At 34.5% G+C, this 57,671-nt stretch carries 57 protein-coding genes (2 of these 57 running past the window's edge); all 57 read right to left on the bottom strand.

Annotated elements, in window-relative coordinates:
• Positions 1-975, bottom strand: the 5' portion of a protein-coding gene (gene yfmH, locus IEV35_RS01555) for an EF-P 5-aminopentanol modification-associated protein YfmH (protein WP_188382918.1). 309 nt of this gene lie to the left of the window's left edge; only the first 975 of its 1,284 coding nucleotides appear in the window; its start codon is at positions 973-975; its stop codon lies off the left edge, out of view.
• On the bottom strand, positions 968-2,257 hold the full coding sequence (gene yfmF, locus IEV35_RS01560) for an EF-P 5-aminopentanol modification-associated protein YfmF (protein WP_188382919.1): 1,290 nt from the start codon (positions 2,255-2,257) through the stop codon (positions 968-970). The genes yfmH and yfmF overlap by 8 nt, the downstream gene beginning before the upstream one ends.
• 164 nt (positions 2,258-2,421) lie before the next feature.
• Entirely contained in the window at positions 2,422-3,372 is a 951-nt protein-coding gene (locus IEV35_RS01565) for an ABC transporter permease (RefSeq protein ID WP_188382920.1), read from the bottom strand.
• Positions 3,373-4,422, bottom strand: coding sequence for an ABC transporter permease (locus IEV35_RS01570; protein WP_188382921.1), 1,050 nt, complete (start codon positions 4,420-4,422; stop codon positions 3,373-3,375).
• Complete coding sequence (locus IEV35_RS01575; RefSeq protein ID WP_188382922.1) at positions 4,419-5,951, bottom strand: ABC transporter ATP-binding protein; 1,533 nt, start codon at positions 5,949-5,951, stop codon at positions 4,419-4,421. Before IEV35_RS01575 ends, IEV35_RS01570 begins: the two co-directional genes overlap by 4 nt.
• Before the next feature lie 467 nt (positions 5,952-6,418).
• Complete coding sequence (locus IEV35_RS01580; protein ID WP_188382923.1) at positions 6,419-7,528, bottom strand: BMP family lipoprotein; 1,110 nt, start codon at positions 7,526-7,528, stop codon at positions 6,419-6,421.
• Between the two features lie 100 nt (positions 7,529-7,628).
• Positions 7,629-8,354, bottom strand: a complete 726-nt coding sequence (locus tag IEV35_RS01585; protein WP_188382924.1) for a GntR family transcriptional regulator — start codon at positions 8,352-8,354, stop codon at positions 7,629-7,631.
• Between the two features lie 261 nt (positions 8,355-8,615).
• A complete protein-coding gene (locus tag IEV35_RS01590) occupies positions 8,616-10,901 on the bottom strand; it encodes an FtsK/SpoIIIE family DNA translocase (RefSeq protein ID WP_188382925.1) in 2,286 nt (761 codons plus the stop codon).
• Positions 10,902-11,015: 114 nt separating this feature from the next.
• Positions 11,016-11,228: a YlzJ-like family protein gene (locus IEV35_RS01595; RefSeq protein ID WP_188382926.1), complete on the bottom strand. Its 213-nt coding sequence runs from the start codon at positions 11,226-11,228 to the stop codon at positions 11,016-11,018.
• Positions 11,225-11,956 carry a ClpP family protease gene (locus tag IEV35_RS01600; RefSeq protein ID WP_188382927.1) on the bottom strand — a complete coding sequence of 244 codons (732 nt, stop codon included), beginning with the start codon at positions 11,954-11,956 and terminating at the stop codon, positions 11,225-11,227. Before IEV35_RS01600 ends, IEV35_RS01595 begins: the two co-directional genes overlap by 4 nt.
• Before the next feature lie 448 nt (positions 11,957-12,404).
• Positions 12,405-13,280 (bottom strand): 4-hydroxy-tetrahydrodipicolinate synthase, encoded by an 876-nt coding sequence (gene dapA / locus IEV35_RS01605; RefSeq protein WP_188382928.1) that lies wholly within the window; start codon positions 13,278-13,280, stop codon positions 12,405-12,407.
• A gap of 6 nt (positions 13,281-13,286) precedes the next feature.
• Positions 13,287-14,534, bottom strand: coding sequence for an aspartate kinase (gene dapG / locus IEV35_RS01610; protein ID WP_188382929.1), 1,248 nt, complete (start codon positions 14,532-14,534; stop codon positions 13,287-13,289).
• Positions 14,535-14,557: 23 nt separating this feature from the next.
• Positions 14,558-15,607 carry an aspartate-semialdehyde dehydrogenase gene (locus tag IEV35_RS01615; RefSeq protein ID WP_188382930.1) on the bottom strand — a complete coding sequence of 350 codons (1,050 nt, stop codon included), beginning with the start codon at positions 15,605-15,607 and terminating at the stop codon, positions 14,558-14,560.
• A 76-nt stretch (positions 15,608-15,683) separates the two neighbouring features.
• On the bottom strand, positions 15,684-16,274 hold the full coding sequence (gene dpaB / locus IEV35_RS01620; protein ID WP_188382931.1) for a dipicolinate synthase subunit B: 591 nt from the start codon (positions 16,272-16,274) through the stop codon (positions 15,684-15,686).
• On the bottom strand, positions 16,265-17,158 hold the full coding sequence (dpaA, locus tag IEV35_RS01625) for a dipicolinic acid synthetase subunit A (RefSeq protein ID WP_188382932.1): 894 nt from the start codon (positions 17,156-17,158) through the stop codon (positions 16,265-16,267). The genes dpaB and dpaA overlap by 10 nt, the downstream gene beginning before the upstream one ends.
• Before the next feature lie 177 nt (positions 17,159-17,335).
• Positions 17,336-17,569 carry a YlmC/YmxH family sporulation protein gene (locus IEV35_RS01630; protein WP_188382933.1) on the bottom strand — a complete coding sequence of 78 codons (234 nt, stop codon included), beginning with the start codon at positions 17,567-17,569 and terminating at the stop codon, positions 17,336-17,338.
• 79 nt (positions 17,570-17,648) lie between these two features.
• Positions 17,649-18,869, bottom strand: coding sequence for a M16 family metallopeptidase (locus IEV35_RS01635; RefSeq protein ID WP_188382934.1), 1,221 nt, complete (start codon positions 18,867-18,869; stop codon positions 17,649-17,651).
• A 24-nt stretch (positions 18,870-18,893) separates the two neighbouring features.
• On the bottom strand, positions 18,894-19,838 hold the full coding sequence (locus IEV35_RS01640; protein WP_188382935.1) for a polysaccharide deacetylase family protein: 945 nt from the start codon (positions 19,836-19,838) through the stop codon (positions 18,894-18,896).
• A gap of 99 nt (positions 19,839-19,937) precedes the next feature.
• Positions 19,938-22,052: a polyribonucleotide nucleotidyltransferase gene (locus IEV35_RS01645; RefSeq protein WP_188382936.1), complete on the bottom strand. Its 2,115-nt coding sequence runs from the start codon at positions 22,050-22,052 to the stop codon at positions 19,938-19,940.
• Positions 22,053-22,180: 128 nt separating this feature from the next.
• On the bottom strand, positions 22,181-22,450 hold the full coding sequence (gene rpsO / locus IEV35_RS01650; protein WP_188382937.1) for a 30S ribosomal protein S15: 270 nt from the start codon (positions 22,448-22,450) through the stop codon (positions 22,181-22,183).
• A gap of 148 nt (positions 22,451-22,598) precedes the next feature.
• Positions 22,599-23,540: a bifunctional riboflavin kinase/FAD synthetase gene (locus IEV35_RS01655; protein WP_188382938.1), complete on the bottom strand. Its 942-nt coding sequence runs from the start codon at positions 23,538-23,540 to the stop codon at positions 22,599-22,601.
• Positions 23,541-23,553: 13 nt separating this feature from the next.
• Positions 23,554-24,441: a tRNA pseudouridine(55) synthase TruB gene (gene truB, locus IEV35_RS01660; RefSeq protein WP_188382939.1), complete on the bottom strand. Its 888-nt coding sequence runs from the start codon at positions 24,439-24,441 to the stop codon at positions 23,554-23,556.
• 80 nt (positions 24,442-24,521) lie between these two features.
• Positions 24,522-24,866, bottom strand: a complete 345-nt coding sequence (gene rbfA, locus IEV35_RS01665) for a 30S ribosome-binding factor RbfA (protein WP_188382940.1) — start codon at positions 24,864-24,866, stop codon at positions 24,522-24,524.
• Positions 24,867-24,910: 44 nt separating this feature from the next.
• Complete coding sequence (locus IEV35_RS01670) at positions 24,911-25,189, bottom strand: DUF503 domain-containing protein (protein WP_188382941.1); 279 nt, start codon at positions 25,187-25,189, stop codon at positions 24,911-24,913.
• Entirely contained in the window at positions 25,186-27,345 is a 2,160-nt protein-coding gene (gene infB, locus IEV35_RS01675) for a translation initiation factor IF-2 (RefSeq protein WP_188382942.1), read from the bottom strand. Before infB ends, IEV35_RS01670 begins: the two co-directional genes overlap by 4 nt.
• 20 nt (positions 27,346-27,365) lie before the next feature.
• Complete coding sequence (locus tag IEV35_RS01680; protein WP_188382943.1) at positions 27,366-27,668, bottom strand: L7Ae/L30e/S12e/Gadd45 family ribosomal protein; 303 nt, start codon at positions 27,666-27,668, stop codon at positions 27,366-27,368.
• Complete coding sequence (gene rnpM, locus IEV35_RS01685; RefSeq protein WP_188382944.1) at positions 27,658-27,936, bottom strand: RNase P modulator RnpM; 279 nt, start codon at positions 27,934-27,936, stop codon at positions 27,658-27,660. The genes IEV35_RS01680 and rnpM overlap by 11 nt, the downstream gene beginning before the upstream one ends.
• A gap of 13 nt (positions 27,937-27,949) precedes the next feature.
• Positions 27,950-29,050: a transcription termination factor NusA gene (nusA, locus tag IEV35_RS01690; RefSeq protein WP_188382945.1), complete on the bottom strand. Its 1,101-nt coding sequence runs from the start codon at positions 29,048-29,050 to the stop codon at positions 27,950-27,952.
• 17 nt (positions 29,051-29,067) lie between these two features.
• Positions 29,068-29,538 carry a ribosome maturation factor RimP gene (rimP, locus tag IEV35_RS01695; protein WP_188382946.1) on the bottom strand — a complete coding sequence of 157 codons (471 nt, stop codon included), beginning with the start codon at positions 29,536-29,538 and terminating at the stop codon, positions 29,068-29,070.
• 316 nt (positions 29,539-29,854) lie between these two features.
• The gene (locus IEV35_RS01700) at positions 29,855-30,733 is read right to left on the bottom strand and encodes an STAS domain-containing protein (RefSeq protein WP_188382947.1); all 879 of its coding nucleotides are present in this window, start codon (positions 30,731-30,733) and stop codon (positions 29,855-29,857) included.
• Between the two features lie 190 nt (positions 30,734-30,923).
• Positions 30,924-35,213, bottom strand: a complete 4,290-nt coding sequence (locus IEV35_RS01705) for a PolC-type DNA polymerase III (RefSeq protein WP_188382948.1) — start codon at positions 35,211-35,213, stop codon at positions 30,924-30,926.
• A 169-nt stretch (positions 35,214-35,382) separates the two neighbouring features.
• Complete coding sequence (rseP, locus tag IEV35_RS01710) at positions 35,383-36,648, bottom strand: RIP metalloprotease RseP (RefSeq protein ID WP_188382949.1); 1,266 nt, start codon at positions 36,646-36,648, stop codon at positions 35,383-35,385.
• A gap of 49 nt (positions 36,649-36,697) precedes the next feature.
• Entirely contained in the window at positions 36,698-37,501 is an 804-nt protein-coding gene (locus IEV35_RS01715) for a phosphatidate cytidylyltransferase (protein WP_188382950.1), read from the bottom strand.
• Positions 37,502-37,516: 15 nt separating this feature from the next.
• On the bottom strand, positions 37,517-38,281 hold the full coding sequence (gene uppS / locus IEV35_RS01720; protein WP_188382951.1) for an undecaprenyl pyrophosphate synthase: 765 nt from the start codon (positions 38,279-38,281) through the stop codon (positions 37,517-37,519).
• Between the two features lie 235 nt (positions 38,282-38,516).
• Positions 38,517-39,074: a ribosome recycling factor gene (gene frr / locus IEV35_RS01725; RefSeq protein ID WP_188382952.1), complete on the bottom strand. Its 558-nt coding sequence runs from the start codon at positions 39,072-39,074 to the stop codon at positions 38,517-38,519.
• Positions 39,075-39,078: 4 nt separating this feature from the next.
• Positions 39,079-39,801 (bottom strand): UMP kinase, encoded by a 723-nt coding sequence (pyrH, locus tag IEV35_RS01730; RefSeq protein ID WP_188382953.1) that lies wholly within the window; start codon positions 39,799-39,801, stop codon positions 39,079-39,081.
• A gap of 97 nt (positions 39,802-39,898) precedes the next feature.
• A complete protein-coding gene (gene tsf / locus IEV35_RS01735; RefSeq protein ID WP_188382954.1) occupies positions 39,899-40,783 on the bottom strand; it encodes a translation elongation factor Ts in 885 nt (294 codons plus the stop codon).
• A 112-nt stretch (positions 40,784-40,895) separates the two neighbouring features.
• Positions 40,896-41,642, bottom strand: a complete 747-nt coding sequence (gene rpsB / locus IEV35_RS01740) for a 30S ribosomal protein S2 (RefSeq protein ID WP_188382955.1) — start codon at positions 41,640-41,642, stop codon at positions 40,896-40,898.
• 160 nt (positions 41,643-41,802) lie between these two features.
• A complete protein-coding gene (locus IEV35_RS01745; RefSeq protein WP_188382956.1) occupies positions 41,803-42,387 on the bottom strand; it encodes a hypothetical protein in 585 nt (194 codons plus the stop codon).
• A gap of 6 nt (positions 42,388-42,393) precedes the next feature.
• Positions 42,394-42,699, bottom strand: coding sequence for a hypothetical protein (locus IEV35_RS01750; protein ID WP_188382957.1), 306 nt, complete (start codon positions 42,697-42,699; stop codon positions 42,394-42,396).
• 80 nt (positions 42,700-42,779) lie between these two features.
• A complete protein-coding gene (locus IEV35_RS01755) occupies positions 42,780-43,550 on the bottom strand; it encodes a FliA/WhiG family RNA polymerase sigma factor (protein ID WP_188382958.1) in 771 nt (256 codons plus the stop codon).
• Positions 43,551-43,580: 30 nt separating this feature from the next.
• Complete coding sequence (locus IEV35_RS01760; protein ID WP_188382959.1) at positions 43,581-44,078, bottom strand: chemotaxis protein CheD; 498 nt, start codon at positions 44,076-44,078, stop codon at positions 43,581-43,583.
• Positions 44,071-44,706 carry a chemotaxis protein CheC gene (locus IEV35_RS01765; RefSeq protein ID WP_188382960.1) on the bottom strand — a complete coding sequence of 212 codons (636 nt, stop codon included), beginning with the start codon at positions 44,704-44,706 and terminating at the stop codon, positions 44,071-44,073. Before IEV35_RS01765 ends, IEV35_RS01760 begins: the two co-directional genes overlap by 8 nt.
• A 1-nt stretch (position 44,707) precedes the next feature.
• Positions 44,708-45,187 carry a chemotaxis protein CheW gene (locus IEV35_RS01770; protein WP_373284681.1) on the bottom strand — a complete coding sequence of 160 codons (480 nt, stop codon included), beginning with the start codon at positions 45,185-45,187 and terminating at the stop codon, positions 44,708-44,710.
• A gap of 19 nt (positions 45,188-45,206) precedes the next feature.
• Positions 45,207-47,225 (bottom strand): chemotaxis protein CheA, encoded by a 2,019-nt coding sequence (locus IEV35_RS01775; protein WP_188382962.1) that lies wholly within the window; start codon positions 47,223-47,225, stop codon positions 45,207-45,209.
• 17 nt (positions 47,226-47,242) lie between these two features.
• On the bottom strand, positions 47,243-48,238 hold the full coding sequence (locus tag IEV35_RS01780; RefSeq protein WP_229740600.1) for a protein-glutamate methylesterase/protein-glutamine glutaminase: 996 nt from the start codon (positions 48,236-48,238) through the stop codon (positions 47,243-47,245).
• A gap of 47 nt (positions 48,239-48,285) precedes the next feature.
• A complete protein-coding gene (locus IEV35_RS01785; protein WP_188382964.1) occupies positions 48,286-49,152 on the bottom strand; it encodes a MinD/ParA family protein in 867 nt (288 codons plus the stop codon).
• Entirely contained in the window at positions 49,142-50,362 is a 1,221-nt protein-coding gene (flhF, locus tag IEV35_RS01790; protein ID WP_188382965.1) for a flagellar biosynthesis GTPase FlhF, read from the bottom strand. The genes IEV35_RS01785 and flhF overlap by 11 nt, the downstream gene beginning before the upstream one ends.
• The gene (flhA, locus tag IEV35_RS01795; RefSeq protein ID WP_188382966.1) at positions 50,359-52,392 is read right to left on the bottom strand and encodes a flagellar biosynthesis protein FlhA; all 2,034 of its coding nucleotides are present in this window, start codon (positions 52,390-52,392) and stop codon (positions 50,359-50,361) included. Before flhA ends, flhF begins: the two co-directional genes overlap by 4 nt.
• 20 nt (positions 52,393-52,412) lie before the next feature.
• The gene (flhB, locus tag IEV35_RS01800) at positions 52,413-53,492 is read right to left on the bottom strand and encodes a flagellar biosynthesis protein FlhB (protein ID WP_188382967.1); all 1,080 of its coding nucleotides are present in this window, start codon (positions 53,490-53,492) and stop codon (positions 52,413-52,415) included.
• 3 nt (positions 53,493-53,495) lie between these two features.
• Positions 53,496-54,269, bottom strand: a complete 774-nt coding sequence (gene fliR / locus IEV35_RS01805; RefSeq protein WP_188382968.1) for a flagellar biosynthetic protein FliR — start codon at positions 54,267-54,269, stop codon at positions 53,496-53,498.
• Between the two features lie 3 nt (positions 54,270-54,272).
• Entirely contained in the window at positions 54,273-54,542 is a 270-nt protein-coding gene (gene fliQ, locus IEV35_RS01810) for a flagellar biosynthesis protein FliQ (RefSeq protein WP_188382969.1), read from the bottom strand.
• Positions 54,543-54,571: 29 nt separating this feature from the next.
• Positions 54,572-55,237, bottom strand: coding sequence for a flagellar type III secretion system pore protein FliP (gene fliP, locus IEV35_RS01815; protein WP_188382970.1), 666 nt, complete (start codon positions 55,235-55,237; stop codon positions 54,572-54,574).
• The gene (gene fliO, locus IEV35_RS01820; RefSeq protein ID WP_373284677.1) at positions 55,230-55,916 is read right to left on the bottom strand and encodes a flagellar biosynthetic protein FliO; all 687 of its coding nucleotides are present in this window, start codon (positions 55,914-55,916) and stop codon (positions 55,230-55,232) included. The genes fliP and fliO overlap by 8 nt, the downstream gene beginning before the upstream one ends.
• A 16-nt stretch (positions 55,917-55,932) precedes the next feature.
• Positions 55,933-56,295, bottom strand: a complete 363-nt coding sequence (locus IEV35_RS01825; RefSeq protein WP_188382971.1) for a response regulator — start codon at positions 56,293-56,295, stop codon at positions 55,933-55,935.
• 21 nt (positions 56,296-56,316) lie between these two features.
• Complete coding sequence (gene fliY / locus IEV35_RS01830; RefSeq protein WP_188382972.1) at positions 56,317-57,495, bottom strand: flagellar motor switch phosphatase FliY; 1,179 nt, start codon at positions 57,493-57,495, stop codon at positions 56,317-56,319.
• Positions 57,492-57,671, bottom strand: partial view of a flagellar motor switch protein FliM gene (gene fliM / locus IEV35_RS01835; RefSeq protein WP_188382973.1) — the 3' end only. It continues 813 nt past the right edge of the window; 180 of the gene's 993 nt are visible here — the last part of the coding sequence; the start codon falls outside the window, past its right edge — the gene reads right to left on this strand; its stop codon occupies positions 57,492-57,494. The genes fliY and fliM overlap by 4 nt, the downstream gene beginning before the upstream one ends.

Raw genomic sequence — 57,671 nt, forward strand, 5'->3', positions numbered from 1 at the left:
AATAATCGAATACCCGTAATTCTTATCCAAATTAGTTTCAAAATAAAAACTAGAATCAATAATATTTTCCTTATATAATTCTTCGTAAAATTGACCGCTCTTAGAGAAAAAATAAGAAATAATCATATCCTGAAGCAAATCTTTTTGTACAAATTCTGACCCATTTAATTCTTGATAGGACTCTTTAATTCCTACTGTACATTTAGCTACTGACACTGGCATTTTATGTTTATATTGCTTCTTAGCAACTTCTTTTGGTTCTTCAGGATAACTGCGTTGTATTTCTTCTAGTTTTGGGAATTCTTTAGCTTGCTGGTTTTCCTTAATCAAGGTCATCATCGATTCAGTATTAAAATTACCAGCAATAAAAAATGTCATATTTTCTGGATGATAGAAAGTGTTATAACAAGTATATAAATCATCTTTCGTTATCTTATTAATAGACTCTACAGTACCAGCGATATCAATATTTATCGGTGTTTCTTTAAATAATGCTTTAACGGTACCCATAAAAGATTGCCAATCCGGCTGATCATCATACATTTTAATTTCTTGCCCAATAATCCCTTTTTCCTTTTCCACCGATTGCTCAGAGAAATAAGGATCCTGTACAAAATCAAGTAAAGTTTTTACATTTTCCTCGATATTGGAGGTGGCAGAAAATAAATAGGCTGTTTTAGAAAAAGATGTGTATGCATTCGCTGATGCTCCCTGCTTACTAAAGTCTGCAAATACATCACGATCTTTTTTCTCAAAAAGTTTATGCTCTAAAAAGTGAGCAATACCATCTGGCACTGTTACTTCTTCTGATTGACCAATTGGAACAAATGTCCGATCCATCGAACCATAATTGGTAGAGAAAATTGCATAGGTTTTAGACATTTGCGGACGAGGTAATAAGAAAACGGTTAAGCCGTTATCCAATTTCTCTTCATATAATGTTTCTTCAATATGTTTATATTCTTTACTATTCATTAGACCCGCCCCCTTCACTTGTTAATAAATATATCGTGTCTTCTTCTATGCTTTTACCGACCTCAGTGACCTCTTCAAGGTTTACTTTTTTTATATTCTCGATAAGCTCATGTGGAGAGAGTTCTACCTCAGCAATCACTTGTTGGTATAGCATTTCGATAATACCTTGTGGGTGATCAAGAGTTTCTAATAACTGGTTTACAATTAAGTCTTTCGTTTCTGATAGTTCCTCTTCCGTTATATCTCCATTTTTCATTGCATCCATTTGTTGCCTCATAATATCCCTAGCTTTTTCATAGTCCTCAGGAGCAATTCCACTAAATACAAATAATAGCCCTTTATGACTTTCTAACCTGGATGATGCATAGTAAGCTAGACTATTTTTTTCACGTACATTGATAAAGAGCTTTGAACTTGGAAATCCACCTAATATACCATTAAATACTTGTAATGCAGGATAATTATCATCCTTATACGTAATATTGGTTCGATAGCCGATATGAAGTTTGGCTTGTTGTACATTTTGTTTTTCAATGATTTCTTGAGGTTCTTTCTTTTTGTTTAGCTGTTCATCTTTGCTTTCAGTTCTTTGGCTAATCTGATCCCTTTGGAAACTCTCACCAACTAGTTCTTCCATATACACTTTGTCTAAATCGCCTAGTATATAAATATCGATTTGATCTTCTTTTAATAGTGAACGATAATATTCATATAAATCTGCTGCCGTTAGTTTATCTAAATCTTCTTCATAGCCTGAAACATGAATTTGATATGCTTCTCCTTCACACATCTCATCAATTAAACGCATATTTGCGTATCTCATTTTATCATCTACAACCGAGCGAATTTTTTGTCTTAACGTTTCTTTTTCACGATTAAATATCGTCTCATCAAAACAATTATTCGCTACATTCGGTTGAAAAATCACATCGTTTACTAATCTAATCGCTTGCTTCAACACATCTGATTCATTCGGGATAAACTTTTCATTCGCTACTTCTAAACGAAAACTTAGAATATGATTATTCCCTTTTTTGCCACCGTCAATAGAGAGGACAGCACCATATAAATTTTCTAATGCAATTTGAAACTCTTTTCTTGTAGGGTATTTTCTAGGACCTTGTTGTAATATTAATGGCAATAAAGCCCTCTTTGTTATCGTTTCACGGTCCAATGGGGCTTTTAATTTCACAACAATGTGTACGGTCTTAAACTTTTCATTTGGTATGAGATGTAAGTTATAACTATCTAGCTTCTTTACTTCTTCTTTAATTGTAACCATCAAAAGTTCCTCCAATTTTATACAATCCAAACATATAAGTTAGTTTGTACGTTTTTTTGCAATCAATGAACATTTGTTGATATCCATAGTTTACCATTTTTATGTTTGTAAATAAAAAAATAGAGCTAATTTCCACGAAGTTCCGTGAAAATTAGCTCTTACTTCTATCGGCTACCTTTAATGTAAGGCTGTCCGTTTGCTGCTGGAGCATCTGCTCTACCGATTAGTCCAGCTAATGCTAGAATTGTTAACACATATGGAGCAATTAACAGATAAATTTGCGGAATGCCATCTAAGAATGGAATAGATGAACCTGAAATACTTAAACTTTGAGCAAATCCAAAGAATATTGCAGCTCCCATGGCACCAAGTGGATGCCATTTCCCAAAGATAACAGCAGCTAGAGCCATAAATCCTTGTCCAACGATAGTTGAATGGGAGAAGTTAGACACGATAGTTAACGCAAATACGGAACCACCTAATCCACCTAATACTCCAGATAAAATTACAGCAGTATATCTAATTTTTGATACACTAATTCCGTTCGTATCCGCAGCCATTGGATGTTCACCAACAGCACGAAGACGTAAACCAAAAGCGGTTTTATATAAAACGTACCAAGCTACAACCGCAATAATAATTGCTACGTAGGAAGTCGCATATACACCTTCAAAAAAGATTGGTCCAATAACTGGTATCTTATGCAAGATCGGAATATCTGTTCTAAAGAAACCGTCCACCATATCGGTTTGACCTTTACCGTACCACTGCTTCGTTAAGTACACACCTACACCAAGAGCTAGCATATTAATTGCTACCCCACTAACAGTTTGGTCTGCTTTAAAGGAAACGGATGCAACAGCATGTATAATCGCAAAAATACCACCTACAATACCAGCAACTCCAACTGCTATCCATGGAGTAATCGATCCTAAACTATCTTGGAAAGTTAGTGTAAATACAATACCAACAAATGCTCCCATAACCATTAAACCTTCTAGGCCAATGTTTATTACTCCAGACCGTTCACTAAATACTCCTCCAAGTGCTGTTAATATTAGGGGTGCTGAAAAGAATAACACGGTCGGTATCAATGATTGCAGTAAATCAATCATTTATTTCCCCTCCTTTTTAAAGCGAAGCAATGCCCAGCGAATAATATAACTTGATGCAACAAAGAAAATAATTAAAGCAATTATAATGTCAACTAACTCGGTAGGCACACCAGCTCCAGTTGGCATCTCATTTGCACCTTCTTTAAGTGTTCCAAAGAGGAATGCAGCCATTACAACCCCGAACGGATTGTTTGCACCAAGTAATGCAACAGCGATCCCATCAAATCCAAGATTCGTAAATCCAGACATAACATGGATATTACCGAACGTACCTAACCCTTCCATTGCTCCTGCCAGTCCAGCAAAACCACCTGCAATCACCATAGAAAGGATAATATTTTTACCTACTTTCATACCAGCATATTTAGAAGCATGCTTATTAAAACCAACTGCTTTCAATTCATATCCAATGGTTGTACGTTGAATAATGAACCACATAATAACAGCTGCAAATAAAGCAATTAAGATTCCATAATGTAATCTTGAGTTTAACGTCATATTACTTAGGAAGTCTGAAGCTAAAGAAGCAGTATCAGCAATATTTTCTGTTTTTGTAGCATGATCAGTTAACACAGATCGAATAATATTATTTGATACATGAAGTGCAATATAGTTCATCATAATCGTTACAATAACTTCATGCACACCAAGTTTTGCTTTTAATAAACCAGGTACAAATCCCCATAGTCCACCAGCAATCGCTCCTGCTAAAATTGCCAAAGGTAGATGAATAATAAATGGTGCATCAATAGCTATACCTACCCATACGGAAGCAAGCCACCCAACAATTACTTGCCCTTCAGCACCGATATTAAATAGACCTGTACGGAAAGCAAATGCAATGGCAAGACCTGTTAAGATTAACGGAGTAGTACGACGGATCGTTTCTCCGATTGTATAAGCATCCCCAAAAGCACCTCTCCATAAAGCTGCATAACCTTCGATAGGATTATAACCGGAAATAATCATAATAATAGCACCAACAAATAATCCTAAGAAGACTGAAAATACAGGAATCATAAATGTCATAAACTTATTGTTTGAGGTCATTTGGATTCACCCGCCTTCGTCGTTGTGCTTCCTGCCATTAATAAACCAAGTTCATTTTCATCAGTTTCTTCAGGTTTTACATTTGCAACAATTTTACCATCAAACATAACCGCTATACGGTCACTTACGTCTAATATTTCATCTAATTCAAATGATATTAATAACACGGCTTTACCCTTATCTCGTTCTTCAATCAATTTTTTATGAATAAATTCAATAGCACCGACATCAAGTCCTCTTGTTGGTTGAGCAGCGATTAATAAATCTGGTGAACGATCGATTTCACGTGCAATTATCGCTTTTTGCTGATTTCCCCCTGATAACGCACGGGCCAACGTGTAAACGCTCGGTGTACGTACATCATATAGTTCAATTAACTCTTCTGCCTTATTGAAAATTTCCTTCGGCTTCAGAATTGTATTTTTAGAATAAGGTTTTTGGTAATACGTTTGTAAGACAATGTTCTCTCCAATAGAATAATCCAAGACTAAACCATATTTATGTCTATCTTGTGGAATATGTCCTACACCGCTCTCGGTTACTTTTCTTGGTGATTTATTCGTTATGTCTTTATTATTTAAAAGAATTTGTCCACCGTTAGCCTTTGCTAAACCTGTTATAGCTTCAATAAGCTCTGATTGACCATTCCCATCAATACCAGCAATACCAACTATCTCACCAGCACGCACTTCTAAGTCTAGTCCTTTTACGATGTTAACTTTACGAGCATCTTTAACATATAAATCATTAATTTTTAGTACAGCCTCTTTTGGTTCAGCAGGTTTTTTATCTGTTTTAAAACTTACTTCACGTCCAACCATTAGGGATGCAAGCTCATCTACATTCGTGTCGGCAATATTTACAGTTCCAATCCCTTTCCCTTTACGAATAACTGTACAGCGATCACTGACTTCCATAATTTCTTTTAGTTTATGAGTTATTAGAATAATAGATTTTCCTTCTCTAACTAAAGAACGCATGATTTCTAGTAACTCTGTTATTTCTTGTGGTGTTAAAACAGCGGTAGGTTCATCGAAAATTAAAACTTCTGCACCTCGATAAAGCGTCTTCAATATTTCAACGCGTTGCTGCATTCCGACCGAGATATCTCTTATTTTTGCGGTTGGATCTACTTTTAATCCATAACGATCAGAAAGTTCTTGAATCTCTCTCTCTGCTTTTTTTAAGTTAATACTTCCTATTTTTGTTTTTGGTTCTTTTCCTAAAATGATATTTTGTGTGACCGTAAATGGTTCTACTAACATAAAATGTTGGTGTACCATTCCTATCCCTAAATCATTCGCTATATTAGGATTAGTGATCTTAACAGGTTCTCCTTTAACCCGAATTTCACCTTTTTCAGGTTGGTATAAGCCAAAGAGTACGTTCATTAATGTTGATTTACCAGCGCCATTCTCGCCAAGTAACGCGTGAATCTCGCCTTTTTTCAATTGAATAGTGATATTATCGTTCGCAACAATACCAGGGAATTCCTTACGTATATTTAGCATTTCAATAACATAATCCAATTGAGAATCACCCCTTTATAATAAAATCAGATAAATTATATTAATCTATAAAATTACCAAATGAAAGAGACAAAAATTATCCCCTTCAGTTGATAATCTTAAATTAGAGGCTGTAGCAAAATTATTAACAATGGTACGATCAGAACATAATCAAGTGCATATAACCCGCCCCGGAAATATACTTCGCTTTCCGTGGGCGGCTGGTGAGCCAGGCTACTACTTGGAATTACTTCCATGCTGCCTTGCACCGAGGAAGCATACTGCGTAGCGAAACTTGCAGACGCAGGTGCATTCTCGGGGTCTCACCGATGCCTTTCCTCCCACAGGGCAAGGAACGCTTCGGCAGCGAAACATCGCACGCAGAAAAAGCGTTCTCCTTTTTCAAGGAGTCTCCGTATATTTCCGGGGCTAATATGGCGCAACACTCGCCTTTAATACCCTTTAATTTTACTCAGCCTCTATTTATTTTATAGAGACTCTTCGAAAGTCTTTAATTCTTCACGTGTTGTAGGAACTTCGATGTCGTTGTTACGGATTTTTTCTTCCCATTCTTTTACGGAAGAAATAATGTCTTCTGTCATCGCTTCTTCGTTAGTAGTTGCTACTGAAATACCGTTTTCTTCAAGACCGAATTCTAATTGCTCTCCACCTGGGAACTTACCTTCAAGAGCTAGGTCTGAAACGTCTTTAACAGCAACGTCAACACGTTTAACCATAGAAGTTAAAGTAACGTTATGATCCCCAATTACTCCTTCTTCATGTTGGTCACGGTCAACACCAATTACCCAAATTTCGCGATCTGGATCAGCATTTTTAAGGTCTCTAGCTTCGTTAAATACTCCGTTACCAGTACCACCAGAAGCATGATAAATTACGTCAATGTCGTTGTTGTACATATCTGCTGCGATCATTTTACCTTTAGAAGCATCACCGAAAGATTCTGCATATTGTACTTCTACTTCAATGTCAGGGTTTACAGATTTTGCACCAGCAATAAATCCAACTTCAAACTTGTTGATTAGAGGTGAGTCAACACCACCAACAAAGCCTAATTTATTCGTTTTAGTTTTAAGCGCTGCAGCTACACCAACTAGGAAAGAACCTTGATGTTCTTTAAATGTAATACTTACAGCGTTATCTGCTTCTACTACGTCATCAACAATTGCGAAGAATCTATCTTCATTATTTTCTGCTGCTTCTTGAATCGTATCTTTTAATTCAAAACCAATACCAAAGATTAGGTCATAATTTTCACGTACTAGACGGTTAACGTTTGGAACATAATCTTCTGGAGCATTTGATTGTGCGTAATCAATTCCATTACCTTTAGAAAAGCCGTGTTGATCGCCCCATTCTACTAAACCTTCCCAAGCTGATTGGTTAAATGATTTATCATCTACTCCACCAATATCAGTTACCATTGCAGCTGAAAATTCTGGTTCATCACCATTATCTGCACTACTATTGTTGCTGTCATTGTTTTTATTATTTGCACTGTTGTTATCTCCGCCACCACAAGCAGCTAAGATTAAACCTAGTCCAAGGATTAATACAAATAAAAAGCTTAATTTCTTCATGAATAATACCCCCATATTTTTTTATTAAGTATTTCAGTGTACTGCTTATGTTACTGCTACTCTTGTTGTACATCACCTCCTAAAAGTATATGAGATTTCATTACAACCGCTTTCTTAATACGTGAAAACTAAATACATCAGGACGAAAATAGTTTAGTGAGTATAAAACTGGCTCATCATTTTCGGTATAATGTATTTGTTTTAGTAGAAGCAACGATTGTTCAAAATCACAATTCAATAAATTAAAAATTCTTTCTTGGAAACTGACTGGTTCTATATACGTAATCGCGTAACTTACCTTTTTACCTGCATGTTCTTCTAATGTCTTAAATAAGGACTCCTCCTTATTTGCGGCTTCGTTAGGTATTAATCCTTCAGGTATTTTATCAATACAGAAGACAACTGGTTTGCCATCTGCAGTGCGAATACGTTCAATCTTCACAAGCCTTGTAATGTTATTCGGATGGAACTTCTGCCGTTCCTCTTCTGTAGGTTCAATAATTTCTGTTGAACAATATTGTGATCCAGGTGTTTTACCAGCTTGTTCAATCATATAAGTGACACTATTCAATTCTTCTATTCCAGAGGAAACAATTGGTTTCGGATTAACGAAAGTACCAACACCATGTTTTCTCGTAACAATATTATCCTCTTCTAATAAACGTAATGCTTCGCGCAATGTTGCTCTAGAGACACCGAGATTCTTAGCAAGCTCGAATTCAGATGGCAATTTTTCGTTTTCCTTATAATTACCGGCTTCGATATCTTCCTTCAATTTATCTATTACTTGTAAGTATAAATGCCTAGAGTCTGATTTTATTGACATAGAGGCCCTCCTGAGTATTTGCTATTTACTAACAAAATTTAAATCGACAAATACTGACAACCATACCTTGAATAATATATCATTAATTGCATAACAAATAAATAGTTTTATGTTAAATTGACGAATAAATTTAATATAAAACATACTAATATTGTTGAAAACGTTTGTAATAATACCCTGAAGCGATTTCAAAACCTCGCAAAAAAGAGGCTAAGCGAAAGATTATGTTTGTTTTATCACTTAGCCTTTATAGAATACCATTTAAGAGGTTTTTTCTTCAGTTTGAGAAACTAATACTGTTCGTGGCTTACTGCCTTCATATGGACCAACAATACCACGTAATTCCATGGCGTCAATTAATCTTGCTGCACGAGTGTAGCCAATTCGAAATCTTCGCTGCAGCATGGAAACACTCGCACTTTGCATCTCGGTTACTAATTGTACCGCATCATCATATAATTCATCATCTACTTCTTCTCGGACTTCATTCGTATCTTCTGGAATCATATCCTCTTGGTAACTAGCTTTTTGTTGTTCGATACAATGATCAACAACTCTCTCTACTTCATCATCTGATAAAAAGGCACCCTGAACTCGAACCGGCTTAGAAGATCCTACTGGTAAAAATAACATATCTCCTCTACCTAATAACTTCTCCGCGCCTCCAGAATCAAGAATTGTTCGTGAATCTGTTGAGGAAGATACACTAAAAGCAATTCTGGATGGAATGTTTGCTTTAATAACCCCTGTGATAACGTCAACAGATGGTCTTTGCGTTGCAATGATTAAATGTATTCCAGCTGCTCTTGCCATTTGTGCAAGTCTAGTAATCGAGTCTTCAACATCACTAGAAGCAACCATCATTAAATCAGCTAATTCATCTACTATTACAACTATATATGGTAAGTTTGGTTGATGCTCTGATTCTTCTCTTGAATGATTAATCTTACGAATAAATTCATTATAGCCTTCAATATTTCTAGTACCTGTGTCAGAAAACAATTCATAACGTCGTTCCATTTCTGCAACAACTTTTTTAAGTGCACGAGAGGCCTTTTTAGGATCAGTAACAACTGGAGCTAACAAATGTGGTATCCCATTGTAAACATTCAATTCTACTTTTTTCGGGTCTATCATCATCATTTTCACTTCATGTGGTTTTGCCCGCATTAAAATAGTCGTAATAATCCCATTTACACAGACACTTTTTCCACTTCCAGTTGCACCTGCAATAAGTAAATGTGGCATTTTATTTAGTTCAGCTAAAATCGCATCACCAGAAATATCTTTCCCGAGTGCAACTAATAGTTTAGAAGTTTGATTACTTGTCGTCGCATCTAATACTTCTCTTAGAGAAACCATTGCAATCTCTTGGTTGGGCACTTCAATACCTACCGCAGATTTTCCTGGGATTGGTGCCTCTATTCGTATATCTTTTGCTGCTAAAGCAAGGGCTAAATCATCATGCAAGTTTACAATTTTACTAACCTTCACACCAGCTTCAGGATATACTTCATACTTAGTTACGGCTGGTCCAACATTTACCTTTGTAACCCTAGCTTTAACCCCAAAACTATGAAATGTTCGTTCTAGCTTTCTAACTACGGATTGGATTTGTGATTTATCATGATACTGAGCATTTTGTGCTGGCTCTGCTAATAAGTTAGGAGATGGTAATATATATTCATGATTTTCTGTTTCTGCCATTGGCATAACTTCAATATCATCATCTTCATTTACCGTTTCTGTTATCTGTTGTTCTTGTTTGCTAGCACTAGCTTCTACCATTTCCCCATGATTTTGACCTTCAAATGCATACGTAACATCTGGATAATTGTCTATATTTGTTTCAATCAATGGTTCTACATCTACGGTAACTTCATTTGGTTCTTCATTTGCTTTTTGCTCAGATTTCCTCTTATCTGTTTTCGCTTTTCCTTTTTCCTTCCGATTTTTCATAGATGCTTTTACTTTATTGGTCGATTTTGTAAAAAAATCACCCATCGAAAATTCTGTAAGGAAAATAACACCAATTAATATAGAGAAAATGGCAACAATTTTCGCACCTACAGATGAGAATAAGTAATAACAAAATGCAAAGAGAAATGCACCAACTAACCCACCGCCAAGTTGAGAAGCATTTGCTTGTCCTTGAACAAAATCAAAAAAATTATTCCATGTTGCTTTTATAATTGAAGTATCTGTGCTTGCTGCTATTAAACTCTCATACGATTGTATATGGGTATATAATAAGGTTCCTAGTAATATGATATAGAAACCTATCATTTTTCTATGTAGGAAGTTTGGGTATTCCCTTTTAATGACAAGATATATTCCAATAACAAAGAGAAATAAAGAAGCAGTGAAATACCATATCCCTAGAAAAAATCGAAAAATATGCTCTAATCCACCTGGAATAGCACCTTCACTAATTGCACTAGCACCACTACCAAAGATTGCTAGAAATATAAATAGTAAGCCTAATAGTTCAAACTGTACTGTTTTCTTTAATGTACTTTTCTTCCGTTTTCTTCTTTTCTTAGCCATTCACTCACCTCTTACTAATTACACAACTGTAAAACTTGAAACCCCTGCCACTTAGGCAAGGGTTCAACTCTTGATGTACAATTATAGTATATCATAGACAACAAAATTTAACGATTACCTTTGTTGAATTATTGTTCCTGGGATAAAGTTTTCATCCAAATAATCTTGTGGATCAGTTGATAATAGTTGAATTAATTGATACTCTCCTTGAGAATTTTTTTCGACAAAACAGGTTCTACCATTGTATGTAATGCATTCTCTATTCGTATATACATTTTCAGCGGTAGGAAAGATGTCAGATTCTGAAAGAGGTGTATATAAGATCATTGTATGACCTCCTGATGATCGGTACCTTTTATTTGACTAATTAATTCATTTAATTTATTCATTGCATCTTTTACTCCACCTACTTCATCAATAAGACCGTATTCAACTGCATCGGTACCAATCACATTCGTCCCAATATCTCTTGTAAGGTTCCCCTTCGCAAACATAAGATCCTTAAACTTCTCCTCTTTAATATTGGAATGATTCACTACAAAATTAATTACACGCTCTTGCATTTTATCTAGGTATTCAAAGGTTTGAGGCACACCGATGACAAGCCCAGTTAACCGTACTGGATGTATTGTCATTGTAGCTGTGGGAACGATGTATGAATAGTCTGTTGAGACTGCTATTGGAACACCAATTGAATGTCCTCCACCTAGAACGATAGAGACGGTAGGTTTTGACAGGGAAGCAATCATTTCCGATAGTGCTAAACCAGCCTCTACATCACCACCAACTGTATTCAATAATATTATAACGCCTTCGATTTTGGGATTTTGCTCTATTGCAATTAATTGTGGTAATAAATGTTCGTATTTTGTTGTTTTATTTTGTGGTGGAAGTTGAATATGTCCCTCTACTTGACCGATAATAGATAGGACATGAATATTTGAATCCGGTGCAGTTGGTATGTTCGTTTGTCCAAGTGCTTGAATTTTCTGTACTAATGATGACGATCCTGATTGTTCTTCTTGTCCATCTTTTTTCTCTGGATTTTTTTCCATAAAAAAAGCACTCCTTCCTAAAATCACTATAAATATAGTATGAACGGAAATAACTAAATACATTCCTAAAGAAAAAAGTGGCTGGGACAAAAGCTTTTTCTAAATAGTAAAAACCGAACTATACGATTTGGGAGCAACTAACCCGCTCCGGAAATATACTTCGCTTTCCGCGGGCGGCTGGTGAGCCAGGCTACTACAAAGAATTCGCTTCTTCGCTGCCTTGCACCGAGGAAGCCTGCTACGTAGCGTAACTTGCAGACGCAGGTGCATCAACGGGGTCTCACCTATGCCTTTCCTCCCGCAGGACAAGGAACGCTTCGTCAGCGAAACATCGCACGAAGAAAAAGCGTTTTCCTTTTTCGAGGAGTCTACGTATATTTCCGGAGCTAATTTATCGTATTATTCGGCTTTAAAATTGGAAATTTAGTTTTGTCCTAGCATCATTAAATTAATATTTCAACGTATTCATTAGTGATTTTAGGTCATTTTCTTCTTGTTCTGTTAAAGGGACTAGTGGTAGTCGGACTCCTCCAGTTTGAATTCCTTTTATACTTAATGCGTATTTGACTGGAGAAGGTGATGGAGCATTAAATAGACCATTCATTATTGGTAATAGCTTTCTATGAAGTGATGCAGCAAGTTTCATATTACCTTCATTAAACGCCTGAACCATTTCTTTCATTTCATTACCAATAACATGTGATGCTACTGATACGATTCCATCTCCACCAATCGAAAGCATTGGTAAGGTTAGCCCATCATCACCACTATAAACAGTAAAGTCATCGCTTGTATGTTCAATGATAGTTGCCGCTTGATCTAAATCTCCGCTTGCCTCTTTTACAGATACAATATTTTCAATCTTACTTAATTCTATTATTGTTTCTGCATTCATGTTAATTACCGATCTTCCCGGTATATTGTAAAGCATCACAGGTAAATTTGTAGCATTCGCAACAGTTTTAAAATGTTCATATAGTCCTTGTTGATTCGGCTTATTATAATAAGGAGTGACTAACATAATTGCATCTACTCCACATTTTTCAGCCTCTTTTGTTAATTCAATAGAACTTTGTGTATTGTTACCACCAGTTCCCGCAATAATAGGAACACGTTTGTCGACAATTTTAACTACGTGAGAAAATAACTCTAGTTTCTCTTTTGTAGTGAGTGTAGGAGATTCGCCTGTTGTACCAGCAACTACTAAACCATCTGTTCCATTTTCTAGTAAATAGTTTATTAAATTTGTTGTTTGATCCAAGTCAATTTCTCCATTTTTATTAAATGGAGTAACCATAGCAGTTAAGATTTTACCAAAATTCATTTATACTCACCTTTCCGTAATAAAATCATGTAAAATTGTCGAATTGGAAGCTAATTCAAATTCTTCATGTAACGCATTTACTGCTTTATATAAATCCACACTTGGAATTAATACCCATATGGTCGTATGGCTATCAGCTGATTGTAATATTTGAATATTTTGATTTGTTAAAGCTTGCACGATCCTTGAAGCAACACCAGGTACACCAGTCATACCTGCACCGACAACAGAAACTTTTGTACAATCTTTGACCACATTAGGATTAAAACCTTTTGACTTTAATATTTTTATTGCTCTATTTGTTTGCACTTCAGGAACCGTATAGATAACTCCAGTAGGAGAGATATTTATAAAATCAACCGAAATACCAACATCTGCCATTGCTTTAAATACTTCTGATTGAAACCGATAAGCCTCTTTCTCTTTCGTTTGAACTTTTATTTGTGAAATATTTGCTAAGTGAGCTATTCCAGTTACTAGTCGATCAGAAACATCTACACCCATCTGACCAGTACTCGTTACTAACGTTCCTCCACTTTCTTCATACGTAGAGCGAACAATGATTGGAATTCTCCCATGCATCGCAATTTCAACAGCTCTTGGATGAATGACTTTAGCTCCTTGATAAGCAAGATTACAAATCTCTTTATAGGTTACAACATCTAAAGGACGTGCATCTTTAACAACTCTAGGATCTGCTGTCATAATTCCATTCACATCTGTAAAAATTTCAATTCGTTCTGCTTTAAGTGCAGCACCTAAAGCAGCTGCTGTAGTATCACTACCTCCACGACCAAGTGTTGTTAATTCTCCAAGGTTATTCTTACCTTGGAATCCTGCAACAACAACTACATCATATTCATTAAATTCCTTTAAGATCCGAGAAGGATTTACTTCTTTTATTTTTGCTTGATTGAAATCTGCATTAGTCATTATTCCTGCTTGTGCACCAGTTAACGCAATGGACTTAATCGACTTCTTTTTTAATTCATTTGATAACACAACAGAAGAAATAATTTCTCCACAAGCCATTAACATATCAAGCTCGCGGGTAGAAATAGAATATTCTGGAAAATCAACTAAATCTAGAAGCGAATCCGTTGCATAAGGATCCGGTCTTCTACCTAATGCAGATACAACAACAACAAGCTTAGAGCCATCTATTAGCGCATTCTCTATATGATTGATTACATTTTTCCTAGTGTGTTTGTTTTGTACAGAAGTTCCTCCAAATTTTTGAACTAATATCTGCACACTTTACACCTCTATAAAAAACATTATTTTAATAGCAGATTCTTTTCAATTACTCTTTCTGCTATTTGTACTGTATTCCATGCAGCACCTTTCAATAAATTATCTGAAACAATCCATAGATGGAATCCATTGTGATTATCTAGATCCTTTCTGACACGACCTACAAAAACATCTTTCTTACCAGCAGCACTTTGTGGTGTTGGATATTCTTGTATATTTGGATTATCTTGTAAAGTTACTCCTGGTGCCTTTCGTAACATTTCCCATAATGCTTCTACTGAAACCCCTTCCTCTTCCACTTCAATATATACACTTTCCGCGTGTGATGTGAAAAAAGGAAGCCTGACACAAGTAGCGGTTACTGCAAGTTCGTTCTTATGCAGAATTTTTCTTGTCTCATTAATCATTTTCATTTCTTCTAACGTATATCCGTTATCTTGGAACATATCGATTTGTGGTAATGCATTAAAAGCAATTGGGTAATGGTTTTTATCTCCTTTTACAGGGAATAATTCAGGATGAATTTCTTCATTATTTAAATAATTTTGAGTCTGGTTTCGTAATTCTTCTACAGCTTGATTACCTGCGCCTGATACTGCTTGGTAAGTCGATACGATCACTCGTTTTAGGCCAAAGGCATCTTGTAGTGGTTTTAATGCTGTTACCATTTGGATAGTAGAACAATTTGGATTTGCGATAATCCCTTGGTGACGTAATAAATCATTTTCGTTAACTTCCGGGACAACTAATGGGACATTTTCATCCATTCGAAATGCACTCGTATTGTCAACTACAACCGCTCCACGTTTCACCGCTTCATTGGCAAATTGCTTTGAAACGGAACCACCTGCTGAAAACAAGGCAATATCTATATCTTCAAAACTATCATTTGTTGCTTCCTCAACTATTAAATCATTACCTTTAAAATTTATAATAGTACCAGCAGAACGTTTTGAGGATAGAAGCTTTAATTGATTGATAGGAAGATCTCTTTCCTCTAAAACTTCTATAATTTTTTGCCCAACTGCTCCTGTTGCTCCAACTACTGCTATATTATAGCCTTTCCTAGTCATGATGATGACTCCCTCCTCGAAACGGAATATTCAATTTTATTAATCATTTAAATCTTAAGGTTTATACTACCATACCTTATTCTGTAAATGGAACTAAAACAGGCTGTATTTGTTTCCCATCTAAAGCTTCCTCGACAGTATCAGTTAACAATTCCATTTTTGCTACTAAGGAGTTAGGTTTTTTAATTGGATCATCTTGACCAAAAGGGACGAAGTAAATATATTTACTTGCCATTAATCGCATTAAATTAACACCATTTAGTCCTAATGCATCATTTGTAGATATACCTAAAACAACTGGACTGCCATTTCTCATCGTTGCTTTTGCTGCCATTAATGGCGGTGAATCAGTTTGTGCATTTGCAAATTTACTCATAGAATTTCCTGTGATTGGAGCAATAACCATACAATCTAATGGATATTTAGGTCCTAATGGTTCAGCACCTGGCATTGTCGAAATTACTTCTTTCCCTGTAATTTCTTCTATGCGTGCTATATGATCTTTTGCCTTTCCAAATTTAGTGTCAATATTAGCGACTGTATAGGTGACAACCGGAACAACTTCTGCACCTAATTCCATCAGTCGTTCCATTGGTCCAAATACTGCTTCATACGTACAGTGTGATCCTGTTACTCCGAAACCAATTCGTTTACCTTTTAATTCCATCCTAATAACTCCTTTTCTTTCGTTAATATTTGAATAATGACATCTGCCAAGATTTTACCCGCTGTTTTTGGGGCTACAATACTTGGTAAACTTCGTGCTAAAATAGCTTCTATTCCCCTCTGTTTCGCAAATTCAAAATCAGTCCCACCAGGTTTGGAAGCTAAATCGATAATGACAGCATTCGATGGTAAGTTTTGAATGGAATCTTTCTTAATTACTAAAGCTGGAATGGTATTAATTAACAAATCACATTCACTTGTATATTCTGGTAATTTGTTTAAGGCAATTGGCGTCAATCCCATTTCAGTTATTCTTGCTAAATCTGCTGATTTTTTTGTTGCAACAGATACTTTTGCTCCTAATGCAGAAAATCTATTAGCTACCGTGTTCCCAACCCTTCCAAATCCTGTAACGATAACTCTTGAAGAGTGTATAGTGTAATCTGTATTTTCAATTGCCATCATTATGGCACCTTCTGCGGTAGGGATAGAATTATAAATAGCAACATCATCACGATTCAATAAAGGGATTAATGTTGTATTTGTTTTCGTTGTTAATTCAGATAAATGGTCATTTGTTATTCCTGTAAATACGACTGCTTTTTCTTTTAACCTTAGAAACCATTCTTCCGTCAATTGAATGTCTTGTGTAGAAAATACAGTTTCTACTCTTCCTTCTTCATCTGTTCCTGTTATCGGCAAAATAACAATATCTAATGTTTCCACATCTAATTCTTGAAAATCTATTTGATTTAAACCTGTAAATCCTTGTTCTAATTTATCGTATCCACTTAAGATTAATTCGGAATTAGGAGTTTTTTGTAGTTGCCTTATTAATTCTAAATATCTGGCATCTCCACCTATTACAGCTATGATTTGTTTCATTACTTAGAACACCCTCCAAATTGAGTTTGAAATATCAAAATAACAATAATTTGCTTGTTAACTAAAGCATTTTTCTTTATAGCTTATGAATAATTAGGCGGTTAGTGAATGTTACTTATTAAAATACAAAAAAAAGGCTAGTATCCTAATTTGGATACTAACCTTTAATAAAAATCTTTAATCTGATTCAATCATAATCATATCTTCGCCAATTTTTCTGATGGAGTTCCAATGGATTTTCGCAACTTCCCCCTCTTTTTTTAATCCGAACCACTTATAATTCGGAAGAACAAATGATTTAATTTGTCCCGTATCTTCATCAATTTCTAAATCAGTTTGACCGAGAAGTCCAAGTCGTTTTCCATTTGATATATTCACTATCTCTTTATTACTAATTTCGTTATAGCGCATAAATTGGCCTCCTACACGGTTAATATTACATTTATATGCAAAAAAAAAGAACCTATGTATCATAGATTCTTTTCTTATATTACACTAATTTTGGTGCAATTATTGCAGTTGATGGCTTTGTTCCAAAAGTAGAGTCAATTACTTTACGTATTGATTCATGACTCACAGCATCGATTTCCTGGATCATTTCATCTAATGTTCGATGCCTTTTTAAAAGTAATTCGTTCTTCCCATTTCGGCTCATTCGGCTATTTGTACTCTCCAAGCTAAGCATTAAGCTTCCTTTTAATTGTTCTTTACTATTCTTTAATTCTTTTTCTGTAAGTCCTTTTTCAGATAATAGTTGAACAGTGTTTTCAATCGTTTCTTTTAATAAAGAAAGTTGTTCTTTACCAGTCCCAGCATAAATGGTTAAGAGACCATTATCTAAAAACGAAGAGTGGTAGGAAAAAACAGAATAAGCAAGGCCACGTTTTTCTCTTACTTCTTGAAATAATCTCGAACTCATACTACCACCGAGAACATTATTAAGAATGATTAAACTATAAACATCTTCTGATCCTAGTGGAAGCCCATTATAGCCAATACATAAATGTGCTTGTTCTGTATCTTTATGGCGTTCAATTTGTTCACTTAAAAAACTTGGTTTAGTAAACTCCGTTCGTTGTACAGTTGAATGATATTGACCAAAATAGTTTTCAATCTTACTGATGAAGTCAGTATCTACATTACCAGCTACTGAAACGACGACATTTTCTGGTGTATATTGATTATGTATATATTCTCTTAAATTATCTGGAGAAAACGATTTTAACCGTTCTTCCGTTCCAAGTATTGGATATCCTAATGGATGATCTCCATATGAAGCTTTTGCTAATAAATCATGTACGATATCATCTGGAGTATCTTCATACATTTTAATTTCCTCAAGCACTACTTTCTTTTCCCTCTCCATCTCTTCTTCATCAAAGGAAGAGTTAAAGAACATATCTGCTAAAATATCTAATGCATATTCCTTATGTGTATCAAGTACTTTTGCATAATAACAAGTATATTCTTTTGAAGTGAAAGCATTTACTTGACCACCAATGGAATCGAATGCTTCTGCAATATCTGTAGCTGTTCGTGTTTTAGTCCCTTTAAAAAACATATGTTCTAAAAAGTGTGAGATTCCGTTATTACTCTTCTCTTCATTCCGTGAACCTGTTAGTACCCAAATTCCAATTGTAACAGACCGAACCGCTGGTATCTTCTCTAAAACTATTCGCAATCCATTATTACTTGTATATTTTTCTATCAAGTTAGTTCCTCCTGTATAGTTATGCTATCGTGTCTCTGATAATAATTTATCAATAGTCGCAATCTCATACTTTTTTTCTTTTAAAGCAGTAATTAATTGCGGCAGGCCATTTGCAATTACTGGCGTAGGGTGCATTAGGATTGTTGCACCTGGATGAATCTTATTCATTACCCGGTTCATCATAACATCTACTGTTGGATTTTTCCAATCTATCGTATCCACTGACCATAGAATGGTGTACATGTTAAGCTCCTCAGACACTTTAACAACTTCTTGGTTAAAGCTACCACTTGGAGGTGCAAACCATTTTGGATTTTCATCTGTTATGGCCTTAATCACATCGTTCGTGTCTTTAATTTGTTTTACGATTTCCGCCCTACCTAGTCTTGCCATATCTGGATGGTTATAAGCGTGGTTACCAATAGTATGTCCCTGTTCGTGAATCATTTTCACATATTCTACATTCTCTTTTGCCCACTTACCTTCTATAAAGAATGTTGCTTTCACATTATGTTCTTTTAATGTATTAAGTACTTCTGGAATATGTTCTGTTCCCCAAGAAACATTTATTAAAAAGGCTACCATTTGTTTTTCAGGATGGCCTCTATAAATAGGTGATGGTTCTAAATCTTGAATAGATACCTTTGGTGGTACTTGTTTGTAAACAATTAGATCTTCTTTAAATTTCCCATATTTTTTCATCCGATCATAGGACGCATCTAAATCTACTACTCGTCCATTCCGACCAGGCATTTTTTTCCACACTCTATCAATATATGCATCTTTTGGTTCTTCTTCATAAGATGCTCGTTTTTCTTGAATTTCTTTAAATAGAGGGTCTTCCGACTTCACAATTTGTTGGAATACAGATTGACTTTCTGTACGAAACGGATTGTGCTCTATATTAAAGGATAAAAATACAATAATAACAAAAACAACAAGATTAATATAATTCCGATATTTATACATATCATCACTCCTCTCTTCATTTATATGACTAGAGAGGACAAGATATGAAAGAAGGGAATATGAAAAAAAAGAAACTGGAATTCCAGCTTCTTGATTGTCCTACATTGTAGATTTTTCAGCTTTTTCTTTTTGTTCCTTTAGTACTGCTTTACGGGATAAGTTCACTCGGCCTTGTTGGTCAATTTCTTTAACCTTAACCATGATTTGGTCCCCTAACTTAACAACATCTTCAACTTTGTTTGTACGCTCTTCTGCAAGTTCAGAAATATGAACAAGACCGTCTTTTCCTTTAAATATTTCAACAAACGCACCAAATTTCTCAATACGCTTAACAGTACCTAAATACACTTGTCCAACTTCGACTTCACGCACGATGTCTTCAATAATTGCTTTAGCTTTATCATTCATCTCTGGATCAGTTGAAGAGATAAAGATACTTCCATCTTGTTCAATATCAATTTTAACGCCTGTTTCATCAATTATTTTATTAATTTGTTTTCCACTTGGACCAATTACATCACGAATCTTATCAGGATTGATACTCATTGTTAATATCTTAGGCGCATATGCAGATAATTGTTCTTTCGGTTTGGATATCGTTTCCATCATACTTTCTAGAATTTGCATACGACCTTTTTTAGCTTGAGTTAATGCTTCCTCTAAGATTTCTCTAGATAGTCCATCAATTTTAATATCCATTTGTAAGGCAGTTACACCATTTTCTGTACCAGCAACTTTAAAGTCCATATCTCCTAATGCATCTTCCATTCCTTGGATATCAGTTAGGATTGTATAATCTTCACCAGATTTAACAAGTCCCATTGCAATACCAGCAACAGGAGACTTAATAGGAACACCTGCATCCATCATCGCTAACGTACTTGCACAAATACTTGCTTGTGAAGTAGAACCATTAGATTCTAAAACTTCTGATACTAAACGGATTGTATATGGGAAATCTTTTTCAGATGGAATAACTTTTTCTAGTGCTCTTTCCCCTAAGGCACCATGTCCTATTTCACGGCGACCTGGTCCACGCATTGGTCCTGTTTCTCCAACACTATATTGTGGGAAATTATAATGATGCATAAACCGTTTTGATTCTTCCAAGTCTAATCCATCTAAAATCTGTACATCCCCTAGTGCACCTAGAGTACAAACACTTAATGCTTGAGTTTGACCTCTCGTAAATAGACCAGAACCATGTGCTCTAGGAAGAAGGCCAATTCGTGAAGATAATGGACGAATTTCATCTGGTTTACGGCCATCAGGGCGAATTTTTTCTTTTGTGATTAGTCGACGCACTTCTTCTTTTACCATATGGTCAAGAATAGAACTAACCTTTTTAATTATATCCGCTTCTTCTTCTTCATAGGTAGCTAATACTTCTGCTTTTACTTCACTAATAGCATCTTCTCTTGCATGTTTTTCTTTCACTTGGATTGCAGCCAGCAATTTGTCATGTGCTTCATCGACTACTTTAGTTTTTAGCTCTTGATCTACTTCAAATAAAACTACTTCTGATTTTTCAGGTTGGATAGCTTGTACAATTTCCTCTTGGAACGCAACAAGTCTCTTAATTTCCTCATGACCAAACATGATTGCTTCTAACATTACTTCCTCAGGAACTTCATTTGCTCCAGCTTCAACCATGTTTATTGCATCTTTTGTCCCTGCAACAGTAAGTTCAATATCACTTTTTGCTTCTTGTTCAACTGTAGGGTTGATGATGAATTCCCCATCCACTCTTCCAACATGCACTCCAGCAATTGGTTGTTCAAACGGTATATTTGAAATGGAAAGAGCGATTGATGAACCAACCATTGCAGCTATTTCAGTTGAGCAATCTTGATCCACACTCATAACTGTACTAATTACTTGAACTTCATTTCGATAACCATCTGGGAATAGAGGACGAATTGGTCGGTCAATCAGTCTAGAAGCAAGAATAGCTTTCTCACTTGGTCTTCCTTCTCTCTTAATGAAACCACCTGGTATTTTACCTACAGCGTATAATCTTTCTTCATAATTAACCGTTAATGGAAAGAATGGAAGATCTTTCGGTTCTTTGGATGCAGTAGCAACTGCTAATACAGAAGAATCCCCATACTGTACCATACAAGCTCCACCAGCTTGCTTTGCCAATTCTCCAATTTCAACTATAAACGGCTTCCCGCCTATTTCTGTGGAGAAAACTTGTTTATCTTGGGCCATTATTACTAAAAACTCCTTTCGTTAACACTACTTATTTCATTTTATACTTTATAATCATGAATGTAAATTTTATCTATGTATTTCATTAAAACGTAGAAAAAAAAGCAGGATTACTCCTGCTTTTCACATTATCTACGTAAGCCAAGCTTTTGAATTAGGTCACGGTAACGTGTAACATCTTTATTACGTAGGTAGTTAAGTAGGTTACGACGTTTACCAACCATTTTTAAAAGCCCACGACGTGAATGATGATCTTTTTTATGAACACGTAAATGATCATTTAATGTATTGATTTCTTCAGTTAATACAGCAATCTGTACTTCTGGAGAACCAGTGTCATTTTCATGAACTTTGTATTCATTGATAATCTCATTTTTACGTTCTTTTGTAATAGCCATATTAGGCACCTCCTATTATTAGTTAAATATCCCCTGTCCCCTAGCAATCGTCGGAGTCTCGAATTGCCAAGCGAAGGTTTTAACTTTTATAGTATATCATTTTTCTAATAGTATTTACAAGGTTAAGATAAAAACAAATAAAAAAGAATTATTGCATGGAACTAAATATACGACGAATATCTTTCTCATCTTGATCCATTTGCTGAATCAACGCTTCTACATTATCAAATTTTTCCTCATTACGTATAAAATTATACCACTCTACGATAATCTCTTTTCCATATATATCTTGATTAAAATCAAAAATATATACTTCTAGAGATAAATTTGATCGTTCATCCGAGAATGTAGGATTGACGCCGAGGCTTGCCATTCCTCGATAAAGGTTGCCATCAATAATTACTTGTACCGCATAAATACCTGCTTTCGGCAAATGAGCTACATTATTATACTGAATATTCGCAGTTGGATAGCCAAGTTCTCGACCACGTTTAAATCCTGAAACGACTGTTCCACTTGTTGTGAAAACTCTACCAAGTAGTTCATTCACTTGCTCGATATCTCCTATATCAAGTAAACTTCGTATTTTTGTAGAACTTACTTTTTCCCCATCCAGTATTACTTTATCGATTACCGTATAATCGAACTTTCCTTTTGCATGTTCCTTTATTGTCTCCATGTTACCTTTCCCTTTATGACCATAAGTATAATCAAAGCCAGCAACAATATGATGAATATTTAACCCTACAATAAAATGTTCCAGGAAATGTTCTGGAGTTAACGTGGAAAGCTGTTTATTAAAATTAATAATATAAAGCCTATCAACGCCTAATTCTTCTAAAACCACTTGTTTATCATGTGGAGGTGTAATATATTTCACTTCCTGATTATTCCTAAGTACTACAGAAGGATGAGGATAAAAAGTAATAACAGCACTTTCCATATTTTTAGTTTCTGCTAGTTTTATAGCGGTTTGGATTACGGTTTGATGGCCTTTATGTATACCGTCAAAAAAACCAATTGCTGCAACTGTATTTGGCATCTCATCTCTATTTAACTGATGTGGATATGTTAATTCGATTGTTTCCATATTCTCACCTACTTCACGAATCGCTAAACACACGAATCGGTTTAATTTCTTGCTCTTTATTAGGATGTACCGCATAAATTGCTAAAATTCTTTCACCATGCATTACTTTAAATGGTTTCGTATCAGTAATAATTTTTGGCTTTATTAATTTTTGCCCATTAAGTACCTTTTGTTTTGTTTCCGTATCTACTTGTAACGTATCCAAATGTGTTAAGCCGTTCGTAATAGGAAGAAGAAATTCATGTCTTTTATCAGCACTTGCGGATTCTATTTCTTCAAACGTGATAGTATCTTCTTTTGTAATTTCTCCTGTTGCTTCACGGACTAAAAAGGACATATGTGCTGGATAACCTAACTCTTCACCTATATCAACACATAATGTACGAATATATGTACCTTTTGAACATGTAACACGAAAAGTTATCGATTTTTCTTCCGTAGATAATAAGTTAATATCATGAATAAATACTTTTCTAACTGGTCGATCTACCGTCTCGTTTGCCCGAGCGTATTCATACAATTTCTTACCATTCACCTTAACTGCCGAATACATTGGAGGTACTTGTTTAATTTCACCTACAAAAGATTGTAACACGTTTTCAATTTCTTGTAGAGATGGAATTTTTTCAACTGTTACTTCTTCGACGATATTTCCATATGCATCTTCTGTTTCCGTAGATGTCCCTAAAGTTAATTCAGCAACATATATCTTTTTCGTCTCTGTTAAAAACTGAACTATTTTAGTTGCTTGACCTATACAAATTGGTAGTACACCTTCTACTTCCGGATCAAGCGTTCCAGTATGGCCTACTTTTCTCGTTCCAAATAGCCTTCTAATTTTCATGACACAATCATGTGATGTCATACCTTTTGGTTTCCATAGAGGTAATATTCCGTCCATTCGTTGTACCTCCCAATAGTTTACTTCTAACAAAAATCTGACCCAACCGAGTCAGATTTTTTATTATTACAATCTATAATTCATTGCTTATTTAAATCCCGTAAAATGGAATCAATTCGGTTTCCATATTCGAGTGCTTCATCAAATTCAAAATTAATTTCCGGTGTTTTTCGTAATCTAATACGACTGCCAATCTCAGAACGAATAAAACCTTTGGCTTTCGCTAAACCAAGCAATGTATCTTTCTTTTTTGAATCATCGCCAAGGACAGAGATATACACCGTTGCCTGTTGTAAGTCACCAGTTACTTCGACATCAGTAACAGTAACAAACCCGACGCGAGGGTCCTTAATTTTTCTTGTTAAAATTTCTCCAAGTTCTTTTTTCATTTGTTCGGCAACACGAGTTGCTCGTAAGTTACTCATATATTATCACCTCATTATATAAGAAGACATGATACATAGTATCCCTAAACTATTTCAACGTTCGTAATCGTTCGTTCTAGTTCAGTATACGTATCTATTACTCGGAGGACTTCTTGTACGACCTTATCACCATGCGCTCTTTCATTCGTAATGGTTACAATGCCAAGCTTCGTACGTTGCCATAAATCATGAAAGTCTAATTCTGTTACAGCAACATTAAATTCAATCCGAAGTTTAGCAAGTAACCTTTTTATAATTGAGCGCTTATCTTTTAAAGAATGTGCATCATACAATAAGCATTCTACCTCTACATAGAAAATCATCGACGTTCTATTTCCTCCATGACGAATGCTTCAATGATATCTCCTTCTTTAATATCATTATAATTTTTAATCGTAATACCACACTCATAATTTTGAGCTACTTCTTTCACGTCATCTTTGAAACGTCTTAAGGCATCAATTTCACCTTCAAATAAGACAACACCATTTCGAATTAGACGTACACCTGCATCACGAGTAATCTTACCATCTGTCACATAGCTACCTGCGATTGTTCCAACTTTAGAAACTTTAAATGTTTCACGAACTTCTGCTTGACCAATTACTTTTTCTTCAAATTCTGGATCTAGCATACCTTTCATTGCCGCTTCAATTTCTTCAATTGCTTTATAAATTACACGGTGTAAGCGAATATCTACTTTTTCTGAATCGGCAGCATTACGAGCATTTGCATCAGGGCGAACGTTAAATCCGATCACAATAGCATTCGATGCAGATGCAAGAATAATATCAGATTCAGTAATGGCACCGACACCAGTATGGATAATCTTAATCTTCACACCTTCTACTTCAATTTTTTGTAGTGAAGATGCTAATGCTTCTACAGTACCTTGTACATCAGCTTTTAAGATGACATTAATTTCTTTCATTTCACCTTGTTTAATTTGTTCAAATAAATCTTCTAAGCTAACTTTTGTGCTTTCTGATCTATTTTCTTGAATTTGTTTTTGTTGACGTGCTTCACCAATTTGTCGTGCAGTCTTCTCATCTTTAAATACGACAAATTGATCCCCTGCTTGAGGAACATCATTTAAACCAGTTATTTCAACTGGAGTTGATGGTCCAGCTTCTTTTACTCGTTGTCCAATGTCATTTACCATTGCACGAACACGGCCAAAAGTACTTCCTACTACAATTGGATCACCAACATGCAATGTTCCATTTTGCACTAGTAATGTAGCTACTGAACCGCGACCTTTATCTAACTGTGCTTCAATAACAGTTCCAGTTGCGTTACGATTAGGATTAGCTTTCAGTTCTTCTACTTCAGAAACTAAAATAATCATTTCTAACAGGTCGTCAATTCCTTCACCTTTTAGGGCAGAAAGAGGTACGAAAATAGTATCTCCACCCCAGTCCTCAGGAATTAATTCGTATTCTGTAAGTTCTTGCATTACACGATCCGGGTTAGCTGTTTCTTTATCAATTTTATTTACGGCAACGATAATTGGCACTTCTGCAGCTTTCGCGTGGTTTATCGCTTCAACAGTTTGAGGCATTACACCATCATCTGCTGCTACAACTAATATTGCAATATCAGTGATTTGTGCACCACGTGAACGCATACTTGTAAACGCAGCATGCCCAGGTGTATCTAGAAATGTAATTTTCTTACCATCTCTTTTAATTTGATAAGCTCCGATATGTTGGGTAATTCCACCGGCTTCTCCGGCTGTAACTTTTGTATTACGGATAGAATCTAATAAAGTTGTTTTACCATGGTCAACGTGTCCCATAATTGTTACAACAGAAGGTCTTTCCACTAAATCAGCTTCATTATCGACTTCCATATATTTATCAAGGTCTGTATCTTCTAAAATAATTTCTTTCTCAACTGCAACGTCAAATTCCGCACAGATAAGTTCAATCGCATCATCATCTAGATCTTGGTTTTTAGTTGCCATTACTCCTAAAAACATTAACTTTTTAATAATTTCAGATGCATCTTTATTTAATTTGTCAGCTAAGTCGCCAACAGTTAAAGTTCCGGAGTATTTAATCTCTTTCGGTGTCTCTTTCACCACATGTTGCTCCTTCGCTTTATTATGATTTTTTTTGTTATTCTTTGCATTTCTATTCTGTTGTTGTTTGTTGTTTGTTTTTGGTTTATTATTCATATGTTTTTTATTCTGTTGCTCCCCACGGTTTGTTTGAGACTTTTGTTTTGGTTTTGATTCTTTATTCTTTTCTTCTGTATTACTTGTTACTTTTGTTTTAGATTGTGTTTCATTTTGATTATTAGATGTTGTTGATTCTTTTTTAGTAGAGAATTTTTGATCTAGCTTCTTAATAGTATCTCCTTCTATTGTTGACATATGATTAGAGACTTCAATATTATTCTCTTTTAAGAAATTAATAACATCTTTACTTGTTACATTTTGTTGTTTTGCATACTCATATACACGCATTTTACGCATATGTTCACCCCCGAATTTATTTACCCGAGTAACGACATTAGTTTTTTTGCAAAACCCTCGTCTAATACTGCAATGGCTACTCTTTGGGATTTCCCGATAGCATTTGATAAAGTATGGCGGTCATCTTGAACGATGAAATATGGTATTTCATAAGAGTGACATTTATCTGTTAACTTTTTTTTCGTTTGCGGACCTACGTCATTTGCGATTAACACTAATTTTGCTCTACTCTTTTGAATGTCTTTAACAATCGTTTCTTCCCCAATTGAACATTTACCCGCTCGAAATGCTATCCCAATAATATTTAAATAGTTATTTTTCATTGCGACCACTTATTAACCTTCTTAATTCGCTATAGATAGAGTCATCTACTTCAACATTTAAATGTTTATTTAGTACACCTGTTTTTTCAGCTTGTTCAACTACATTTAAATCTTTTGACAAGTATGCACCTCTACCATTTTTCTTTCCAGTTGGATCAACAAAGACCTCTCCTTCTTTGTTTCGTACAACTCGAATTAATTCCTTTTTAGGTTTCATTTCATTGGTTACTACACATTTACGCTCTGGAGTTTTACGTTTCCCGACCATAAATATCTCTCCCTTATTCGAACAAGTCCTCTTCGATATCTAGATTTTCTTCCTCAGCTTGCTCATTTATTAACCCTTCATTAAGTGCATCAGTTTCACTCTTAATATCTATTTTCCAACCAGTTAACTTAGCAGCTAGTCTCGCATTTTGACCACGTTTACCAATTGCAAGTGATAGTTGATAATCCGGTACAATTACCGTTGTCGACTTCTCTTCTTCGTTAACTAGTACATCAACTACTTTCGATGGGCTTAACGCATTTGATACGTAAACTACAGGGTCATCAGACCATTCAACGATATCAATCTTCTCACCTTTTAACTCATTAACGATTGCTTGAACACGTCCACCTTTTTGTCCTACACAAGAACCTACTGGATCAATATCTGGATCTTCAGCATAGACAGCAATTTTAGAACGGTCTCCTGCTTCTCTCGCAACAGACTTTATTTCAACAATTCCGTCATAAATTTCAGGTACTTCCATTTCAAACAAACGTTTTAATAATCCAGGATGAGACCTTGAAATAAAGATTTGTGGACCCTTACTAGTATTTTCTACTTTCGTAACAAATACTTTTAATCGATCATGAACTTGATAATCTTCTGTTGGCATCTGTTCTGATTCTGGTAGTTTCGCTTCTACTTTCCCAAGATTTACATATACAAATCTAGGATCAAGTCGTTGGATAATACCAGTCATGACATCTTCTTCACGATCCACATATTCACTAAAGATAACACCACGCTCAGCTTCTCGAACACGTTGAGTTACAACTTGTTTAGCAGCCTGAGCTGCAATTCTTCCAAAATCTTTTGGTGTAACTTCTACTTCAATAATGTCTTCGATTTCATAATTAACATCTATTTTTTTAGCTTCATCTAGTGAAATTTCTTGTTGTGGGTCCAATACTTCTTCTACTACTGTTTTCCTTGAATAAACTTTCATTGTTCCTGCATTTTCATCTAACTCAACGCGAACATTTGTAGCAGATTTAAAATTCTTTTTATAAGCAGAAATTAATGCCGCTTCTAATGCCTCAATTAAAACTTCCTTGTCAATACCTTTTTCTTTACCTAAATGTTCAATTGCATCGAACAGTTGACTGCTCATTTCCTAATTTTCCCCCTTTAAAGTGCTACAGCTAGTCGCGCTTTAGCTATTTTATTAAATGGAATCTCTACTTGTTTTTTTCTCGTTTTTACTTTGTATTCAATCGTTGCTATTTCATTTTCAAAGCTGAGCAAAATACCTTCATATACTTTTTCACCATCAATTGGCTCAAAAAGCTTCACATGCACGTTTTTATTAATACTTTTAGTAAAGTCTTCCACAGTTTTAATTGGGCGCTCTACTCCTGGTGAGGAGACTTCTAGAAAGTATGCTTCTTTAATTGGGTCCAATTCATCTAGCTTTTCACTTAATTGTTCGGACACTTCTCCACATTCTGTAATATCTATGCCGCCTTCTTTGTCAATAAATATACGTAAAAACCAATTTTTACCTTCTTTTACATATTCAATATCAACTAATTCAAGATTATTTTCTTCTAATATAGGTAGTACTAATTCTTCCGTTGTTTTTACAACTTGAGAGCTCAAATTTAACCTTCCTCCTTTAACTCTGGCTGCACTTCTTAATTGTTATTATTGACTAACTGCACTATTTTCATTTAATAGTAGTGAATATGCTGAAGCTAGACTATGTCCACACTCCATTTAAGCAAATTAGTATGTAATACAGTATTAATTTACCAATATAAAACCCTTGCCTAGATGGCAAGGGAAGTATAAACAAAGTAGGCAGATTACGAAGAAAGAGTGGGAAATTCCCACTCTTTAGTCCGACACTATCAATACTTGCTTCTAAAATATACCATAAATACACTATCAAAGCAAGGAATTAACATAACAATTATCACTGAATAACTTTTGAAAATAAGTCCTCTAATGTATCATTATTGTTTAGTTGATCAATTTTCAAGTAGTCTTGTAGTGCATTTTGTAAAGTTGCTCTTGTAGTTACTTTTGTGCCGAAGTCGACATTAAGTTTCATCATATTGCTTACTATTTCAGGACGTAAACCAGTAATAATTAATTTACTCCCCATCATCGTTATGCCATTTAATAATTTTAAAAATAGTTCGATTGCATCATTATCCATCTTAGCAATCCCTGATAAATCCATTATTAGCGTTTTGATTCGTAATCTTCCTACTTCAAAAAGAACTTTTTCTTCAATGACATTTGCACGATTACTATCAATTGTACCAATTAAAGGCAAAATACTCACATCAGGTGTTATTGGGATAATTGGTACGGATAATTTGTTAACTAAAGTTCGTTGTTTTTCAATAAGTTCATCCTTGTACGTAGAATAACTGATGAAGAAGTTATTTATAAAGGAATCAATCAATTCATTATATGTACTTGTTTCTGCATAAAATTCTTGACTCTTTTTATCAACACTATTCATACCATCAAATAATTCTAAAAAACTCCAAAATGTCTTACGAATTGCTCGAATCCATTCTAGTTTAAAGCTAAGAGTCATTGCGTGCTTTGCCCATAATATGCCTTCTTTTTGAGCAAATTCCATAACTTCCTTCTCTTTTTGATTTACTACAAGAAGAATTAATTGATGAGCATTATCTAGCAAATTAATATTACCAATTAAGTGTATCTCATTAATTTTATCTCGTACATTTACAGCAACACTTAATAATTCTTTTTCAAATCGTTCTCTATTAAGTATGAGAAATCCATGGATATCTTTACTCTCTTCTAATTCAAACAAACCAATCACTTCCTTAGAGTGTATTGTATGTATAATTGAATAATATTTTATAATTCGGAATTAAGTATACATATAATTGTTATGCGTTTTCAAGTAAAATAAGTCATGAAAGATATTAGAAGATATAAAGGAAGAGGTTACTCAAGTAAATTACCTATGACTAACCTCTTCTTCTACAGTTTCAATTATTTTAGAAAAGAGATAATTGATTTTTCTCTTCCATTCCTTCAAGACACCCATGATTATCTAAATACTCTAACACTGTTTTAGATATTTTACTACGTTCTCTTAAGTCTTCCTTGGATAGAAACTCGCCTTCTTCTCTTGCATTAACAATATTGATTGCTGCATTCGTTCCTAGTCCTTCAACGGCATTAAATGGTGGAATTAGCGTATTACCTTCTACTATAAATTCACTAGCTTTCGATTTATATAAATCTACTTTTTGGAATGAAAATCCTCGCTCACACATTTCTAACGCTACTTCTAATACAGTTAATAAACTCTTTTCTTTTGGAGCAGCATCGTTACCTTTTGCATATATTTCCTCAATACGTTTGCGTAAGGCATCAGATCCTTTTACCATTGTATCTAATTCAAAATCTCCCGCTCTTACCGTAAAGTATGCAGCATAGAAGTAGATTGGATAATGAACTTTAAAATATGCAATTCTTACAGCCATTAATACATAAGCAGCCGCATGGGCTTTCGGGAACATATATTTTATTTTTTTACACGATTCCACATACCAGTCTGGCACACCATGCTTTTTCATTTCTTCGATCCACTCATCCTGCAGACCTTTACCTTTACGTACAGATTCCATAATTTTAAATGCCAATGACGCTTCTAAGCCTTTATGCATTAAATAAACCATTATATCGTCACGACAACCAATAACGTCAGGTAACTCACATATTCCATCATTAATTAATTCTTGAGCATTGCCTAACCAAACATCCGTTCCATGTGACAATCCAGAAATAATGACTAATTCTGCAAACGTACTTGGTTTCGTATCTTCTAGCATCTGACGAACAAACTTTGTCCCAAACTCTGGTACACCCAATGTGCCAGTTTTACAATTAATTTGTTCCGGTGTCACACCTAGCGATTCTGTACTAGAGAATATTTTCATTACTTCCTTATCATCTGTTGGAATTGTTTTAGGATCAATTCCACTTAAATCTTGAAGCATACGAATAACAGTCGGGTCATCGTGTCCAAGTATATCCAATTTCAATAAGTTATCATGAATGGAGTGGAAGTCAAAATGCGTTGTTTTCCATTCGCTTTTTCTATCATCTGCAGGGAATTGAATAGGTGTAAAATCATAGATTTCCATATAATCAGGTACAACGATAATACCACCCGGGTGCTGTCCTGTCGTTCTCTTTACTCCGGTACACCCTTTAACTAATCGGTCTACTTCTGCATTTTTAAACATCAAGTTTTTATCCGAAGCATAACCTTTTACATATCCATAAGCTGTTTTCTCAGCAATGGTTCCGATAGTTCCTGCTCGATAAACATAATCCTCACCAAATAAAACCTTTGTGTAATTATGTGCTTTAGGTTGATATTCACCAGAAAAGTTCAAATCAATATCCGGTACTTTATCACCTTTAAATCCAAGGAATGTTTCGAACGGGATATCTTGTCCATCTTTTGTTAACGAGGTACCACAATTAGGACAGTCCTTATCCGCTAAATCATAACCACTGGCAACAGAGCCATCGGTAATAAATTCATTATAATGACAACTTGGACATACATAGTGTGGAGGTAAAGGATTTACTTCAGTAATTTCAGTCATCGTCGCTACGAAAGATGAACCTACTGATCCCCTTGATCCTACTAGGTAACCATCATCTAATGATTTCTTAACTAATTTATGAGAGATGAGATAGATTACAGAGAAACCATTACTAATAATACTGTCTAGTTCCTTCTCTAACCTGTCTGTTACTATTTTAGGAACAGGTTCTCCATAGATTTTTTTTGCCCTTGTGTAGCACAGGTTTCTAATTTCATCATCAGCACCTTCAATTTTAGGTGTATATAAGTCATCCTTTACTGGTGAGATATCATCAATTTCATCTGCTAGGGCTTGAGTATTTTCCACAACAATTTCTTTTGCCTTTTTGGCTCCTAAGAAACTAAACAGTTCCAACATTTCGTTTGTCGTGCGGAATGGAGTATCTGGTAAATTCACACGGTTTAAAGGATTTCCAGATTGCGATGCGATAAGGATCTGTCTATATAGTTTTTCATGATTATCAATATAATGAACATTTCCAGAAGCGATTACTTTCTTTCCTAACTTTTCACCAACCTCAACGATCTTCTTAATGATGTCTAAAATTTGCGCTTCATTCTGAACGAGCTCTTTTTCGATCAGATGGGTATAGTTCGTTGGAGGTTGTACTTCAATATAATCGTAAAATGCTGCAACATTTTCAGCTTCTTCAGCTGATTTTTGCATCATTGTTTCAAAGACTTCTCCATTATCACATGCGGTACCAACAAGTATTCCAGTGCGATATTTTTGTAAAACAGATCTTGGAATACGTGGTACACGATAAAAGTAATTGATATGTGCAAAAGAAACTAGTTTATAAAGGTTTTTTAGTCCTTCTTGTGTTTGAGCAATTAGTGTGCAATGGAAAGGTCGTGAACGTTGATAAGCATTACCTTCACCCATATGGTCATTTAATTCCTTATGATTAGTAATTTCTCTTTCCAACGCACTTTTGACTAATTTCCAAAGTAGGTAACCAGTCGCTTCTGCGTCATATATTGCTCGGTGATGTTGCGTTAATTCAATATCTAAATGCTTACATAATGTATTTAAGCGATGGTTTTTTAAGTTTGGCAGTAAAAATCTCGCTAGTTCCAATGTGTCAATCACGGGATTTTGTACTTTTTCATAACCAATTCTTTGATAGCCTTGATTTAAAAATCCAATATCGAAACTTGCATTATGAGCGACAAAAATACTGTCCCCACTCCACTCGTAAAAATCTCGTAATACGTCATCAATTTCTGGTGCATTTCTAACCATGTCATCTGTAATACCAGTTAAATCTATCGTTGTTTGGGATAATGGATGGTGTGGATTAGCAAATGACTCAAATCGATCGACAATTTCACCCTGATGAATTTTTACTGCAGCAAGTTCAATAATCGTATCATAGACTGCAGAAAGACCTGTTGTTTCCACGTCAAATACGACATATGTTGCATCCTCTAATTCGATATCTTGTTCATTATATGCAATCGGAACACCATCATCGACAAGATTTGCTTCAACACCATACATTACCTTCACACCATGTTTTTTTCCTGCGCCATGTGCATCAGGAAACCCTTGCAAACCACCATGATCCGTAATGGCAATTGCTTTGTGGCCCCATTTCGCAGCTTGTTCTACAAGTCTCGAAGGTGAAACAACTGCATCTAACTGACTCATAGTTGTATGCGTATGAAATTCTACTCGCTTCTCTGACTCAGGGGCTGTATCTTCACGGCTAGCCACTTTTACTTCATGCATATCATTTGCCATCATGGCTAACTCGTTGGAGTACATGTCCGTTTGTATACTACCACGAGCTTTAATCCACATTCCCTTCTTCAACTGTTCAAATTTATTGGCGTCCTCATCCCCTTTAGAGAACATCTTAATTTGTAAAGAATCTGTGTAGTCAGTTGCTTTCGCAATTAATAAGCTTCTTCCTGATCTTAATTTTCGAATTTCCACATCAAAAACGTAACCTTGAACCGTTATCCTTTTCTCTTCTTCAACTATTTCTTGCATTTCTACTGCATCATCTTGAATTTTATATCCAATAGAAAATGGCTGATTTACTTCAACAGTGCGCTCTTTGTCTCGCTTTTCCTTCTCTTGAATGGTTTTTAATACCATTTTTTGATCTTCTAAAGCTTGTTGCTCCCGAAACTTTTGAATTTCATCCATTTCAGTTTTAACTTCAATGGTAAGTGGATGATAGGATAACCCTACTTTATGACAAAAATCTTTAAAACTATCATCGAATCTCTTCTTCACTGCAGATGCTTCTGCTTCATTTCGAGCAGTTAATATAACTTTATTACCGGTAACTTTTGGTAGTTGATTAATAACTAAGTCTCTATAAGCAGGTGAAATATCTGACGTGGACTGTAAAAAGTATTGCCAGTAATTTCTTACAATCTCATCTGTATACTCTTTACTTCTTGTGTATAAGTACAAATCTACTGATGCAATTTGTTGAAATGAATGTTTTAATCGAGTTAGTAATTCTTGGTATACATTCGTCGGTAAGATAGACTCTAACTCAATGTGAAAGTTCCACTGCTTTTGTTGCTTAAAAATATCTAGTTTTAATAATAAACTGTTTACAAAGTATTGATTGACATATTCTTTTGGAAGTTCAATTTGATTCAATAACAAGTTCAACTTCTCATTTTTTGAAATATCCATTCTCATATTCCTCCTGCTTTATTTTGCAAGTATAGAATTTCAGGAAAGTGTAAATAATGGAAACCCTTGTCAACTAAAAAGACAAGGGCTCCAATATAATCAATATTCTATTTCTATAGTACCTTCTTTACCTAAGGGTGACAACCCTTTTAATCTGGTAATCATTTCTTTACAGGAAGAGACGTTGTATATCATTCCACGTAACTATAATCATTAATAGCATTAACAGAGCAAATCCAACAAAATGGAAAATCCCTTCTTTTTCAGGTTCCATCGGCTTACCTCGAACTAATTCAATTCCAACGAATAATAATCTTCCACCATCTAATGCTGGTAATGGAACTAAATTAACAACACCTAGGTTAATACTTAAAATAGCTGTCCACATGAGGAAATTCATAAAGCCTGTTTGTACAACTTGATCAGTTGCATCGTAAATACCGACTGGGCCAGATAACATTTCAATCCCAAGTTGACCTGTTACAAGCATAGCTAAATTAGTTAAAATGAGAGATGTTGTTTCATAGGTTTTTTCTGCCCCATATTTAAATGATCCTAAGAATGTCTTTTCAAGAGCTTGATATACTCCAATTTGACCATATGAACCTTCCGGCCCTTCATATGGGACTTCATTAGGTGTAACTATTAAATTCAATGTTTCTCCATCTCGAAGGACAGTCATACTTAATTCTTTACCTGGATTTTCTCTAACAATAGTCGTAAATTCTTCCCATGTTGATATAGCTACATCATCAATTTGAATAATCTCATCATTAGGAAGGAATCCTGCTTGTTCGGCTGGGTCACCTGGTACAACCTTACTTATTTTTGCTTCATCCACTGGAACTCCTTGTACTACTCCTAATATAACAAATATTAAAATTGCTAAAAGAAAGTTCATTAAGGGACCTGCAAATAACTGCATTGCCCGTTGTCCTGGAGTCTTAGAAGCAAATTGTCGGTCATACGGGGCAATTAGAGTTTCTTTTTCATCCATAACAAATAGAGCGCGTCGATCTACATCAAATGAGAGTAAGTTCTCTTCATCATCAATTTCATAACCTTTAATAAATAATTCATGATCTAGATCTACTGATTCTACTTCAATAACTCTTGCATTCGGGTGTTTTGATTTGTTATTTACAATTATTTTATTAACTTTTCCTTCTTCATCAAATTCCAATCCTATATGGTGTCCAGGCTTTAGTTCAACGATTTCTGGATCTTCACCTGCAACACGTACATAACCACCAATAGGTAGTAAGCGAATTGTGTATAGTGTATCGTTCTTTGTAAATGAGAATATTTTAGGTCCCATTCCAATAGCAAATTCTCTTGCTAACATTCCAGCTCGTTTGGCAAAAATAAGATGTCCAAGTTCATGGACAAATACTAGTAGCCCGAACATAAGTATAAAAGCAATAACTGTTACCAAAACAAACACCTTCCCTTATCGAAGTAGACATTCATATAGAATAACTATACTAAATATTAATAATCTGTAATATTAATTGTAGTACTGGAAAAACAAAAATAGCACTATCAAATCTATCTAAAATACCACCATGTCCTGGTAAGATATTACCTGAATCTTTCACATCATAGTGTCGTTTAAATGCAGACTCTACTAAATCACCAATTTGACCAAATATAGATACAATCACAGATATAAAAACAATCGTTAACATATTATATGGAAACTCATAAATCATATCAAATACTATTCCAACAATAATAGCTAAAATAATTCCACCTACAGCACCTTCAATAGTCTTATTAGGACTAATTTCCGGCCATAGTTTATGTTTTCCAAATGCTCTTCCTGCAAAATATGCTCCTGTATCCGTTGACCAAATTAATAAAAGCGCAAAAAAGATTTGAGCTAGTCCATTTGAGTCGTGTCTCGTTTCTAAGAAATAGAAGAAACCCATACCAACATATAGTACTGCTAGCAACACAAAACCAACATCATCAAATGTAAATCTATTCTTTAATAATACGGTATATGCCAATAGTAAAAGTAGAAATACTAATACTATTTGAACGGGATTATTAAAAAACAGGCCAGGTAATGGCCATCCGGTAGCTGGATATAATAAAAGCCATAGTAATAGCATTGCCATAATCCCGACAGTAGAAGTCCACTTAATTTTATGCATTTTTAGCAATTCATAAAGGCCTATCGTTGCTAATAAGTAAACTACGACAGTAAATGGCGATTTACCATAGATAATAATTGGTATGAATAAAATTAATGCAATTAGCGCTGTTATTATTCTTTGTTTCATTTGCCAAACATCACCTTAAATACCTCCAAAACGTCTTGACCTATTCTGATACTCTAATAATGCTTCAACGAATATCTCTTCATTAAAGTCAGGCCATAACACATCAGTAAACCAAAACTCCGTATACGCAAGTTGCCAAAGCAAGAAATTACTTAATCGCTGTTCACCACTTGTACGAATTAACAAATCAGGATCTGATAATCCATTTGTATATAAATATTTAGATAACAACTTTTCGTCTAGTTGTTCAAGTGTAAATTTTTGATTATCAATGTCTTCCATTATTAATTTAATCGCTTCTAATATCTCGTGTCTACTACCATAATTTAATGCAAAGTTAAGTAATAAGCCATCATTATCTTTTGTTTTTTCCTTCGCATACTGAATTGCTTCTTTCGTATGTACTGGTAAAGATTCGATGTCTCCAATTATTTCGATTCGCACATTATTTTTCATCAATCCTGGTAAATAAGTGTGTAAAAATTCCTTTGGTAATTTTAATAAATATTCTACCTCTTGCTTTGGTCGCTTCCAATTTTCTGTTGAAAAAGCAAACAATGTTAAAGTTTGAATATTGTATTTCACAGCGACTTCAACCGTATCTTTTACTACATCCATGCCTGCTTTATGACCGGCAATTCTTGGTAGACCTTTTTTCTTTGCCCAACGTCCATTCCCGTCCATAATGATTGCTATATGATTTGGTACATTTGTTAAATCAAATTCTTCTTGTGGTCCTTCTTCCTTCTTCTGATTAAAAAAGGGAATTTTCATAGGCAATATTCCTCCGAACACTGGTGTTTATACATTTAAAAATACTCTTATAACTATGCTAAAATCAAGTATTATATGACATACAGTACAATTTTATATTTTATCCTAATAATAAGAGTGTATATAAATAACAAGTAAAAAGCTACCATTTATTATACAGGTTATCCGAATAGAATACAAAAGCCCCCTTAAAAAAGAGGGCTTTTATTTTTCATAAATTACATTTTAGGTAGGAAGAAGATTAAACTTCCATAATTTCTTTTTCTTTATTTTTAGCTAGTTGGTCAATTTCAGCAATATATTTATCGGTTAATTTCTGAACATCGTCTTGAGAAACTCTTAATTCGTCTTCTGTTAAATCACCATTCTTCTCAGCTTTTTTCAATGCATCATTAGAATCACGACGAACATTTCTTACTTGAACACGATATTCTTCCGCAAACTTCCCGACAACTTTTACTAAATCTTTTCTACGTTCTTCTGTTAATGCTGGAATGTTGATACGAATTACATTACCATCATTTGACGGTGATAGTCCTAAATCAGCTTTTTGAATAGCTTTTTCAATATCACCCATTGCTGTTTTATCATAAGGAGTAATAACTAGTAAACGAGCTTCTGGTGCAGCAATTGTAGCTAACTGATTTAACGGTGTACTTGCTCCGTAATAGTCAACAAATACATTATCTAATAGGCTTGGATTAGCTCTACCTGCTCGTACTGTAGCCAAATTTCTAGAGAATGCTTGTACAGCTAGTTTCATTTTATCCTGGCATTCATTCATAATTTGATCTGTCATAATATTATTTCCCCCTTATTGTAGTCCCGATTGTCTCACCTTGGACAACTCGTTTAATATTACCTTCTTCTGTGATAGAAAACACAATTAATGGTATATCATTTTCCATACATAATGTAGAAGCAGTTGAATCCATCACACCAAGACCTTCATTCAACATTTCCATATAAGAAATATTATCATACTTTTTAGCATCTTTGTTAATGCGAGGATCGTCCGAGTAAACACCATCTACATTATTTTTTGCCATTAAGATAACTTCTGCTTCAATTTCTGCTGCTCTTAATGCAGCAGTAGTATCTGTAGAGAAGTAAGGATTACCAGTTCCGGCTGCGAAAATTACTACACGTTTCTTTTCTAGATGTCGAATAGCTTTTCTTCTTATATAAGGTTCTGCCACTTGGCGCATTTCAATTGATGTTTGAACTCTAGAAGGAATATCAATCGTTTCTAGTGCATCTTGTAAAGCAAGGGAGTTCATTACCGTTGCCAACATGCCCATATAATCAGCAGTAGCACGGTCCATTCCCATTTCACTACCAACTTTACCACGCCAAATATTTCCTCCACCAACTACAACTGCAACTTCTACCCCAAGGTTAGCTACTTCTTTTATTTGTGCTGCTATCGATTGGATTATTTTAGGTTCAATACCATAACCTTGGCTACCACTCAGTGCTTCGCCGCTTAATTTTAATACAATTCTATTGTAACGAGCTGTTGTCATATTAACCTCCATAGATCGAATTTTTAGTGAATAATCTATGTATTTATGGTGAAATAGGGAACATATAATGTCCCCTATTATTGTAGATTCTTACAAATTATTTATTAATTTGGCTCATTACTTCTTCTGCAAAGTTTTCTGAACGTTTTTCTAAACCTTCTCCAACTTCAAAACGCACGAAAGTATTTACAGATGCACCTTTACTTTCAACATATTTTTTCACTTTTTGGTCTGGATCTTTTACGAAACCTTGTTCTAATAGACAGATTTCTTCAAAGAATTTACCTAAGCGACCTTCAACCATTTTTTCAACGATTTTTTCAGGTTTGCCTTCATTTAATGCTTGTTGTTTTAACACTTCACGTTCGTGATTAATAACATCTTCAGATACTTGATCACGAGATACATATTTTGGATTTACAGCGGCAACGTGCATTGCTACATCTTTAGCAACAGATGCGTCTGTAGTTCCTTCTAATAAAGTTAACACACCGATACGTCCACCCATATGAAGGTATTCGCCAAAAACATCGTTATCTGTTTTAGTTAAAATCTCAAAACGACGTAGTGAAATTTTTTCACCAATTTTAGCAATTGCAGAATTGATGTAAGTTTCAACTGTATCACCGTTACCGTTTAAAGGTTGTTGTAGAGCTTCTTCAACAGTATTAGGTTTTTGTGATAATAAATGTTTAGCTAGGTCTTCTAGTAAAACTTTGAACTGGTCATTTTTAGTAACAAAGTCAGTTTCACAGTTTACTTCTAGTAGAACCGCTGTATTGCCTTCAGATGCAATATATGTAGAACCTTCTGCAGCAATACGGTCAGCTTTTTTAGCTGCTTTTGCAATACCTTTTTCTCTTAAGTAATCAATTGCTTTGTCAATGTCACCGTTTGTTTCTGTTAGTGCTTTTTTACAATCCATCATACCAGCACCAGTTTTTTCGCGAAGTTCTTTTACTAATTGTGCAGTAATAGCCATTATGAAATCCTCCTTAGTATTTTACATTTATTATGATTTACATTGTAGTGAATAACATGCCTTAAAAAAAGGTGATAAAAGGCTTATCCTCTTATCACCTGACCTTTTAGAATTAAGCTTCTTGAGTTTCGTTCTCTGAAACTTCTTTTTGAGCTTCTTCAGCTACTTCTAGTTCTTCACCTTGTTTAACTTCAAGGATAGCATCTGCAATTTTACCTGTTAAAAGTTTCACAGCGCGGATAGCATCATCGTTAGCTGGGATTACGTAATCAATTTCATCTGGATCACAGTTCGTATCAACAATTCCGATAATAGGAATGTTTAATTTATGTGCTTCAGCAATTGCAATACGCTCTTTACGAGGGTCGATTACAAACATTGCATCTGGAAGTTTCTTCATGTCTTTAATTCCACCTAGGAATTTAACAAGACGTTCTTTTTCTTTTAGTAAACCTACAACTTCTTTTTTAGGAAGTACATCGAAAGTTCCATCTTCTTCCATTTTTTCAATCTCAACTAAACGGTTAATACGTTTACGGATTGTTTGGAAGTTTGTTAATGTACCACCTAACCAACGTTGGTTTACATAATACATTCCAGAACGGATAGCTTCCTCTTTAACAGAATCTTGTGCTTGTTTTTTAGTACCTACGAATAATACAGTACCACCATTAGCAGCAAGCTCTTTTACATAGTTGTAAGCTTCTTCAACCTTCTTAACTGTTTTTTGAAGATCGATAATATAGATGCCGTTACGCTCAGTGAAGATATATTTCTTCATTTTAGGGTTCCAACGGCGAGTTTGGTGTCCGAAATGTACACCAGCTTCTAGTAATTGCTTCATAGAAATTACTGACATGTTTTTTCCTCCTTGGTTTGTCCTCCGCTTCGAATCATTTTTGTATAGAGACCAATTGGCACCTTCTATACAAATCCTCTGAAGCGTGTGTGGTTATAAATAATATTTATTGTATTTACACCAAAAATAAATATATCATACCAAACCTTTGTTATCAAGTTTAATTATTACTTTTTTCATATATCTTAATAATTAATTCAGCTTCTGTTTTTCCACACCCAACGGATCGGGCTATTTCTTCTACAGTATATCCATCATTATGTAACCTCATAATCCGGGATTGCAAGGAAACTTCCACATCATCTTGGACATCTTTTTTAGGCAAAAAGAACTGAAAAGAATCTTGCTTAACTTCTAATTCTTTCTGATCTCGTTGTGAATTATGTTCTTTTTTCATGTCACGTTCAGAATCTAATTTAGATTCAACAACAAATTTTGTTTCATTATTAGTAAATGTGCCCATTTCTGGTTTCTCTACACTACTAGATGATTTCTCTGTTTCAGCTATATTTTTGGATGGGGCTTTAAGATTTGACTTACTTTTTAATAGTTCTTGCTGTAAAAAACTATTCTCTTGCTTAATCTCATCTAAATAATTTTTCATAATATCCATAATTTCCGAAGTATTAGTAGCGTTTTTTCTCGATTGTCTAGAAAGACGCTTATATCCTTTATTTAATATTATGATGGCTGAAATTGTAATGATATGAATTAAGATGCTCACAATCATAAAGTATGAAGTCATAAAACACTAGCTCCTACAGTCAAAGTTATTCCCCAAATATGGATGTATTACCGTTTCCATCATGTTCTTTGGTACATCTTTATCCACTTTCTCATCCAAGAGATTTGTTTCATCGTTTCGTTTACTATCATTTTTCAATTGGACATTTTCAAAATCTTGAACTTTTCTACGTTTATCTTTTTCTTGAATAAGTTGACTTTGAGCAAGTGCCTCCTGAAAATGCTGATTCTGTTTATTGTGTAGTTCTTGAAGTTTACCTGCATCTTGTGACCTTGGAAGGGCAACCTGCATCTCAACAGATTTCCAACTCAAGTGTACCACCACTTTCTTAAAGATGAAAGAATGACATATGAGGTTCTCCAATTATAAAACATTATGACTAGGGAAAAATATTACAAAGCTTGCCCCAATATGTTACGAAGCTTATAAATTGCTTTCTTATGAATTTGAGAGATTCTCGATGTAGTTAAACCAAGAACTTGACCAATTTCAGTAAAGGTAAGGCCTTCTTGGTAGAACAAGCTAATTATTAATTGTTCATTTTCTTTTAATGCTTTCAAACTATCACTGAGCTCTTTATATTGTTCATTCCTAACAATATAAGATTCCGGTTGAATAGTATTTTTATCTGGTATTGTATAACCAATACCCTCTTTATTTTGATGTAAATCATTTGATGGTTTCTCTTCTATAGAAAGAATATTTGCTACGAGATTGTCGTGTACATAAGATTCAACTTCTTGAACGGTCATATTTAATGCTTCAGCTACTTCTAATGAGGTTACTTCTCTTTGTTGGAGCTGCTCTAACTCCTTAGTCATTTGTTCAATTTTCTTTGTTTTCTCTCGAATTGTTCGAGGTAACCAGTCTTCTTTTCGTAAACCGTCGATAATCGCGCCACGAATACGAAATGATGCATATGTATCAAATTTTAAATCACGACTAATATCGAATTTTTTTAATGCATCATATAAACCGAATAAACCTAGACTTTTGACATCTTCTTTTTGTACCGTTTTAGGTAACTGACTATACATTCTTTCCACATGATAGTCGACTAAATATGAATATTGCTTAATTAATTGATTTGCTGCATCATTATCTTGACTGTTTTTCCATTTTTGCCATAGATTTAGTTCTAGAGGAGAGATTTTTGTTCCCACATAGTATGCTCCTCTCTTTCCATAGTAGTATTAAATATAATGTTCGCCTTTTGTTATTGTTCTAACCTTCAATTTACACGTTTGTGGGTCAAACTCTATTGTTCGACCAAAATTCCCACCAACATCTTGTGAAACTACTGGAATATGATGGTGATTCAACTTTTCTAATACCGCATCAACATTACGTTTTCCAATTCGAATAATATCACTATTCGTCTGAAAGGAAAACATTTGGGCACCACCTGCAAGTTTAGCTTTGAGCTCTTTTTTCCAAACGCCTTTAGACAATAATGTTTGCACAAGTATATCGATAGCTGTATCAGCATATTTAAACTTATTTACTGTTGCTTGTTTTCCCATACTCGAATCTGGAAGCATAATATGAGCCATCCCAGCCATTTTTTTTGCTTGACTATAAATAATAACACCAACACAGGAACCTAAACCTGATGTTCGTAAAATATCAGGTGCTGTTACGAAATTTAGATCCGCTATTCCAACCTTAACGATAGATGCTTGTTTACTCATTTTCATGAATCCCTAATGCTTGAAATATTTTCGTGAATGAATCGGGAGATGGTACTAATAATAATTGTCCATTAATTCCATTGTAGTCATCCCCAGGGTTATTAATTTTAGTATTTACTATGATAGCATAATCGCTCATACTGGAATATTCGACTAAACCTACAGTTAATATAGCTCCTGCCATATCAACACTCAAATGTGGAACTGATGGTTGCATATTAATATTAATAAAATCTGAAAGAGCGGATAAATAAGAACCTGTCAATATATTTCCTGCTTCTCTTAATGCAGACAATGCTAATTCATCATTAGTCTCAAGAGATAGTGAAAGATTGTTATTATTAGTCATTTGCACCACAAGTGATTCTGCTTCTTCTAAGGAGAATAATAAGTATACCATTCCAGGAGCATCACCTTGGATTTGGAAGAGTATTCCTACAATTAGTCTGTCTGCTCCACCAACCATATCCATTACTTCATTAAAATCAACTATGTTTATACTTGGTACTTCCATATCGACCCTCTTTTGAATAAGTTGAGACATGGAAGTAGCAGCGTTTCCGGCTCCAATATTACCAATTTCCCTTAATGCATCTAATTGTAAGTTAGTTAGTTTTTGATAGCTCATATTAATTTCCTTCTACATGTTTTAGTTCGTTTATTTCATTGTTAGTTAAAATCTTTCGTAAATCTAATAGGATTAATAATCGGTTTTCTAATTTGGCTACTCCTTCGATGTAATCTTCATTGACAGCACCGATCACTTCTGGTGTTGGTTCAATGGAACTAGTAGGAATATCAATTACATCATTGGCCGCATCCACAATTAATCCTACTTCCATTTCATCGAGAAATACGATTATTATTCTAGTAGAGTCACTATATTCTGTTTCTTCAATACCTAATCGAGAACGGAGATCAATAATTGGTGTAACTACACCCCGCAAATTAATGACTCCTTTCACAAACTCAGGCGTATTCGGAACTCTAGTTATTGGTTGAATCCGCTCAATTGAACCGATTTGTTGTACAGACACCGCAAATTCTTCATCTTTTAATTGAAAAACGATAACTTTTTTTTCAGAACCTATCTCACTCATGAATATAATCCTCCTACATATTAGGATATTATTTAACTATTGCATTACTATCAATTATTAATGCCACTTGACCATCACCAAGTATAGTTGCTCCAGATATAGCAAACACGTTATCTAGATATGCACCCATTGTTTTCAATACGATTTCCTGTTGGCCAATAAAGGTATCAACAACGAGTGCTGCCATTCTATCACCTTTCTTAACTATGACTATAGAAGTGTATTCCTCTTCATTATCATTTTGAGGACAATCGAATATTTCTTTAAGGTTTACAAGTGGTACAACCTTTCCTCGAAAATCGATTACTTTCTTCTTATGTGCAGACATGATTTTATCTTTTGGAATAATAGCAGTTTCAATGATTGAGGATAATGGAATCGCATATTTCTCCTCATTTAACTCTACCAATAATACAGAGATTATAGTTAATGTTAATGGTAATTCTATTGAAAATACGGACCCTTCGTTTATTTTAGAATCTATCGTAATGCTTCCACCGAGTGACTCAATTGTATTTTTAACAACATCTAACCCAACACCACGTCCCGAGATGTCAGAGATTGTGTCTGCTGTAGAGAATCCACTTTCTAAAATAAGTTCATATATTTGTTGCTCAGATAAACTGCCAATGTCCTTGTCATTTATCAAGCCATTCTTTAATGCTTTATGTAGTACCTTATCTTTATTAATACCAGCACCATCATCTGCTATTTCAATAAAGACATGATTTCCACTATGATAAGCTTTTAATTGGATAGATCCTTTCTCAGGCTTACCTTTTCGAATTCGTTCTTCAGGACTTTCGATCCCATGGTCAATTGCATTTCGCAATAAATGAACAATTGGGTCGCCAATCTCATCAATTACTGTACGATCCAATTCTGTATCTGCACCAATAATTTCAATCTCAACTTGTTTATTAAGTTCTCGTGCAAGTTTTCTTACCATTCTAGGGAATCTACTAAACACAAAATCAATTGGTACCATACGCATCGTTAATATGATGTTCTGTAAATCACTTGACACTCTTGCCATTCGTTCAACAGTTTCTTGAAGATCACTATTTCTTAAATCGGATGCAATTTGTTCTAACCGACCTCTATCAATGATTAATTCCTCAAAAAGATTCATAAGTACATCTAATTTTTCTATATTAACCCTAATCGTTTTTTGATGAGGGCTCTTTAATGATTGATTGCTTATAGAGGAAGTTTGTTCTTGTTCGTTTACAATTTCTAAAGAATGTATATTACTTTGTTTTTGCTTTAACTCACGATATGCTTGGACGGAAAACGGTTTAATAGTCACTGACTCAATTTCAGACACGTGCTTGATTTTTTCCGATATAGCTTGTCCTGGTTGGTTTGAGATTAAAATTACAGAAAATGATTGATCAAATTTTTCCTCTTCTAAGTCGTTTACAGATGGTTCGGATTTAATGACTTCTCCCATTTGTTCTAAAACTTCAAATACCATATAAACTCTGGCACCTTTTAACAAGCAATCTTCACGTAAGGTAACTGTAATCTCATAGTTTTGAAATCCACGATCATGAGATTCACTTAAGATAGAAAGTTCAAATTCATCAAAATCTAGAAACATAGTCGGAGTCTCAGTTTGATCCTCTCCTGAATCGTTACATTGAAAGCCCTCATTAGCATTATTAGAAGATTGTTCAATTGATTCCAATTTGCTAACAATTTCTGCTATATCACTCGAACCATTTCCCCCATTTGCAATATCAGTTACCATCATGTTTAATTGATCTACCGTTTCTACTAATAGATCAATCATTTTCGGTTGAACTGTTAAACGGTTATATCGAATGGCATCAAAAACATTTTCTAATGTATGGGTTAATGTGGCTAGGTCATTGTATCCCATCGTTGCCGACATTCCTTTAAGTGTATGAGCAGAGCGAAAGATTTCTTCAATAATTGACTTCTCATTAGGATCATTTTCTAATTCTAGTAATTTATTATAAAGGGCTTCAATATGTTCATTGCTCTCCTCTATAAATATATCTAAATACTGTGTTGTATCCATCTACATTCCCCCAAAATTTAATTGGTTAATGCATGAATCATTTCCCCCATTTGATTTATGGGTACAATATAATCTACTGCATTTGTTTTAATTGCTGCTTTTGGCATTCCATTAATAATTGCAGTTTTACTGGACTCTGCAAGAATCATCACATTTGGGTCTTTTTCCTTAAGTAGTTTAATTCCCTCTGAACCGTCATTTCCCATGCCTGTTAGTATAACTGCAAGTTTATTTACTCCTTTAATATTAGCTACGGATTGCAATAATATATCTACAGAAGGCTGATAAGTAGATATTTTTGGTTCACTAGTAAGCTCTATTTTTAATATCGAACCAAAACTTCGCACTTTCATATGACAATCACCCGGTGCGATGTAAATCGTTCTTTCTTTTATTACTTCATTATGCACTGCTTCTTTAATGTGAAAGTCAGATAGATTATTTAATCGTTCCGCTAAAGACTTAGTAAATGTAGCTGGCATATGTTGGACAATTAATATCGGACTTCGAAGATCCTTTGGTAGATCTTGAATTAACTGTTGTAAAGCCCTTGGACCACCTGTAGAAGTTCCAATCATAATAAGTGATTTTGATAGTCGTTTCCTTTGTGTTGTTAATTCGATTGGTGCAATGGATGTTGTTAATTTAGTTATATCAACTTGACTTGCTGATATTACTTTAGAGATTATCTCTTCTTTTATCTTACTAATATCAAGTGATATTGCCCCAGACGGTTTTTGGATAAAATCTACAGCACCACTTGTTATTGCTTTAACTGTTTTATTCGCACTATTATTAAAGACACTAGTTAACATAACAACTGGTACAGGATTTTCATTTAGTATTTGTGCTAAGGCGGTGAGACCATCCATTACAGGCATTTCAATATCCATTGTAACGACGTCAGGTGTTAATTCTTTAATTTTCTGAATCCCATCCTCCCCATTACGTGCAGTTGCAATCACTTTTATCTTGTTATCTGTTTCTAAAATGTCTGTGATCATTTTCCTCATAAACGCTGAGTCATCTACCACAATTGTTCGAATGGGGAACACTTTGTTTACCTACCTTTATTGTTAATTAGTCCTCGTAATCTTTCTACAAATGTTGTAGTATCTTTTAAGTTGAATCCTTCATGCCTATTGCTGTAATTTTCAGTTAATTGAACAATAGAGCGAGCAATAGGTGATTTGTTACGTTCTAACGAAAACGGGGATTGATGGATAACTGCTGATGATACTGCTTTATCTTCTGGTAATACACCAAGAAACTTAACTTCAACATGCAAAAATTTAGAAATCATTTTCTTGAATTGGTTAATTGTAATTAGTCCCTTTTTAATGTTTTCTGTTCGATTCATTACAACATAAATTGGCATAGTTTTCTCATAACGAATAATATACTTTATCATGCTGTATGCATCAGTAATTGCCGTTGGTTCTGGAGTAGTTACAACAATACATTCATCGGATGCTAATATAAAATCAATACTTGATTGAGATGCACCCGCTCCCATATCAAATATAATGTAGTCATATTCTTGTGCTACAATATGGAATTGCTGCAAAAAGTAATTCATCTTTCGTTCATCTATCGAAAATAGACTCGTTAATCCTGTACCACCAGCAATATAATGTAATTTGTTTGGTCCTAATTCTATAATATCATAGACCGATAGCTCATCATTTAACATGTCTACAATTGTTCGTTTGGCATGTAACCCTAATAATATTTCGATATTTCCCATACCGATATCTAAGTCGATTAACAGTACTTTTTGTCCCTGCTTACATAACTCTAATGAAAAGTTGACAGCAATATGTGATTTACCAACCCCGCCTTTTCCACTTACAAATGAAATAGCCTTTGCCTGTTTTTGATTTCTTTCTAACGTTCTTCTTAGACCTGCCGCTTGATCATGGATCAATTAAATCACCTACTATATAGTTACTTATGACTTCTTTTGTCGGTTTAACTAGGTTGTCAGGAACCTCCTGGCCATCAGTAATGTAAGCAATACCTGCTTGAAATGTGAGTGGAATGTTAAGTAAACTACCATATTGTCTTGTTTCATCAATTTTAGTAAAAATAAGACTTTTAATATCTAAATGTCGAAAACTATGATAAATATCTAATATATCTTTTGGTTTAGATGTTAAGGATAATACTAAATAATTTTCTATTGTTTCTTTTGAACGTATACTTCTTTTCAACTCTTCTACATATTTCTCTTCCCGATAATTTCTTCCAGCTGTATCTACTAAAATGAGATCATAAGACTTTAGTTTTTCTAATGCTATTTGATAATCTTCAAATGAATACACTACTTCAACTGGTATATCTAGAATTTTTGCATATGTTTTTAGTTGTTCAATAGCAGCTATTCGGTACGTGTCCATTGTAATAAAAGCGACTTTTTTTTGTTCGTTTATCATACTTCTTGCAGCCACTTTCGCTAGTGTTGTTGTTTTTCCAACACCAGTTGGTCCTACAAAATGAACTACCTTTGCTGAATTTGTTATACCTTCAAACGATAACTTGCTTAATTGCTCTTCAATTTCCAATTTAAGGTCAACTGCAATTTTGGATGCAGTTGGCTTTACTTTGATTAATCGATGTTTATGAATGATATTTTCTACTAACTTTGTAGCTAATTCTTCATTTACTTCTTGATCGATTAAATATTGGTAAATAACTTGGTAGTCTAGTTCGAATTTCTGTTGATAATTTTGATACAGCTGTTGCTCTAAAATACGACGCATGTTTTTCATTTCACTAATAATTTCAGTTTCCATTATGGAATTAGGATCATTCTTCGTTTTTGTTACATCCGATGAAGGTGTTTCTGTTAGAGGCTTTTCTCGTAAAGAAGTACTTCTTTCATTTACCATTGAATTACGAGCAGGCTCTCTCCTTTCAAACTTTTCAAACTTCGGTAACGGTTTTTCTTGTTTGACAGGGGGAATATTTTGGTCCAATGCAACAATTACTTCAATCATCCGTTTTTTAAATAAACCGAAGAGGCCGCCTTCGTGTACTTCTTTCGTACTTAAAATCACTGCATCAGGACCAAGCTCTTTCCGTATTTTATTCATAGCTTCCGGCATTGTTGGTGCTATATATCTTTTTATCTTCATGCTACACTCACCACCCCAACACTTTGGACTTGAACAGTTGGTTCAAGCTCATTATAGGATAATACAATCACATGTGGTAAATAACGATCTAACAATTGTTTTAAATACATTCGAACAGCTGGTGAACATAGAATAACTGCATTTTCTTCTTGTAACGTTAATCTTTCCACTTCTTGGTTTATAGCTTGAATGATTGACTGTTGTGTTTCAGCATCCAGCGCCAGATAGCTACCATGTTCCGTTGTTTGTATACTCTCAGCTATTCTTTTTTCGACCTTACCAGATACCGTAATAACCTTAATATTACCTTGATTAGAATATTGTTTCGTAATTTGTGCCGATAATGCTTGTCTAACATATTCCCCTAATAATTCTGTGTCATTAGTTAATTTACAAAAGTCGGCTAACGTTTCAAAGATAACTGGCAAATTTCGAATAGAAACATTTTCTCGCAATAATTTTGCTAACACTTTCTGTATATCACCTATCGAAAGTGGGTCTGGAGTGACTTCTTCAACTAAAATTGGATAACTTTCTTTTAGATGATCAATTAATTCTTTTGTTTCTTGTCGCCCTAACAACGTATGGGCATGTTGTTTAATAACTTCCGTAATATGGGTGGAAACGACAGATGGTGGGTCTACCACAGTATAACCAGATAACTCTGCTTCATCTTTGTTTTCTTCACTAATCCATTTAGCTGGCAAGCCAAATGCTGGCTCTTTTGTTTCAATTCCTTCTATATAGTCATTCTCAATATCAGGGGTCATCGCTAAATAATGGTCTAAAATAATTTCACCAGTTGCAACTTCATTTCCTTTTATTTTTAAGCGGTATTCATTTGGGTTCAACTGAATATTATCGCGAATTCGTACAACAGGAATGACCATTCCTAATTCAATTGCTAATTGTCTACGAATCATAACAACACGATCAAGAAGGTCACCGCCTTGCTTTCCATCTACAAGGGGGATGAGAGAATAGCCAAATTCAAATTCTATAGGATCCATACTCAAAAGGTTGATCACATTATCACCAGAATTCAAAGCGGCCTCCTCTGCTTGTTCACCTTCTTCTTCAACATTAGTAACTGGTTCTCTTTGTTTTTGTAACATATAGTATCCACCTAGCGCTAAGACACCTGCTAACATTGTAGTTAAGAAGAAATTTATTGGTGTTAAACCTAATAAGAAAATAGCACCAGCAGCTACGAACAATAGTCTAGGATACTGTGTTAACTGAATTGTCACATCGCTTCCAAGATTATTACCTGTTGCGGAACTACGTGTTACAACAATTCCAGTAGCCGTAGAAATTAATAGGGCTGGAATCTGACTTACTAATCCGTCCCCTACTGTAAGTCTCATATACGTATCAATCGCCTCTTGGAAAGAGAACCCCATTTGAGTCATTCCAATAATTAACCCAAATAAGATATTAATTAATACGATGATAATACCGGCTATAGCATCTCCTTTAACAAATTTACTTGCCCCATCCATTGACCCATGAAAGTCCGCTTCATTTTCTACTTTTTTCCGTCTATCTTTTGCTTCTTGTTCCGAGATTAATCCTGCATTTAAATCCGCATCAATGCTCATTTGTTTCCCCGGCATCGCATCTAAACTAAAACGTGCTGCAACTTCCGATACACGTTCAGATCCTTTTGTAATAACTAAGAAATTAATGATGACTAAAATTACAAAAACAACGAATCCAACTAATGGACTATTACCGATAACAAAGGATCCAAATGTATCAACAACTCCACCAGCATCTGCTTCACTTAAGATAGATCGAGTCGTCGAAACGTTAAGTGCGAGTCGAAATAATGTTAGTAATAATAATAAAGTTGGGAAGACAGAAAACTGAAGTGGTTCTTGTGTATTCATAGAAACTAGTAGAACAATTAATGCTAGAATAATATTGACTAGTATAAATACACTTAACAGCCATCCTGGTAATGGGATAACTAACATAACGATCACTAATATAACTCCAATTAAGACGGAAAAATCACGGGCTTTCATAGATGTCACACCTCACTTGCTTAAACTTTTTGCTCTAGACGGTAAACATAGGCTAATATTTCCGCAACTGCTTGATAAAATTCTTCCGGAATTACTTCACCAATCTCAATGTGAGCATAGAGAGACCTTGCTAATGGCTTATTCTCTACTGTTACTACATTATTCGCTTTCGCAATTTCTCGAATTTTAAATGCAATAGAATCAACACCTTTTGCCACGACATATGGAGCTTGGGCTTTTGATTCATCATATTTTATAGCAATAGCATAATGAGTAGGGTTCGTAATGACAACATCTGCATTCGGTACTTCACTCATCATACGCCGCATGGATATTTGCCTTTGTTTCTCTTTAATTTTTGATTTTATTAAAGGATCTCCTTCAATATTTTTATATTCATCTCGAATATCCTGTTTCGACATTCGAATATTTTTTTCAAAATCATAACGCTGATATGCATAATCAAATACTGCAAGAAATAATAAAGCAACAATTGCTGCTGCACCCATTATTAATGTTACTCTACCGAAAAACATTAGAGCATTTTCAGCGTTTTTAAATGCGATCATGAGCATCTCATCTTTAAATAACCAAATAATAAAAAATGTAATACTGCCTATTAAAACAATTTTTAATAAGGACTTTAGTAATTCTACTAACGCACGAATAGAAAAAATTCTCTTTGCACCTTGTATTGGGTCAATTTTTTTTAAATCAAACTTTAATGGTTCTGTTGTGAATAAAAAACCAACTTGGATAAGGTTGGCCGCTACACCTGCTATAAATGCGATAAGCATGACTGGTGCCACAATTTTTGCAAATGAAATAATTACTTCAAAGAAAATTTGTACAATAGTATCTTCCGTCAATTCCCAATGGATAAACTCCGTAAATGTGTATTGGAATAACGTAAGCATATTGTCTTTAATAAACCCACCAAACACTGCCATAATTATTAAGACAAATAGTAATAAAATTGCGGTGTTTACATCCTGACTTTTTGCCACTCTACCTTTTTTCCGCTCATCACTTCTTCGTTTTGGAGTTGCCTTTTCCGTTTTTTCGCCTGCAAAAAATTGCAAATCTAATCGTAATTGCAAGATTTAGACACCTCCAAATAACTGCATAAGTCCTTGAATCGCAGAAAACATCGTACTGAAAAGATTTTTCACTAGGACAATATATAAGCTTAAGAACACTAAGATTGCAGCAAAACTTACTAAAATCTTCAGTGGTAGACCGACAACAAATACATTTAGTTGGGGTACGGTTCTAGCAATAATTCCAAGCGCAACATCAACTAAAAATAAACAACCAACTATCGGAATCGATATTTGGAAAGCTATTAAAAACATACTATTAAATGTTTTCATGACAAATTCTACTATATTCGCATTTTCAAAAGGAACAAATGTGTCTAATGCGATAAATGTATAACTATTTATAATCCCATCTATTAAAATATGATGGCCATCAACCGATAATAAAAATAGAAGTGCAATTATATAAAAATATTGTCCGGTTATTGGGCTTTGTGCTCCTGTTTGTGGATCCATTACATTGGCAATGGCAAATCCCATTTGGAAATCAATAAATCCACCCGCTACTTGCAAGGCAGAAACTACAATATAACCGATTAGTCCTATTAGAATACCAACTAATGCTTCTTTGACTAATAGAAAGAAAAACAGATTATCTACTACAACTGGATCAACCGTATAAAAAATAACAAATGCTAGAAATACACTCATACCTATTCTAAACTGAATCGGTATCGTACGATATGAGAATAACGGCATCGTCACAAAAAATCCTAATACTCGAACTAAAATCAATAAAAAAACTGGTAAATTATTAGAAACTATTAACTCTAGCATTTCTTACCCTACAAACCTAGTTAAATTTTCAAATATATCCATAGTGAACTCAATGATGGTTGATAACATCCACGGTCCAAAAAACAATAGACCGACTAGTACTGCAACTATTTTAGGAATAAAAGCTAATGTTTGTTCCTGGATTTGAGTAGTCGCCTGAAAAATACTAACAATTAATCCTACTGCAAGGGCTAAAATGAGCAGTGGTCCAGTAATCAGTAAGATAGTGTAGATGCCTCTTTCTGCTAAAGATAAAACGAATTCACTACTCATAAGACACCTTCCTTTTCACTCTAATTGCGCTAAAAGCTCGATAATAATGAATGTGTAATTAAGTACCATCCATCAACCATGACAAATAGTAAGATTTTAAATGGTAATGAAATCATTACAGGTGGTAGCATCATCATCCCCATAGACATCAGAATACTTGCAACTGCCATATCAATTATTAAAAAAGGAATAAAAATCATAAATCCCATCTGAAAAGCCGTTTTTAATTCACTAATTGCAAAGGCCGGTACAAGTGCAGTTAACGGCACATCCTGAATACTTTGTGGTGCTTCAATTCCTGCGTAATTTAAAAATAATGCTAAATCCTTTTGGCGTGTATGTTGGGCCATAAAGTCCTTAATAGGTGCACTTGCCCTGTCGTATGCTTCATCAAGTGTAATTTCTTCATTAAAAAGAGGTTGTAACCCAGTTTCATATACTTCATGAAAAGTGGGTGCCATAATAAAGAAGGTTAAAAATAACGCTAAACCGATTAACACTTGGTTCGGAGGCATCTGCTGAGTAGCTAAGGATGTCCGAACAAAAGATAAAACAATGACTATCCTAGTAAAAGAAGTCATCAAAATTAATATTCCAGGTGCCAATGAAAATACAGTAAGCAATAATAATAATTTTATCGATGTAGCGACATTCGTTGGATCTGAACTAGAAAACATATCGATAAATTCATTCATAATAATCGTCCTTATCGTTATGTCTATTTAATATTGACCTTCTATTCTGTTTAAGTTGTTCCAGTTCATTAGAAAATAAGTTCTTAAATTCATTAGATGAATTAGATTTATACGGAGATTTATTTGATTTTTTTTGAAAAACACTTAACAAATTCTCCCCTTTAAATGTCGACTGTTCTTCAAAACTTCTCAAAAGGTCTTGTTTCATTTCCATATTATCTATTTTCTCTAATAATTGAATATTTTCTCCTACTCCAATTAGATATAACTCATCTGCTACACGAATAATTTGGATTGACTTACTTGGTCCAACCGCAATACCACCTAAGTTTTCTAGTGCCTTCACTTGATTAAAAAGTTTATTACGCTTGTTAAGAAATTTTAATACAACATAAATAAGTCCAAGAATTAATAAAAGCACAAAAAACATCTGCACTAAATCGAAAATTAGACTACCAGTACTCGTACTCTCTGTATTATTCTGATCTTCGTTCAGTATTGAAGTGTTATTATTATCATTTGATGATGGATTTGGTGTCTGTTGATCTGGTTGATCTAAAGAATTCTTATTTTCACCAAACATATCACTTACCATATTTCCATCTGCATAAACAGATAATGGTAATACTACTAGGAAAAAGCAACCAAGTAATATTCCACGTGTAATAAATTTATTCAACTTTCTCACTCGTTTCTTAATCTAGTGCTTTCTGGATAGCTTCAATTACTCGATCCGCTTGAAAAGGTTTAACAATAAAGTCTTTTGCACCAGCTTGAATTGCATCAATTACCATAGCTTGTTGCCCCATTGCAGAACACATAATTACTTTTGCATTTGGATTAATTTCTTTAATTTTCTTTAATGCTGTAATTCCATCCATTTCAGGCATAGTGATGTCCATTGTCACTAAGTCCGGGAGTAACTCTTGGTACAATTGTACTGCGTGAGCACCATCCTGGGCCTCCCCTATTACGTTAAACCCACTTTTTGTTAAAATATCTTTAATCATCATTCGCATAAAAGCAGCATCATCTACAATTAAGATGCGTTTACTCATGTAAAATTCCCCCTTGTATGATTATTTCAGCTTCATTAATCGATCAGATTGACTAATAATATCTGTTACTCGAACACCAAAATTTTCATCAATTACGACTACTTCCCCTTGAGCAATTAATTTCTCATTGACTAATATGTCTACAGGTTCACCTGCTAATTTATCTAATTCAATAATAGAACCTGAAGATAGATCTAGTATTTCTCCAACAGACCGCTTTGTTCTACCGAGTTGCACAGTTACTTTTAGTGGAATATCCAATAACATGTCCAGATTTCTTGGTTGTTTTACTACTGTTTGCTGTTGTTCAAAGCTTGAGAACTCTGCTTGTTGTACATTTGCTTTATTTTGAATTAGTGGATTTCCTAACATTTGTGGATGATTCATGTTGTTTACTCCACTAATATGGTTTGTTATATGGTCTGTTTGTTTCTTTTGTTGTTGATTTTGATAGTGAGAGTATTGATCAACTGGCTCAGCACTAACAGCTAATTGTGTATTTTTGATTTCTTTATGCTTCATCAAGTCTTCGACAAGTTGTTTAGCAAAGGTAATTGGCATAATTTGCATAATGTTAGAATCTACTAAACTACCAACTTTTAATTGGAAAGAAACACGTACACAAATATCATCATTATCTTTTTGTAATTTATCAGCTAATTTTACTTCAGTTAAAGAAGGAGGTGAGATGTCAACTCGTTTCTCAAATACCGTGGACATACTTGTAGCAGCAGTCCCCATCATTTGATTCATCGCCTCTTGTACAGCACTTAATTGAATTTCATTAAGCTCTCCAAAAGGACCTTCTCCTGATCCACCAAGCATTATATCTGCAATCACAGCAGCATCTTCTTTTTTTATAATTAATATATTCTTTCCTGTAAATCCTTCAATGTAATTAACTTGAACACTTACATGATCAAATTGAAAGGATTCATCAATTTTGTTCCTTTCAATAATAGATACTTCTGGTGTTGTTATTTGTACTTTTTGATTCAATATTGTGGAAAGCGTCGTTGCCGAACTTCCAAAAGAAATATTTCCAATTTCACCTAGTGTATCTATTTCAATCATGGAAAGATAGCTAGAATAATTTACTTCCTTCTCAGTAGAACTCGAATTTTGTTGTATTTCTTCCTCTGCTCCAATTTTTAATAGCGCATCAATTTCGTCTTGGGAAAGCATTCCATCACTCATCATTTCTCAACTCCTCCCTTTATCTCTTCTAACACCTGTACAGATAATTTATTTTTACTTTTACCTGGTTGTACATAAAATTTAGGTTCATCATTAACTTTTAATATGAGTGGTTCATCAATTGATTGATTTAAAGCAATAATGTCATTTAACTTTATATCCAAAAAGTCCTGAATACT

Origin of the sequence: Ornithinibacillus halotolerans (genome assembly GCF_014637405.1) — a bacterium.
Classification (GTDB): domain Bacteria; phylum Bacillota; class Bacilli; order Bacillales; family Amphibacillaceae; genus Ornithinibacillus; species Ornithinibacillus halotolerans.

What these genes read in the sequence shown, in the direction of transcription:
- yfmF (WP_188382919.1), bottom strand. Translation starts at nt 2,257, where the DNA reads ATGGTTACAATTAAAGAAGAAGTAAAGAAGCTAGATAGTTATAACTTA.
- IEV35_RS01565 (WP_188382920.1), bottom strand. Translation starts at nt 3,372, where the DNA reads ATGATTGATTTACTGCAATCATTGATACCGACCGTGTTATTCTTTTCA.
- IEV35_RS01570 (WP_188382921.1), bottom strand. Translation starts at nt 4,422, where the DNA reads ATGACCTCAAACAATAAGTTTATGACATTTATGATTCCTGTATTTTCA.
- IEV35_RS01580 (WP_188382923.1), bottom strand. Translation starts at nt 7,528, where the DNA reads ATGAAGAAATTAAGCTTTTTATTTGTATTAATCCTTGGACTAGGTTTA.
- IEV35_RS01585 (WP_188382924.1), bottom strand. Translation starts at nt 8,354, where the DNA reads ATGTCAATAAAATCAGACTCTAGGCATTTATACTTACAAGTAATAGAT.
- IEV35_RS01590 (WP_188382925.1), bottom strand. Translation starts at nt 10,901, where the DNA reads ATGGCTAAGAAAAGAAGAAAACGGAAGAAAAGTACATTAAAGAAAACA.
- IEV35_RS01595 (WP_188382926.1), bottom strand. Translation starts at nt 11,228, where the DNA reads ATGATCTTATATACACCTCTTTCAGAATCTGACATCTTTCCTACCGCT.
- IEV35_RS01600 (WP_188382927.1), bottom strand. Translation starts at nt 11,956, where the DNA reads ATGGAAAAAAATCCAGAGAAAAAAGATGGACAAGAAGAACAATCAGGA.
- dapA (WP_188382928.1), bottom strand. Translation starts at nt 13,280, where the DNA reads ATGAATTTTGGTAAAATCTTAACTGCTATGGTTACTCCATTTAATAAA.
- IEV35_RS01615 (WP_188382930.1), bottom strand. Translation starts at nt 15,607, where the DNA reads ATGACTAGGAAAGGCTATAATATAGCAGTAGTTGGAGCAACAGGAGCA.
- dpaB (WP_188382931.1), bottom strand. Translation starts at nt 16,274, where the DNA reads ATGGAATTAAAAGGTAAACGAATTGGTTTCGGAGTAACAGGATCACAC.
- dpaA (WP_188382932.1), bottom strand. Translation starts at nt 17,158, where the DNA reads ATGAAACAAATCATAGCTGTAATAGGTGGAGATGCCAGATATTTAGAA.
- IEV35_RS01630 (WP_188382933.1), bottom strand. Translation starts at nt 17,569, where the DNA reads ATGCGCTATAACGAAATTAGTAATAAAGAGATAGTGAATATATCAAAT.
- IEV35_RS01640 (WP_188382935.1), bottom strand. Translation starts at nt 19,838, where the DNA reads ATGTATAAATATCGGAATTATATTAATCTTGTTGTTTTTGTTATTATT.
- IEV35_RS01645 (WP_188382936.1), bottom strand. Translation starts at nt 22,052, where the DNA reads ATGGCCCAAGATAAACAAGTTTTCTCCACAGAAATAGGCGGGAAGCCG.
- rpsO (WP_188382937.1), bottom strand. Translation starts at nt 22,450, where the DNA reads ATGGCTATTACAAAAGAACGTAAAAATGAGATTATCAATGAATACAAA.
- IEV35_RS01655 (WP_188382938.1), bottom strand. Translation starts at nt 23,540, where the DNA reads ATGGAAACAATCGAATTAACATATCCACATCAGTTAAATAGAGATGAG.
- truB (WP_188382939.1), bottom strand. Translation starts at nt 24,441, where the DNA reads ATGGACGGAATATTACCTCTATGGAAACCAAAAGGTATGACATCACAT.
- rbfA (WP_188382940.1), bottom strand. Translation starts at nt 24,866, where the DNA reads ATGAGTAACTTACGAGCAACTCGTGTTGCCGAACAAATGAAAAAAGAA.
- IEV35_RS01670 (WP_188382941.1), bottom strand. Translation starts at nt 25,189, where the DNA reads ATGATTTTCTATGTAGAGGTAGAATGCTTATTGTATGATGCACATTCT.
- infB (WP_188382942.1), bottom strand. Translation starts at nt 27,345, where the DNA reads ATGCGTAAAATGCGTGTATATGAGTATGCAAAACAACAAAATGTAACA.
- IEV35_RS01680 (WP_188382943.1), bottom strand. Translation starts at nt 27,668, where the DNA reads ATGAAAAATAACTATTTAAATATTATTGGGATAGCATTTCGAGCGGGT.
- rnpM (WP_188382944.1), bottom strand. Translation starts at nt 27,936, where the DNA reads ATGGTCGGGAAACGTAAAACTCCAGAGCGTAAATGTGTAGTAACCAAT.
- nusA (WP_188382945.1), bottom strand. Translation starts at nt 29,050, where the DNA reads ATGAGCAGTCAACTGTTCGATGCAATTGAACATTTAGGTAAAGAAAAA.
- IEV35_RS01705 (WP_188382948.1), bottom strand. Translation starts at nt 35,213, where the DNA reads ATGGATATTTCAAAAAATGAGAAGTTGAACTTGTTATTGAATCAAATT.
- IEV35_RS01715 (WP_188382950.1), bottom strand. Translation starts at nt 37,501, where the DNA reads ATGAAACAAAGAATAATAACAGCGCTAATTGCATTAATTTTATTCATA.
- frr (WP_188382952.1), bottom strand. Translation starts at nt 39,074, where the DNA reads ATGACAGATCAAATTATGAATGAATGCCAGGATAAAATGAAACTAGCT.
- pyrH (WP_188382953.1), bottom strand. Translation starts at nt 39,801, where the DNA reads ATGACAACAGCTCGTTACAATAGAATTGTATTAAAATTAAGCGGCGAA.
- tsf (WP_188382954.1), bottom strand. Translation starts at nt 40,783, where the DNA reads ATGGCTATTACTGCACAATTAGTAAAAGAACTTCGCGAAAAAACTGGT.
- rpsB (WP_188382955.1), bottom strand. Translation starts at nt 41,642, where the DNA reads ATGTCAGTAATTTCTATGAAGCAATTACTAGAAGCTGGTGTACATTTC.
- IEV35_RS01745 (WP_188382956.1), bottom strand. Translation starts at nt 42,387, where the DNA reads ATGACTTCATACTTTATGATTGTGAGCATCTTAATTCATATCATTACA.
- IEV35_RS01760 (WP_188382959.1), bottom strand. Translation starts at nt 44,078, where the DNA reads ATGAGTAAACAAGCATCTATCGTTAAGGTTGGAATAGCGGATCTAAAT.
- IEV35_RS01765 (WP_188382960.1), bottom strand. Translation starts at nt 44,706, where the DNA reads ATGAGCTATCAAAAACTAACTAACTTACAATTAGATGCATTAAGGGAA.
- IEV35_RS01775 (WP_188382962.1), bottom strand. Translation starts at nt 47,225, where the DNA reads ATGGATACAACACAGTATTTAGATATATTTATAGAGGAGAGCAATGAA.
- IEV35_RS01780 (WP_229740600.1), bottom strand. Translation starts at nt 48,238, where the DNA reads ATGAGGAAAATGATCACAGACATTTTAGAAACAGATAACAAGATAAAA.
- flhF (WP_188382965.1), bottom strand. Translation starts at nt 50,362, where the DNA reads ATGAAGATAAAAAGATATATAGCACCAACAATGCCGGAAGCTATGAAT.
- flhA (WP_188382966.1), bottom strand. Translation starts at nt 52,392, where the DNA reads ATGAAAGCCCGTGATTTTTCCGTCTTAATTGGAGTTATATTAGTGATC.
- fliR (WP_188382968.1), bottom strand. Translation starts at nt 54,269, where the DNA reads ATGCTAGAGTTAATAGTTTCTAATAATTTACCAGTTTTTTTATTGATT.
- fliQ (WP_188382969.1), bottom strand. Translation starts at nt 54,542, where the DNA reads ATGAGTAGTGAATTCGTTTTATCTTTAGCAGAAAGAGGCATCTACACT.
- fliP (WP_188382970.1), bottom strand. Translation starts at nt 55,237, where the DNA reads ATGAATGAATTTATCGATATGTTTTCTAGTTCAGATCCAACGAATGTC.
- IEV35_RS01825 (WP_188382971.1), bottom strand. Translation starts at nt 56,295, where the DNA reads ATGAGTAAACGCATCTTAATTGTAGATGATGCTGCTTTTATGCGAATG.
- fliY (WP_188382972.1), bottom strand. Translation starts at nt 57,495, where the DNA reads ATGATGAGTGATGGAATGCTTTCCCAAGACGAAATTGATGCGCTATTA.